Genomic DNA, 55543 nt, shown 5'->3' on the forward strand with positions numbered 1-55543 from the left:
ACCCCACCCGCGACTACCAACCTCAGGCAAACCCCAACACGACGAAACCCCCGAACCCGTAGGTTCGAGGGTTTCCGATGTCGTGCGACATCACATTGGTCGGGGCGACAGGATTTGAACCTGCGACTTCTTGCTCCCAAAGCAAGCGCGCTGCCAAGCTGCGCCACGCCCCGTCTCGTCGAGTGCGCATGCGGTCCGCGACTCCGGTACGCTTTTGCCCTGACGACCGGATGAAGTCTAGACCAGAGTTCGACCGGTTCGCGCGGACGTAGCTCAATGGTAGAGCCCTAGTCTTCCAAACTAGCTACGCGGGTTCGATTCCCGTCGTCCGCTCTCAGGTTGTGCAAGGCCAGGTCAGCCGCATTGCGGGGGCCTGGCCTTCGTCGTCTCCCGGCGCGCGAGGGATCCGTAGGTCTCCAGGGTCGCGCGGGCGATGACGTCGATCCGGTCGCCGTACGCCGCGTGTCCGTCCGTGAGGAAGCTGCCGTCGTGGAAGGGCAGGCCGCTGAACGTGGCGCGGAAGCCGCCGGCGGGCCGGGTCGCGGGAAGCGGGGCGTACGGGGCCAGCGGGCCGGGGTCGTCGGTGGCGCGGGCTCTGTGGTTGTTGCGGGCCACGCGGTGGGCCTGGAGGCGGGTCAGGGCGTCGAGGCCCTTGTCGGCGTAGAACTGCAGCAGGCGGTACTGGCCGTCGAGATACGCGCCGGGGCCGCCGGGCGGATGTTGCAGGAGGTAGGCGCAGACCACGACCGCGTGCCAGCGGTACATCTCCGGGTCGCGCTGCTCCTCGGACAGCACCTCGTGGTAGTAGTCCGCGCAGACGCCGAGCGGGCCGGCGGTCGCGCCGCAGTCGCAATGACTCATGGCGGGCAATCTAGGCGGCGCCCGGCCGCGTTGTCGAAGGCTTTCCGTGCGCTCGTAAGCTGGGGGCGATGCGTGCGCGACCGATCTCCCGTGAGGCCCTCGTCGAGGAACTGGCCGAGCTGATCTCCGCCGGGCCGCCGGGTTCGTGGGTGCGGGTGGCCGTGGACGGCGCTCCCTCCGCGCGGCCCGGGTCGCTCGCCGACGACCTGGTCGCGCCGCTGCGCCTTCGCGGGCGGCCGGTGCTGCGGGTGTCGGCCGGCGACTTCCTGCGGCCCGCCTCGCTCCGGCTGGAGTACGGCAGGACGGATCCCGACGCCTTCTACGACGACTGGCTGGACATAGGGGCGCTGCGCAGGGAGGTGCTGGAGCCGCTGGATCCAGGAGGGTCGGGGCGGGTGCTGCCGGCGTTGTGGGACAGCGCGATCGACCGGGCGTACCGGGTGCCGTACGAGGAGCTGGCTCCCGGCGGGGTGGTCCTGGTCGACGGGACACTGCTGCTGGGGCGGGGGCTGGCGTTCGAGGTGAGCGTGCACCTGTGGCTGTCGCCTGGCGCGCTCGAACGCGGCACGCCCGAGGACGAGAAGTGGCGGCTGCCCGCCTACCGGCGCTACGAGCGGGAGGTGCGCCCGCAGGAGACGGCGGACGTCGTCGTACGGGCCGATCATCCGCGGCGGCCGGCCGTCCTGGTCGGGGACGCGGCCGGAACCTGATCAGCGGCCGGGAAGAGCCGTGGTGGCCGCCTCGGAAGGGGAAGGTCGGCGGCCACCCGGCCGTCATCGCGCGGTAGGGCGCTTGCCGTGGTTCGCCTTCTTCTTCTTGCGTGCCTTGCCCTTGCGTGCGCGCCTGGCCATGAGCTCGCCTCCCGGTGATCGAGAACGGGTGATCCGGTACGGGCATGAGTTCCCAACGTCTCTCCCCGCGCTGACCAGCGCAAGTGGTCCCGGAGAACTAACATTCCCCAACAATTCCGTGTCATAATTTGGTGGAATCTGTTGGAAGGAGCGGGCGTGCTCGCACAGCAGCGTCAGCAGGCGATTCTCGAACGCGTGCGCAGCCACGGCGGCGTCCGGGTGGCCGATCTCGTACGCGAGCTCGGCGTCTCCGACATGACGATCCGCCGGGACCTGGAGGTGCTCGCCGAACGCGGGCTCCTGGAGAAGGTGCACGGCGGCGCGACCGCGCTCGGCCCCGGCTCGACCGAGGAGCCGGGCTTCACCGCCAAGTCCGCCCGCCAGCAGCAGGAGAAGGAGGCCATCGCGCGGCAGGCGGCGGGCCTCGTCCGGCCCGGCACGGCCGTGGCGCTGTCGGCGGGGACGACCACGTGGGCGCTGGCCCACCATCTGATCGGCGTGCCCGACCTGACCGTGATCACCAACTCGATCCCGGTCGCGGAGGTCTTCCACCGCAACCCGCGCGCCGATCGCACCGTGGTGCTGACCGGCGGGGTGCGTACGCCGTCCGACGCGCTGGTGGGACCGGTCGCGGTGGCGGCGATCCGGCGGCTGCACGTGGACACGCTCTTCCTCGGCGTGCACGGGATGAGCGTGCGGGCCGGGTTCACCACGCCCAACCTGCTGGAGTCGGAGACCGACAGGGAGCTGGTGACGGCGGCGACCCGGCTGGTCGTCCCGGCCGACCACACGAAGTGGAACACGGTCGGCATCAGCACCATCGCCGAGCTGAGCGAGGCCCACGTGGTCATCAGCGACGCGGGGCTGCCCGAGGACGCACGCACGGACCTGGCCGAACGGGCTGGGCAATTGATCATCGCGGAGGGCTCGCAGTGAAGCGCACCATCACCCACCTGGCCGACGGCCGAGAGCTGATCTACTTCGACCGGCGCGACGACGCCGACAGGAGCGCGATCGACCGGCGTCCGCTCGGCCCCCGGCCGGTGGCCTCCGAGCTGCGCTACGACCCGCTGACCGAGGAGTGGATCGCGGTCGCCGGGCACCGGCAGACGCGGACGTTCCTGCCGACCGGCGGCGCGTCCGAGTGCCCGCTGTGCCCGTCGACGGACGAGCGGTCGACGGAGATCCCGTCGTACGACTACGACGTGGTGGTGTTCGAGAACCGCTTTCCCTCTTTCTCCACAAATTTCGGGACTTATCAGGAAGTGGGCGGGCTGAGTGAGGTCCGTCCGGGTGTGGGGAGGTGTGAGGTGGTGTGCTTCACCTCCGACCACTCCTCCTCCTTCTCCCGGCTCTCCGACGCCCAGGTGGAGCTGGTCATGGAGGCGTGGGCCGACCGCACGGCCGAGCTGTCCGGGATCGAAGGCGTGGAGCAGGTCTTCTGTTTCGAGAACCGGGGCGAGGAGATCGGCATCACGCTCGCGCATCCGCACGGCCAGATCTACGCCTACCCGTACGTCACGCCCAAGACCAAGCTGCAACTCGGCGCGGCTGCCCGCCATCGGGGGCCGGGCAACCTCTTCGCCGACGTGCTGGCCGCCGAGCGGGAGGCGGGGACGCGGGTGGTGGCCGCCAACGAGCTGTGGACGGCGTTCGTGCCGGCCGCCGCCCGCTGGCCGTTCGAGGTGCACGTGTATCCGCACCGGCAGGTGCCCGATCTGGCGGCGCTCACGGAGGAGGAGCGGGCGGCGTTCGCTCCTCTCTACACCTCGGTGCTGCGGGCCTTCGACGGGCTGTTCGGCGTGGTGATGCCGTACATCTCGGCCTGGCACCAGGCTCCCGTACGCCAGGACAGGGAGCTGGCGTACCTGCACCTGGAGCTGTTCAGCATCCGGCGGGCGCCGAACAAGCTGAAGTTCCTGGCCGGCTCGGAGTCGGCGATGGGCGCCTTCGTCAACGACGTGCTGCCGGAGGAGGCGGCGCGCATGCTTCGGTCACAGGTAGATCACTAATTGATTTCTGCTTAAGGTCGCATGACTCGTGATCTACCACTAATATCCCCATAAGCACCGGCCACAACAGCCGTAGCTTGCCTAATCCCGGGCGCGTGGCCCGGGAGCCGGGGACCCGAAACCGCACCTGGGGTGAATCCGCTTCGGTGGTAGGGCGCACTCCCATGCCCGAACCCGTCAGCTAACCCGGCCGGCAGAGGGAGAGGAACACCTACGTGGCGGCTTCGTCCCCCGCGACTCTTGCCATCGGTCTGATCACCGCCGCCGCCGTCGCCGTCATGCCGGCGATGCCGGCGTCCGCGGCCCCCAAACCCTCGGAGGCGAAGCTCCGGGCGCAGCTCAAACAGCTCAACACCAAGGTCGACAAGCTCATCGAGAAGTACAACCTCAAGCGCGTCGAGCTGGCCAAGGCCCAGCAGGCCGCCGAGGCGGCCAAGGCCAGGGTGGCCGCCGCCGAGCAGACGCTGGTCACGGCCCAGCAGCGGGTCGCCGAGATCGCCCGCCTGCGCTACCAGAACGCCGATCCGTCGCTGCCCGTCTTCCTGACCCCCGAGAACGGCAGCAGCGCCGCCCTGCTCGAACAGCTGACGGCCGAGCAGCAGGCGATCGTGCAGAGCGTGGCCAAGGCCAAGGACGACAAGGTGAAGGCGAGCAAGGAGGCCGCCGCGCTGGCGACCAAGATCAAGACCGACGCGGCCGCGGTGGACGAGCAGCGCGACGACGCCGAGGACCTCATCGACGACATCGAGGACAAGCTCAAGGACCTGGTGCCGTTCGGGTCGGGCCGCAACTCCGACGGCTCGTGGGCGCCCCAGTTGCCGTCCGGCGCCGAGCACATCACCCCGCGTACCCAGCTGATGAAGGAGCAGGTGGCGAAGAACTTCGCGCTGCCGTTCTCCGTCGGCTGCTTCCGCGCGGGCTCCAGCGGCGAGCACCCACTGGGCCGGGCCTGCGACTTCATGATGAGCACGGGCGGCTCGATGCCGTCGGCCGCCAACAACGCCCTCGGCGACCGGCTCGCGGACTGGGCGCTGGCGAACAAGGGCAAGCTGGGCGTCAAGTACGTGATCTGGAAGCAGCGGATCAACCAGGGATCGGGCTGGCGCACGATGTCCGACCGCGGCAGCATCACCGAGAACCACTACGACCACGTGCACATCTCGATGAACTGAAAGTAGGGGATATTGCATCTGATGATGCATATCCACAAGTTGAGACGGCGTTTGTGCTGGCAGACGCTATGCGATTGGGCGTTTGGAGTGCCAGGTCCGCCATATCGCCGGTGACACTCTGAGCTGCATCTTCTCTCGTTCTCCGGACGCCTTCTCGCATCAGATGCGAGTATGTCGCGTCTGATGCGAGGAGGTGTTGGCGGTGAGAAGGGTGGCTGTGGAGGGGGCCGCTCATCTGGTTCTAGCCGATGGTGTAGTGCCTCTGCGCCCGGCTGAGACCCTGTTCGAGGGGATGCTGACCGGATGGGAGCGACAGCAGAGGGCCCGTCTGCTGGCGGCTTCGACGATCCGAACGCGGGTGGACCTGGTCCGCCGCTTCGCGCTGTTCACTGGGACCTCGCCCTGGGAGTGGTTGCCGGGGGATGTGGAGGACTGGGCTACGGAACTGCTGTCGACGCCGAACGGGCTGGCGCGCTCGACGGTCCGGAACTACCTGAATCAGATCGCGATGTTCTGCGACTACATCACCGACGCTCGTTACGGCTGGGCAGAGCAGTGCCTGGAGCACTTCGGTGCGCATCCGGTGCAAATCTGCCACGAAGAGAACATGCCGTCCCATTCCGCGCCCTATGAAGGGCGCCCAGAGGTACGAGCGCTGAGCCGGCGGGAGCTGCAGGACTTCTTCGACTATGCCGATGAGCAGGTGGTACGAATCCGGTCGGCGGGGCGAAAGGGGTGGGCCCCGGCCTTCCGGGACGCAACTGTGTTCAAGGTCATCTACGCCTGGGGGTTGCGGCGCCGAGAGGCTGCGCAGCTGGACCTCGCGGACTTCTCCCGCAATGCGAAAGCTCCGGAGTTCGGGCGTTACGGTGCCTGCTATGTCAGGTTCGGGAAGGCGACGAAGGGGTCGCCACCGCGGCGGCGGACCGTGCTGACTGTGTGGGAGTGGGCAGCCGAGGCGCTGGCTGAGTACGTCGAAGAGGTGCGACCACACTTCGCGGTTGGCAAGCGGCAGTTGCTCTGGCCGACTGACAGCGGCGGGCGCTTGCAGGGGCGGGAGATCACGCGGCGGTTCGCCACCTATCGAGACGCACTCGGACTAGACGAGGAACTGCATCCGCACTGCCTGCGGCACTCCTACGTCACACATCTCATCGAGGACGGCGCCGATCCGTCTTTCGTACAACGACAGGTTGGGCACGCCTGGGGATCGACAACCGCCATCTACGCCCACGTCGGATCCGACTTCATGAACAATGCCCTGCGTGAGGTCCTCAATGCCGGCTTGGGAGAGGTAACCTAATGCGCTCGATCCGCTATCGCTGGCATCTGCGGGAGTTGATGGCCCAGCGCGGCATGTTCAACACCACCGATTTGGCCCCGCATCTGGCCGAACGTGGCATCGAGATGTCGGCTTCCCAGGTCCACAGACTGGTGACCGGCACCCCGGAGCGGCTCAACCTGCAGGTGTTCGCTGCACTCTGCGACATCCTGGATGCCAGTCCCGCCGAGTTGTTCGAGCCGGTTGTGGTGGAGCGGGCTCGCCGCAAGACCGCCGAGGAGTCCGGGCCTGCCTCGGCCGTCTCACCGGGCGAAGTCCGTCGGCCTCGTCGGGCCCAAATACTGCCCGACGAGCCATGAGCCGACGCGTAGGCCGATGCGCCGGCTGCGGTCGTGACGGCCAGATCGGCGGGCGCCGTCCGGACGGTGCTCAGGTCTGTGGCAGCTGCTATCGCGCCTACAAGCCCAAGCACCGCTGCGATGCATGCGGTGAGCTGCGGTTCCCTGCGGTCAAGGCAGGAGGACGCTCTGGGAGTGACAAGACCCTCTGCTCAATCTGCTATCGGACCGCCCGGCCCAAGCGCCTATGTGATGGTTGCGGTCAGCTCCGCATCATCAACTCCGGCAGGGCGGATCACGGTGAGCCCGCGCTCTGCGTCACCTGCTACCCGCGAATCCAGGCCAAGGTAACCTGCTCCGACTGCGGCGAATTGGCGCCACCCGTCGTGGTTCCGGGCGGCCGCACCGACACCACCCGCATCCTCTGCTCCCGCTGCTACGCACGTCCGCATCGCCCCTGTGGGGTCTGCGGACGATCCCGCCGTGTCGCTCTGAAAGCCACTGACATCAACCCTGACATCTGCCCTACGTGCTATCAGGCACCCGAAGTGTCCTGCGCGATCTGTGGTCGGCGCGACCGTGGTCGGCACACCGGCATCGGTGGGGCTCCGGCGTGCTTTAGTTGCATGCTCGCCGATCGCATCGACGCCCTCCTCACGGGGCCTGACGGGGCCATCGCAGGGACGCTGGTGCCGCTGCGCGAGGCCATTCTCGCGACGAACAACGCCCAGGCCGCCCTCTCCAACTTAGGCCGCAGCCGAGCCCACGACGTCCTCGCGGAGATCGCCGCCGGACGCGCTCCGCTCGCCCATGCCACCCTGGACCAGCACGGCTCCAGCCGCTCCATCGATCACCTGCGCGGGCTGCTTGTCGCCGCCCATGCCCTGCCGGCCCGCGACGAGCACCTCGTCCGGCTAGAAGCCTTCGCTCGCACTATTGCGGACTCTGTAGACCCTGACGACAGGACGATCATTGCTCTGTATGCGCGCAGCCATGTGCTGCGCCGCCTCCGCCGACACCTCAACGGCTCCGCACTCCAGCCTGGTGCGGCCTACCGGGCACGTGCAGAACTCGCCTCCAGCATTCGCTTCCTCGCCCACCTGCGCCGCCGAGGCCGCACCCTGGCCACCTGTCGACAGATCGACCTGGACGCCTGGCTTGCCAATCCTCGGCACGCAAACAGCACTCGCAGTTTCTGGTCTTGGGCCATCAAGACCAGAAATCTGCCGCCCTTGGAAATCCCCGTCACGATCAACACCGAGCCGTCCCAGTTCACCCCGGACGACCACCGATGGGCGCAAGCACGACGCCTGCTGACTGAAGACACTCTCCCGACCGCCGACCGGGTTGCTGGCCTCTTGGTCCTGCTGTTCGCACAGCAGGTCAGCAGAATCGCCCGACTCACCCGCAGCCACATCCACCATCGCAGTGACAGAGTCACCGAACTCAGTCTCGGTGCCACGAACGTCGTTCTCCCTGGCCCACTCGCTGACTTGATCAGCCAACTCCCCACCCCGCGTAGCGACGGCACCGCTCGCTATCTCCACGACGGAACCTGGCTATTCCCCGGTCGTCGCCCCGGCCATCCCCTCCATCCCACAAGCTTGTCCCGCCGCCTAACCGAGCTTGGTATCGATCCCCGTCCCGATCGCAACAGCGCCCTACTGGACTACGCTCGCCAACTCCCGCCTCCCGTTATCGGACGACTGCTCGGCCTTGCGCCAGGAACCGTCGACCGGTGGGCGACAATCTCCGGCGGCCGATGGGCCCGTTACAGGCCAACCTGACCTGCACCAATGCCCAGCATGACCGCGACTTTATTGCGCCGAGGACGCCGTGGTGCCGAGCCGCAGATGTTCTCGACTGCGCCTAGGATCCGGGTGGTGATCTGTTGGAAGGCCGGGGCTGGCTCGCGATAGGGCGCCCATCCTGTAGGAGACCGAGCTAGTCGCGTTGCGCCTGCCGCCTGGGGGTCGTCAGCCGCGTGATCGCGACAGCATCGATCCCAGCGACAGTTCCATCAGTCCCGCCTGCCGTGTCATCCTCCACCTCTTTCAGTTGGGGCTGGACCAGCGAACGATCCGACAGTGGATATAAGAGATCGACTACGGGCCTGGATGCCAATGCAGGTGAAGGGCATGAGCTCGGGCGACCATAGGTCAACGACGTTCGCGCTACAAGATCATCAAACTCGGTCGGTCCGGCGGCGATCGCCTTCATCTCAACTCTCACCCCTGGCGCTTAACAGTCACGTCCATAGGCATGGGGGGATGGTCGCCTGCTTCCCTTCTGCAAGGGGCTTTACTGTGAGTAGGTGGAGGGGGTAAGGCGGTTGCCTGTCACGACGCCCACGAGCACGCATCGATCAATCTCGGCATGACGGGGGCGGTGTGACGCGAGCCAGGTAAGCTCATCGATCCTGCGGGTGCCTTTGGTATCGCTTTTTGCCGTGAGATCCAGAACGAGAAGTTGTCCGAAGGGTGCGTTGGTGTTGGTGTACTCGGCTTCTTGGGTGAGGTATTTCTCCTCGATGTGCTCGCGTGTGTTGTCGTCGCTGTCCTGCTTCATCTCCGTGAGGTAACGCAGCGAGCCGAAGTGCACCATGACGTCGGCGCGCCCCATACCGACATCGGTGGATTCGACCTGGACGATGTTGTGCAGTTTCCCCGACAGCAGCCAGCCATGGAAGTCTCGCTGGAGGTCGGCTTCGACGGGCATGCGCTGCCCCTTTTCCGGTTTCCGCCGGTAATCGTAGGGACGATCGCCGCTCTTGCCGGAGCCGAAGAGGCTGGTGCGGGTCAGGTCGGAGCGGCTCTTGAGGAAGAGCAAGGTCTGCTCGACGAGCGCGCTGAACGTGTGCCGGACATCCCCCGCGAAGCGAGGGTGTGCAGACAGTTCCGCAATGAAACGGTCCAGCAACGGCACGATCAAAGGATCCGTAGCTTCAAGCCGGGCGACATCGCTGCTGTAGGCGAGGCCCTCGAGAACGCCGAGCGCGTCGTCGTTGAGTTCTCCGCCGATCCGCAAGGCCTCCTGGAGGCCGAGCGTTCGGACGAGGACGGGAGCGAAGCGGTGGAGGCGATCAGCCACCGCTGTTTGCCCGCCCTCCTCATCATCGTCCTCGGCGGGGTCCTTGACGGGATCGCTGTTGGTCTCCCGCGCGTCGATCCTAGCGATGATCAGCGCTGCTGTCTCCGTGTCGAACACAGGGCCGGGATAGTCCTGCGGCTGTCGGGCGGCATGTCGCAGGGCCGCCAGAAAGGCTGTCTCACGCAGGAAGCCGTCTTCAATCGCGGGCTCGACCAGCGTCGCCAGGCCGCTCGCAGGCTCGCTGACGCCGACGGGCCGGACAGCGCGGGCCGCGCGGTAGGCGTCGAACACAGCGTCCAACGCGCGCCAGCAGTCCATCCACACCGGTGCCTGCAAGGCTTGCGAGGCTGCCCGAAGCTGGAGAAGGAGACGTCCCCAGGCAATCTCCGCAGACCGGCGTGGCTGTAACCACACGGGCTGGTGGGTGCCGTGCAGCCATGCCTCCCGCCGTTCTAACGCCCGCGCCACCTGATCGGTGGCGGCGGCCACCTGTTCAGCGTTGCCTGCAGCGAATCCCAAGACGGCATCGCACACCGCCGCGTACACCTCGGCATCGTCGCGGCCCTCCTCTGCAGCGGCGGCAGTGGCGAAGAATTGGCGAGCCTGTGTCATCTCGCCTGTGACCTTGGACCACTCACGCGACGTCAACGCGGCTCGCAGGCGGTCACAGCCAAGTTCGAACAGCGCGTCGACATCGGCCGCCTCGTCGACGGACAGGTGCTGCAGCATGTCGCGCATGCTCGCCGTGATCGCCGTTTCTCGCTGTGACCAGCAATCCAGCGCAACTCCGAGGATGCGTGGCAGTCGTTCGAGAAAGTCTTCCGGTCCGTCGGCGGGCAGATCTTCCAGCGTTTGCCAGACCTTGTAAGGACTGACAGCCTCCGCCACTGCTAGCCGGACCGCTCCCTCCAACCGCGCTGCGGCCAGCAATGGCATGGCGCCGATGGCCTCAGCCAGGCCGTCCAGCAAGACCTCGTTCAACTGGCGGGCAAGCCCCCGGGCGGTAGCTGAGCTGCCCAGCAGGGTCTCCAGCGCTGAGGAGAACGCCAGAAGACTCCTTTGCCCGGCGAATCCGGCGGGGAAGGGATCAGCTCTCTCGATCCAGATTGCATCGCCTGCGTCAAAGGCGTGCACAATCGCCTCGGCCAGCAAGGGCGCATAGGGGCCGGCTGCGACGTCGCCCACCTCGCCGTGCACCACCTGGGGCGGCAACGAAATGGCCTGAAACGTAATCGTCTGCCCGGAAGCCGCCAGGGCGTTCAGCCTGTCTGCCAACTGCGCCATGCCGTCTCCTTGCTCTGCCCGCGATTGTTCGTCACCACAACGGTCTGCCGTCGGGAGCTTCGATAATGTTCCCCTGCTGCAGCACGTCATGTGCCAGTTCGAAGTCGCTGGTGGTGATCAGCACCTGCAGATGCCTGTCCATGGCGAGCTTGGCCAGTTCTCCCAGCAGCCTGCGAATGTCGAGGTCTTGTACCTCCTCCGCCTTCGGGCTGTCAATGAGTAGCAGCCCTGGGTGTGTGGAGACGTGGTGAGCGGCGCCCACTCGCAACAGGGCGATCACGACTGCGATGCGAAGCCGTAGCCGTTCACCTGGGCTCTGGACGCCGAACGGCTTGGGGCGGTCACCGCCCTTGGTCACCTCCAGGCGCGCGGCGCGGTCGATCCTCACCGCCTCCAGGGAGTCGATACCGAAGCGTCGGCCGAGTTCGACGATCTCGCGGTTGAGGTCGGAGAAGAGCGTTTCCGCAGCGGTTTCGTGATCTTCCTCCAAGGTTTTGACCGCTGTCTTGAGCACCTTCAATGCCTTGGTCTGGCCGGGGTCATCGACCAGAGGCGGCAATTCCGGAAAGACGCTGAGCGCGCCCTCCAACCGCAGCACCTGCTCTCGCGCCGCGACTCGGGCCGGGACCTGGGTCGCGAACTCCGCCCGGCGAAGCCGCTCTTGCACTCGGGCCAGGTCACCTGAGAGGCGTGTCAGTTCTGCTTCGGCGGCTTCCAGCGCTTGCTTGGCGGCCCTTTCCGCAGCGGCACTGGCCTCCAGCCGCTGCTTGGCCTCGGCGATGACGTCGTCGGGGTTGTCGTCGTCACCGGGCACCAGCCGCGAGCACACGGCACATGCGTGGGCTTGGCTCTCCTCGCGGCGGCGCTCGGCGGTGATCTCCTGATCGCAGCGCGGGCACGCCTTGGGGTCAAGCCCGTGAAAGAGCAGGCGCGCGGTGGCACTCTCGCTGACATCGTTGACGAGCTTGGCGTCGTGCTGGCGTTGAGCACGAGCGCGACGATGCGCCTGCATCAGCTCGTCCCACAGGTCCTGCGCGCCAGCCACGGCGCGAGAGAGCCTGACCGCCTCTGCCGCCAGATCCGTCAGCGACTCCTGCTCACCTTCGTCGCCGTCACCGAGCAGGGCGAGCCGCTGTTGTGCCTGCCGCAGATTCTCCTCGATCTGCTGTCGTTCCTGGTTGCGTTGCTCCCTGGCTTCCTTGTCGGCAGCAAGGTGCGTCTTGCGGCGTGCGGCCAGCACATCGGCCGTGGTCTTGACCCGGGTGAGCGCTGCGGCCGACGGTAGGTCCAAGAACACCTGGAGGAGACGCCCGGGCAGGCCGCTCATCAGGACTTCTCCGAGCAGGGCCTTGTCCCGGCCGGCGGGCAGGTAGATCGCTCCGAAGTACACAGGCCAGCCATGGGTCTGGGTGCCCGTCTCCTGAAAGCTGTTGACGAGTGGGTGCAGGTCCAGCCGGTCCATCATCAGGGCTTGGATCTGCTCGGCATAGCTTTCGTCGCTGGATGCCCGCAGAACGGAGACGATCTGCCGGGCGGCGTCGGGTTCACGCGCCGTTTCCAGGGTTTGGATATCGGGACCGGTCAGCACCACCGCTGAGGTGATCTTCTCGTTGGTCAGGTTCAGCCGGAAGCCCATGGGCTGCCCGGCCACTTCGACGTCCAGATCAATCTCGTGCAGCCAGTGCCGTACGCCGATCGACTCCCGCGGCGAGCCGCGCAGGCACCAGGTGATCAGCTCCAGGACACTGGTCTTGCCTCGGAGGTTGGCCGCGACCAGACCCGTCAAGCCTTCGGAGAAGCGCAGCGGGGTATCGAACTTGCCCGGGTAAACCGAGCCCGTACGCACCCCCGACAGTCGCAGCCGGTGCAACCTGAGCGTGCGGGGTCTGGCAGGCGGTGTCGCGAGGGGAACGCCGTAGTCGTCGAACACGCTGCGGACATCCTCCGCTGGCACGCCGATCCGCTCAGAGATCCGGCTCTCCAGAGGCATGCCGTTCTCAGTCATGAGTCACCGCCTGGGCTCGCAGCTTCTCGAGACGTGCGCGGGCCCGGGCAGTAACCGACGCAATCCGCTCTCCCCGGGTCGCCTCGGCGTACTCCCGTTGCAGATACTGCCGCTGCTTGAGCTGGCTGCCCCCCAGCCCGTCGGCCAGAGCGAGGACAAGACGTGTTCGCTCGACGTAGTACTGAAAGACAGGCGCCTCGTAGATCACTTGTCGGGCCACTTCCCTGCCGGCCGCCAGCAGGAAGTAGTCATGCTGGCGGACCCGGTTGACCGTGCCGCGCCTCCGCCTTCCCACCAGTGCCGCGCTGCGCAGCACCGCCAGAGCGTCATCCAGAGGCTCATAGGCACCGAAGTGATGGCGCAGCATCGGATACCGCCGCACTTCCGGCTCTTCAGAGTCCAAGATGCTCCCCGCCAGCTCGAGAAGAGGCTCTTCGCCGCTCTTCTCATACTCCGTCAGAAGCTCGTCCGCGAGATAGTCGGGATTGCGCAGCCAGAAGTCCAGCTTCTGTAGCCGCACCTGCGTTCGAACCACGCCCACAGCCTCGGCAAGCCCAGGCAGGGCCCGGTCGGCATCGCTGACGTCCTCACAAGCACCATCGATGAGCAGCAGGATGCGCACCGCATCCTGCTCCCGGCTGGTCACTGGACTGTCGATGTTCGGATTCGAAAGTGCCTGGTCCACCGGCCAAGAATAATAGCGAATGGCGGCATTTAACACCGCCGAACAAGAACTTATAAGTTTCGAAATTTGAGATCGAAATGTTATTAGGGGTATGACGGATGGTGATCATGAATCACCTCCATACACAAGCCGTGGACTCTCCAGCCGCCCATACAAAAGCTTTGCGGCCGCCAGGCACCATTCCCATCAGTATCACAGCCACGCCCATCGGCTCCTGCAGGCGTCTGTGTCCACGCGATGCTGCCGCGAGACGTGCCGCCACAGGGTGAGGCAGCGGCCACGAGTGCGATCATCACGACCGCAGCGCCGACTGGATCGCACTCCTACTTGGCCATGAGGCAAGCGCCGCGGGCGAGTTCACCGCTCAAGACCAGCCCAAAGCAGACGATGCCGAACGGAGACTTCCACGCCATGGCCCTCTCGCACGAACTCTTATTGAACGTGCGATTCTGTCGGCGCATCCTGGCTGTGAGCCATGACGACGGCCACCAGGAGGCGCACCCCCGGGGAGAAATCGAGGAATTCGTCGCGGCCCTGGTCCTGCTCAGACACCCGCACCACAACCGGCCCGCTCCATCACGCGGCGACCCGGGCGTCACGCACGCGCCTGAAACTATCGCGCCGGTATTTCCGGCCCGTAGAGGGCATGCGCCAAACGCGGCCATAATGCGGCACCCATGGGATGCGAAGCGGCATGTTCAGCGGCGACCTGGCAGGTCGGCCCACTCGAACAGCTCACGAGCAGGAACACGCAATGCATCGGCGATTTGGAACACCTTATCCAGATGTGGGCTGTACATGCCGTTCTCGATCCGGTTGATCGTCTTGCGATCGACGTCGGCCAACTCACCGAGTTGCTCCTGAGTTAGCCCGTGCCCTTCGCGCAGCTCACGCAGCCGCGACCCGAACTGTCTGCGCAGCTCAGCGAGGCGTGGCGTGATCGGATCTGGCACTCACCCACGGTGACGGGCATGATCCTCAAAGGTCTGTACCAACGTTGGTACAAATGATTGCAGCAGTCCCGGCTTAACTGCCGTGACGTGCAAGCATGCAGCCACGCCCAGCGTGCAGCCGTTCCCGCCGCCCCTTCTTGGAGAGAGAGGCATGATCCGCTTCTGCCAGGCCCACCCCCTCCAGGCCCACATCCCCACCCCTCCCCATCGCAACCGCCACGGCGGATTCTCCCCCGCCTGGCGGATCTCCCAGCACGCTGGGCTGTCCCGGGAACTCCATGAACACGGGGCGGGCAACATGCTGCGCAATGCTGCCCACGCCACCTCCCTCGCGAAAATCCGACTCCCGCTGGCCCCATCCGGGAGTAACAGCTTGCTGCGCGTCCGAGCGGTCAGCTCCCCGCCTCCCAGTACCGATGCCGATCCCGCCGAAGTATGCCTGAACAGGGAACTGGCGCGAACGCCCGTCGATCCGAGAACCGGGCAGAACGTGAAGGCCGCCGGCCACGACAATCCCGACCTCGTCGCCCAGGACGCTGGGACTCTCCTGAAGAGAAAGCGCTGCGCCACGGCCATCGCCTATCGCATCGGCACCAAGCCGTGCATCAGGCTCGCTTCGCTAAGGCACTCAGCAGGCTCCGGCCAATCGTCCACTTACGCTGACCGACGTCCGGAAGAGGTAGATACGTGACGAGGCGTCGCAGGCAGTTCTCGCCGGAGTTCAAGGAAGAGGCCATCCGCATGGTCCTGGGGCGCGATCGGACGGTCGCGTCAGTGGCGCGCGAGTTCGAGATTAACGCCAGCACCCTGGGCAGCTGGGTGAGCCGATATCGGATCGCGATCACGCAGAACCAGCAGCAGCCGGTATCGGGGCCGGAGCGGGCCCGGATCCGGGAGCTGGAGCGGGAGAACCTCGAGTTGCGCGAGAAGTTGATGTTCTTGAAGAAGGCAGCCGCCATCTTCGTGGCCGAGATTGGATGACGCAGCTGCAGTCAGTTAGGCAGGTTACGCGCCGTAGAGGGTTGTGATAGACGCGCTAGCGACGTGGCGACCGGCTCGAACTCCTTGCGCAGGATCGAGGTTTGCCTCCCACAGAGGGGACGGCACGGTGTAGGTCCTAACCCAGTCTGTACCGCACGAGCGCCAACCTCGCATCACGGACGCTGGGCCCCATCCGTGCTGCGTCAGGATAGGGGAAACCACCAGACTGTCGTGACCTGTTCCAGTGGGCTTGACCGCCAACTTTCTCGGTGCCACCGGGTGGCGCTAGGAGGCAGCATCAGGCACTGTCTGGAACCCCAGATCCTGCACAGGCTCCGAACTGCTGGCCGCAGGGATAGCGCGTTCGGCATCCGTGGGCGTTGATGGCGCCAAGGTGCGGCGATCTCGGTTCCGTCTATCACGACCTCAGTCAGCATCTTGGCCAACTACGTGCTCAGCCTGGCCAACTACTGCGCCCAGCCTCACGAATACCCACGAGTTGAAAAAGACTCTCCGCCACTACGCGGGAACGCCGACGGGGCCCGGCCGGGTATGGCACGGACCCCGTCGGCGTTGCAGGCGTCAGTTCGTCAGCGTGAGGGGGTTGACCAGGTCGGCGTAGACGAGCAGGCCCGCCATGATCATCATCACGATCGCGAGCGCGTACGTCAGCGGCAGCACCTTGGCGATGTCGACGTAGGCCGGCTCCGGTCGCTTCATCACCCTGGCGTACGCCCGCTTGATGCCCTCCCACAGGCCCCCGGCGACGTGACCGCCGTCCAGCGGCAGCAGCGGGATGAGGTTGAACATGCCGATCGCCAGGTTGAAGCCGGCCAGCAGGTTGACGAAGATGGCGATCTTCTTCTCGGTGGACAGGTCGGAGGCGAGGATCTCGCCGCCCATGCGGCCCGCGCCGACCACGCCGACCGGGCCCTCGGGGTCGCGCTCGTCGCCGGAGAAGGCCGCGTGCCAGACGCCGACCATCTTCTCCGGCAGGTTGAGCAGCGAGCCGGCCACCCGGGCGGTCAGCTCGCCCATGTAGCCGACGACCTGGCCGAGGCTCTGCTTCTCCATGACCTCGGTGGGCAGCACGCCGAGGAAGCCGACGTTCTTGTCGATCTTCTCGGGGTCTTCGAGGTTGGGCCGGTCCTGGGCGATGAGCGTGACGTCGAGCGTCATCGGCTTGCCGTCGCGCTCGATGCCGAGCTTGACCGGGCCGGCGCCGTGGGAGCGGATCAGGCGGGTGGCGTCGTCCCAGGAGCCGATCTTCTGGCCGTCGAAGGAGACCAGGTGGTCACCGGGCTTCATGCCGGCCTGGGCGGCGGGCGTCAGCTGGTCGGTGGGCGCGCACTGGGCGCGCTGCTCGGAGATCGGGATCACGCAGGTGTGGGTCTCGGGCGAGACGATCGGGGCCCAGGCGGGCAGGCCGATGCCGACCAGCAGGATGCTGAAGAAGACGAACGCGAGCACGAAGTTCATCGCCGGGCCGCCGGACATGATGATGACCTTCTGCCACCACTTCTTGCGGTAGAAGACGCGGTCCTCGTCGCCCGGCCGCACCTCTTCCTGGGCGGCGTCGCGGGCCGACTCGATCAGGCCCTGCCACGGGCCCGTGGCGGTGCTCCTGAGCTTGCCCGGCTCGTCGCCGGGGCGCGGCGGCAGCATGCCGATCATGCGGATGTAGCCGCCGAAGGGGATCCACTTGATGCCGTATTCGGTCTCGCCCTTGCGCCGTGACCACGCCGTGGAGCCGAAACCCACCATGTACTGGGTCACCCTGACGCCGAAGATCTTGGCCGGCACCAGGTGGCCGAGCTCGTGCAGCGCAATGGAGACCATCAGCCCGAGGAGGAAGAGGATGATCCCCACGACGTAGAGCCAGTTCATCGAGGTGTGCTCCCGGCAGACGACAGGACAGACGAAGGGTCCGACCACCCCAGAGTAGTCGAACTCGCCACACCGTACGGCTTACCGGTTCCGACGGGCATTGACAGTCCGCGATCAAGCGATCACGCTGAGATAACGACGGAGGGGGACGTCTTGATCCGCATACTGATCGCCGAGCACCTGCCCTTGGTGCGCCGTGGCCTGCTCGTCACCCTGGCGGCCGAACCAGGGCTGCGGGTCGTCGCCGAGGCCGGGCACGCCCGGGAGGTGGTGAGCGCGGCGCGGGACGCCGAGGCCGACGTGGCCGTGGTCGATCTCGACCTGCCCGGGGAGCCCGCGGCGGGGCTGCTGGCCGCGCACGTGCCGAGGTGCCGGGTGCTGCTCCTTTCCGCCGCGCCCAACCCCGCGCAGGTGCGCGAGGCCCTGGCCGGCGCCGCGCTGGGGTTCATGAGCCTGTGCGTGCCGCCCGAGCGGCTGGCCGACGGCATCCGGCAGGTCGCGGCCGGGCAGCGGGCCATCGAGGCCGAGCTCGCCGTGGCCGCGCTGCAGTGCGCGACCAACCCGCTGACCCGGCGGGAGCTCGACGTGCTGCGGGCCGCTGCGGGCGGGGCGCGCTCGACGGAGATCGCCGACGAGCTGTTCCTGTCGGTGGGGACCGTACGCAATCATCTGTCCCGCATCATGTGCAAGACGGGAGCGCGCAACCGGCTGGACGCGGTGCGCATCGCCAGCGACTCCGGCTGGCTGTAGGCGGCGGACGACGGATGGGCTCGGGCCTGTGCGGGACCCGGTGGAGCCGCGCCGCTCCGCCGGGACCCGAACACGTAGAGCCTGTCAGCCGTACGCACCCGCTGCCAGTGCAGGCCGTCACGACCGCACCGTGTAAAAGGTCACGGGTCGGAGCGGCTCAAGGACGCCAGATGAGCACCAGCGCGCAGTCGTCGTTGTGCCCCGAGGCCATGGCGTTGACCAGCGCCCTGGCGCCGTCGCGGAACCCCGAGGGCAGCAGCCGCTCGGCCTCGCCGAGCAGCCGGTCGAGCCCGGCGTCGATGTCGCGCCCCGGCTGCTCGATCAGCCCGTCGGTGTAGAGCAGCAGCGCGTCGCCCCGGCGCAGGGTGCCGCTGTCGGGCTCGCAGTGCAGGTCGGGCACCACGCCGAGCACCACGCCCTTGGCCGTGGCGACCTGCCAGTTGCCCGTGCCCGCGTCGAACTTGACCACCGGCGGATGACCGGCCGAGGTGATCGTGTAGTCGCCGGTGTCGAGGTCGAGGCGTACGTGCACCGCGGTCACGAAACCCTCGTCGCCGCGCTGCCGGTGCAGGTACGCGTTGCACGCGGGCAGGAAGTCCGTCACCGAGCCGAGCAGCCCGCCGAACGTGCCGGACAGCAGCAGCGCCCTGGTGCCCGCGTCGACACCCTTGCCGGAGACGTCGACCAGGGCGATCTCGACCGAGTCGCCGTCGCGCATGGAGACCAGGAAGTCGCCGCCGAACGACGAGCCGCCCGCCTGCTTGAGCACGACCTTGCCGCCCCAGTCCTTCGGCAGCGGGGGCAGCTCGCCCTGGCTCCTGAGCCGGTCGCGCAGCTCCAGCAGCATCGCGTCGCCGCGCAACCCCTGCACGCCCAGCTTGCCCCTGGTGCGGGCCATCAGCACGGCGAGCACGGTGGTGAACACGATCGTCACGGTGAGCCCCAGCCCGACCCGGCCCGCGCCCAGGTTGACCGCGATGTAGCCGAGCGCCACCCCTACTCCGACGAGCAGCTTGACCAGGCTGCCCAGCCGGAGCTGGAGCCCGCCGATCAGCGTGACCAGGATGAGCAGGGCGGGCGAGAACCACTCGGTCGACACCTCGGCCGCGAGGAACCCGATGACGAGCGCGAGCACGATCAGGGTGATGAGCAGGTTGCGGTCGCGGGCCAGCAGCACCCTCCGGACGAACCGGACGACAGGCACCAGGAAGGGCACCCGTATCAGGGCCGCACGGACCCGTGGCGGGATCAGCGGCGCTGGTCGGGAACTCATGATGCGCCTGACTGTATCGGTCTGACCCCTGTTTGGGCAGCCCACTTGACCAACGCCTTGATCATTAAGCACGGATATTGGGTGGCCGTCCCCCTTTGCCCGCTCCTACCTTGGACGGATGACGTATCCGATCCGTCCGATTGATGAATCAGAGTGGCCGGCCTACACGCGGGTGCTCGAGGAGGGGTTCGGCTGGACGCCACACCCCACGCAGGCTGAGCGGTGGAAGACCGAGACCGAGTTCGACCGTACGCTGGCCGTCTTCGACGGCGATCAGATCGTCGGTGTCACCGGCATCTACAGCCTCCCGATGACCGTTCCCGGCGGGCAGCTCCCCGTGGCGGGGGTGACCGCGGTCAGCGTGCTTCCCTCGCATCGCCGCCGCGGCGTCCTGTCCGCGATGATGCGCAGGCAGCTCGACGACATCCGTGAGCGCGGCGAGTCCGTGGCCGCCCTCTACGCCTCCGAGGCCCTCATCTACGGCAGGTACGGCTACGGCCGGGCCTCCAGCGAGCTGTCCTTCCAGATCGACACGCGGCGCTCGGCGTTCGTCCCCGGCGCTCCTTCCGACCCGTCGCTCCGGCTCAGGGTGGTCAAGCCCGCCGACGAACGGGCCGAGCTGGAGAAGCTGTTCGCCTCCGTCGTCCCCCGCCGCCCCGGCCGTTACGAGCGCAACGCCCACTTCTGGAACGGCCTCCTGGCCGACGAGGAGGCCGACCAGCACGGCGCGGGGCCGTGGCGCTCGATCCTGGCCGAGGACGACCGGGGCGTGCGCGGCTACGCGCTGTTCCGGATCAAGTCCTCCTGGGACGACAACGGCATCCCGAACGGGACCGTGAAGCTGCAGGAGCTGGAGGCGACCGACCCGGCCGCCTACGCCCTGCTGTGGCGCAGCGTGCTGGACCGCGACCTGGTCTCCAAGGTGCAGTCCGGTGGCAGGCCGGTGGACGACCCGCTCATCGCGCTGCTGGCCGACTCCCGGCAGCTGCGCGCGAGCTGGGCGGACGAGCTCTACGTCCGCCTGGTCGAGGTCGGCAGGGCGCTGTCCGCGCGGTCGTACAGCGCGCCCGTCGACCTGGTGATCGAGGTCGAGGACGAGACGTGCCCGTGGAACGCCCGGCGCTGGCGCCTCACCGCCGGCTCTTCCGGCGCGGAGTGCGTGCCGGTCGAGGACCAGCCGGACGTGACGCTGCCGGTGGTCGCGCTGGGGTCGGCCTACCTCGGCGACGGCCTGCTCGGCCAGCAGCTCGACGCGGGGCTGCTGCGCGAGCACACCGTCGGCGCCGTCCGCGGGCTCGCCACCGCCATGGCGTGGAGCCCGAAACCCTGGGCGGGCATGACCTTCTGACGTCGCGGTCCGTGACGTAGGCTCGACGGCATGGCGTTGCAAAGCCTGCAGATCACGGCCGTCGTGGCCATGCGTGCCCGCGATGTCTCCAAGCCGTCGAAGGAGCAGCAGGAGGCCGCCGACCGGCGGCCCCTGCGCGACGAGATGCCCAGGCGCGACCCCAAGCGCAAGGGCTAGGGAAGCGAGGGCAGCTGGCCGATCGTCTCGTAGGCGGCCAGCTGCGCGATGCGCCTGCTGTGCCGCTCGCTGCCGGAGAACGACGTGGCCAGGAAGACCTCCACGAACCGGGTGGCGTCCTCGGTGGAGTGCATGCGCGCGCCGACGCTGACGACGTTGGCGTTGTTGTGCTCACGCGCCAGCTGGGCCGTCTCCTCGCTCCAGGCCAGGGCCGCGCGGATGCCGCGCACCTTGTTGGCGCCGATCTGCTCGCCGTTGCCCGACCCGCCGATGACCACCCCCAGGCTGCCGGGGTCGCCGGCGACGCCCTCGGCCGCGCGCAGGATGAACGCCGGATAGTCGTCCTCGGCGTCGTAGACGAAGGGACCGCAGTCGGTCACCTCGTGCCCGTGATCCTTCAGCCAGGACACGAGGTGGTTCTTGAGCTCATAGCCGGCATGGTCGGCACCGATGTAGACACGCACCCGTCCAGTCTTCCACAGCGCCGCGGATCGGGCTCGCCGACAGGAGTAAGGACCGCTAACCTTGTCGAGTCCTTACGCAAGCGAAAGCAGAGATTCATGCGAGAGATCCGTGTCGTCGGCGACCCGGTCCTGCGCACGCCCGCCGAGCCGGTGACGGACTTCGACCGCGAGCTGCGCCGGCTGATCGACGAGATGTTCCAGGTCATGTACGCGGCCGACGGCGTCGGCCTGGCCGGCCCGCAGATCGGCGTCTCCCGGCGGCTGTTCGTCTACGACATCACGGGACGCAAGGGGCACCTGGTCAACCCGGTGCTGACCGTCGACGACCCCGAGGAGGTGCCCGACCAGGAGGGCTGCCTGTCGGTGCCCGACCGCGGGACGGGCCGGCCGATCTACGCGCCCGTGGCGCGGCCGGCGGGCGTGACGGTCGAGGGGCTGGACCGGTTGCAGCGTCCCGTGCGCGTCAAGGCCCGCGGCTCGCTCGCGCGCTGCTTCCAGCACGAGACCGACCACCTCGACGGCAGGCTGTTCGTCGATCGCCTGCCGCGAAACGAGGCCCGTACCATCCTGCTGCGGGCATAACGTGGCCGGGTGAGCGTACTCTCCGGCAAGGGCGCGTTGGTCACCGGCGGTTCCAGGGGTATCGGCAAGGCCGTCGTGGAGCGGCTGACCGGCGACGGCGCGGACGTGGTCTTCTGTTACCAGCACGCGGCGCAGGCGGCCGAGCGGGTCGCCGCGGCGACGGGCGCGCACGCCGTGCGGGCCGACCTCGGCAGCAGGCAGGACCTCGATCGGCTGTTCGCCGAGGCGCAGGCGCGGCTGCCCGGGATCGACATCGTGGTCAACAACGCCGCCACCGTCGAAGGGCAGAAGACCTTCGACGCGATCACGGACGACGACTACGAGCGGGTCTTCGCGGTCAACGCCCGTTCCGTCTTCCTGGCCATCCAGTGGGCGGCGCGGGTGATGCGCGACGGCGGGCGCATCATCAACATCTCCTCGCTCAACACGCGGATCCCCGCGCCGGCCCTGGCGCTCTACTGCGGCAGCAAGGGGGCGGTGGAGCAGTTCAGCAAGGTCGCGTCGCGGGAGCTGGGCGGGCGGGGCATCACGGTCAACGTGGTCTCCTCCGGCGCCACCGACACCGACATGCTGAGGGCCGCCAACCCGCCCGAGGCGCTGGAGACGACGCCGGCCTACACGGCGCTGGGGCGGCTCGGCCGGCCCGACGACATCGCCGCGGTGGTCGCGTTCCTCGCCGGTCCCGACGGGCGGTGGGTGACCGGGCAGAACGTGCTGGCCACCGGCGGGCTGTACATCTGACCAGGGCCGCGGCACCGACCGGGGGCGCGGCGCGTGGCCGCGCCCTCCGGTGGTAGCCGCCCAGCGGCCGTTCAGGGGCCGCTCGGTGCCATCAGAGCTGGAGAGACTTGACTTCGAGGTACTCTTCGAGGCCCTGCTCGCCGAGCTCGCGGCCCACGCCCGACTGCTTGTAGCCGCCGAACGGCGCCAGCGGGTTGAACCGGCCGCCGTTGACCGCCACCTGGCCGGTACGCAGCCGCCTGGCCACGTCGAGCGCGCGTTCCTCGGTGCCCGCCCAGACGGCGCCGGCCAGGCCGTACCTGGTGCCGTTGGCGATCTCGACCGCCTTGTCCTCGCTCGTGTACGGGATCAGCGACAGCACCGGCCCGAAGATCTCCTCCTGCTCGATCGTCATGCCCGGCTCCACCGCGGCGAACACCGTGGGCTCGACGTAGTAGCCGCGCTCGTGCGGCCGCTCGGTGCCGCCGGCCACCAGCCGGGCCCCTTCCTCCTGACCCCGGTTGATGTAGTGGACCACCCGGTCGCGCTGGGCCGCCGACACCAGCGGCCCGATCTTGGTGGAGTCGTCGAAGGGGTCGCCGACCCGGTAACCGCGGGCGGCCTGGACGGCCAGGTGGACGGCCTCGTCGTACTGGTCGCGCTGGACGAGCATGCGGGTCTGCGCCGAGCAGGTCTGGCCGGCGTTGACGAAGCAGTTGGCCACGCCGACCTTGACCGCCAGCGCGAGGTCGGCGTCGGGCAGGATGACGTTGGCCGACTTGCCGCCCAGTTCGAGCGCGACCCGCTTGACCGACTCCGCGGCCAGCGCGGCCACCCGGCGGCCGGCGGCGGTGGAGCCGGTGAAGGAGACCATGTCCACCGCGGGATGGGCCGCCATCGCCTCGCCGACGACCGGCCCCCGGCCGCTGACCAGGTTGAACACGCCCGGCGGCAGGCCCACCTCGTGGAAGATCTCGGCCAGCGCGTACGCGGCCAGCGGCGCCACCTCGCTCGGCTTGAGCACGACCGTGCACCCGGCGGCCAGGGCGGGCGCGACCTTGCACACGATCTGGTGCAGCGGGTAGTTCCACGGGGTGATCGCGGCCACCACCCCGATCGGCTCCTTGACCACCAGCGAGTTGCCGACGCGGGCCTCGCGCGGGTATTCGGCGGCGAGCGCGGCGTAGGAGGTCAGGACGCTCACCGGCATGAGCGTCTGCACCCTGAGCGCGAAGGCCAGGGGCGCGCCCATGTCGGTGGCGATGATCCCGGCCACCTCTTCTGATCGCTGTTTCAGCAGTTCGGCGGCGTCGGCGAGAAGTTTCGCCCGTTCGGTGGAGGCCGTCGCGGACCATTCGGGGAAGGCTCGCGCGGCGGCGCCGGCCGCCGCTTCGACATCGTCGGGGACACCCGCGGGCACCCGATCGATGATCTCTTCGGTGGCCGGGTTGACGACCTCGATGGAGTCGTCCGATGCCGAAGCGGTCCAGGAGCCGTCGATATACAGCTGACGCATGGCCCCATCTTGACAGCGCGTCATGCCTGAGGGCGAGGGCTCATCCTGAGTGAGGGATAAGCCCTTTCCACCGCGGTCTGGTTTTCTTCCCCCTCGGGGATCAGTCGAACTGCGGGCGCCTGGTGCGAGTGCGCTTCAGTTCGAAGAAGTCGTCGAACTGCGTGACGGCCAGGACGCCGTCCCACAGCTTGCCCGCGTCGTCGCCGCGCAGGATCCTGGTGATGACCGGCCCGAAGAAGGCGTTGTCGCCGACGCGGATGACCGGAGTGCCGACCTCCTGGCCGACCAGGCCGATGCCCTCGTCGTGGGAGGCGCGGATGGTGGCGTCGTACTCCTCGGAGTGCATGGCCTCGGCCAGGCTCCGCTCGAGGCCGGCGTCGTCGAGCGCGCCCTCGATGACCTCGCGCAGGCGCTCGGGCTCCTTGCTCAGGCCCTGGTTGTGCAGGCGGGTGCCGAGCCCGGTGTAGAGCTGGCCGATGACGTGCTCGCCGTGCTTGGCCGCGGCCGCGGCGATGACCCTGACCGAGCCCATGGCCTTGGCGGCGCGCTCGAGGTAGTCGGCGGGTACGTCTTTCTCCTCGTTGAGGAAGTAGAGCGACATCTGCCGCCAGCGCGGCTGGATCGGCCGGACCTTCTCCACCTCCAGCAACCAGCGCGAGGTCACCCACGCGAACGGACAGGAGGGGTCGAACCACAGGTCCACGGGAATCTTCTCTGTCATGTCTGCCCGTAACCTGAGGTGGTTCGGGTCCTATTCCCGGCATGGCAGGATACGGACAACCCCGACGAAGTGGTGAAAAGGAGCGCAACTTGGCAGGCAACCTGACCCGGGACGAGGCTCGTGAGCGCGCCCGGCTGTTGAAGGTCGAGTCGTACGAGGTCGCACTCGACCTGACCGAGGGAGAGGAGCGCTTCGAGAGCGTCACGACGGTCCGGTTCACCAGCACCCGGCCGGGCGAGTCCACTTTCATCGATCTGCACGGGGCCACCGTCCGCAAGGTCACCCTCAACGGCGACGACCTCGACGTGTCGGCCTACGACGCCGAGCGGGGCCGCTTCCCCCTCTCCTCGCTCGCCGAGTCCAACGTGCTGGTCGTCGACGCCGACTGCTCCTACATGCGCACGGGCGAGGGCCTGCACCGCTTCGTCGACCCGGTCGACCAGCAGGTCTACCTGCACAGCCAGTTCGAGACGGCCGACGCCCACCGCATGTACGCCTGCTTCGACCAGCCCGACCTCAAGGCCACGTTCCAGCTCACGGTGCTGGCCCCGGCCGGCTGGGAGGTCGTCTCCAACGCCGCCGCCTCGCAGGTGACCGAGCTGCCCGAGCAGGCCGGCCGGCACGGCACGGTCCAGGCGGCCAGGCGCTGGGAGTTCCCGGCCACGCCTGTGCTGTCCACGTACATCACCGCGCTGGTCGCCGGGCCGTTCCACAAGGTGACCTCCGAGCACGACGGCATCCCCCTCGGCGTCTACTGCCGCGCGTCGCTGGCCGAGCACCTCGACGCCGACAACATCCTGGAGGTCACCCGCCAGGGGTTCGACTTCTTCCACCGCGTCTTCGGCGTGCGCTACCCGTTCGGCAAGTACGACCAGCTCTTCGTGCCCGAGTTCAACGCGGGCGCGATGGAGAACGCGGGCTGCGTGACGTTCCTGGAGGACTACGTCTTCCGCTCCAGGGTCACCGACGCGGTCGTCGAGCGGCGCGCGGAGACGATCCTGCACGAGATGGCCCACATGTGGTTCGGCGACCTCGTCACCATGCGTTGGTGGGACGACCTGTGGCTGAACGAGTCGTTCGCCACCTACATGTCCGTGCTGGCGCAGGCCGAGGCGACGCGGTGGGGCAAGGGCGCGTGGACCACGTTCGCGAACGTGGAGAAGTCCTGGGCCTACCGCCAGGACCAGCTCCCCTCCACCCACCCCATCGCCGCCGACATCCCGGACATGCAGGCGGTCGAGGTCAACTTCGACGGCATCACGTACGCCAAGGGCGCCTCGGTGCTCAAGCAGCTCGTCGCCTACGTCGGCCTGGACAACTTCCTGGCCGGGGTACGCGACTACTTCGCCGAGCACGCCTGGGGCAACACCGAGCTGAAGGACCTGCTCACCGCCCTTGAGCGGACCTCGGGCCGCGACCTGTCGTCCTGGTCGAAGGAGTGGCTGGAGACCTCCTGGGTCAACACGCTGCGGCCGGCGTTCGAGGTGTCCGGCGGGCGCTTCACCAAGTTCGAGGTGCTCCAGGAGGCGCCCGCGGACTATCCGACGCTGCGTTCGCACCGCGTCGCGATCGGCCTCTACACGCTGGCGGACGGCAAGCTGACCCGGACCAAGCGGGTCGAGCTGGACGTGGTCGGCGCCCGTACGGACGTGGCTCAGCTCGTCGGCGAGGAGCAGCCCGACCTGGTGCTGCTCAACGACGACGACCTCACCTACGCCAAGATCCGGCTCGACGAGACCTCGATGCGGACGCTGGTCGAGGGCGGCATCGCCGCGTTCACCGAGTCGCTGCCGCGCGCGCTGTGCTGGTCGGCGGCCTGGGACATGACCCGCGACGGCGAGATGCCCACCCGCGACTACGTCAAGCTGGTGGTCTCGGGGGCGGGCACGGTCAGCGACATCACCGTGCTGCAGGCGGTGCTGCGTCAGGCGCGCATGGCGGTGCAGCAGTACGCCGACCCGGCCTGGCGGCCCGAGGGGCTGGCGCTGCTGTCCGCCGAGCTGCGCTCGCTGCTCGGCTCGGCGCAGCCGGGCTCCGACCAGCAGCTCGCCTACCTCCAGGCGTTCGCGCAGGTGGCGAGCGCCGACGAGGACCTGACCCTGCTGGAGCGGATCCTCGACGGCAGCTCGGTGCCCGAGGGGCTGAGCGTCGACACCGACCTGCGCTGGAGCCTCGTGCACGCGCTGGTCTCCGGCGGCCGGCTGGCCGAGGCCGGCATCGACGCCGAGCTCGAACGGGACCCTACGGCGACGGGTGAGCGCCAGGCCGCGCTCTGCCGGGCCGCGCTCCCGTCCGCCGAGGCCAAGGCGGCGGCGTGGGAGCGGATCGTGGGCGGCAAGCTGGCCAACCACATCGCCCGTACGACGATCGGCGGCTTCCAGGACCCGCACCACGCCGAGCTGCTGGCGCCGTACCGCGAGAAGTACTTCGCGGAGGTGGGCCGGATCTACCGCGAGTGGACGTTCGACCAGGCCTCGACGTTCGCCGTCGGGTGTTTCCCCTCGTTGCTGATCGAGCCGGAGACGGTGCAGGCGGCGCAGGACTTCCTGGCCGGGGAGCAGCCGCCGCAGGCGCTGCGCCGGCTCATCCTGGAGGGCGCCGACGGCGTCAGCCGCGCTCTGCGCAACAGGGAGAAGGACGCCGCTTCCGGCTGATCTCATCCCTGATCACGCATCCGATCGGCCCTCGCGGGAACGCGGGGGCCGATCGGCTGCGCGGACTTGACGTGGGCATCCTGGGCGCGGTGTTAGCCTCGAAACCGTGCTAGGCCAGGGGACCACCCTCAACGACCGCTACGTGCTCGGCGACCGCCTCGGCGGCGGGGGCATGGGCGAGGTCTGGCGTGCCGACGACACGGTTCTCGGGCGTACGGTCGCGGTCAAGGTGCTCATGCCCGCGCTCTCCGAGGACCCGAGGTTCACCCAGCGCTTCCACAACGAGGCCAGGGCCATGGCCACGCTCAGGCATCCGGGCGTGGTCGACGTCTACGACTACGGCACCTGTGACGTCGCCGGCCGCCAGGTGAGCTTCCTCGTCATGGAATACGTGCAGGGCGAGTCGCTCGACCGCGTCCTGCGGCGCGGCCCGCTGCCGGTGGAGACGACCATGCGCCTGGTGGCGGAGGTCGGCGACGCGCTGGCCGCCGCGCACGCGCAGGGCATCGTGCACCGCGACGTCAAGCCGGCCAACCTCATGGTCAGGCCCGACGGCGGGGTGGTGCTCACCGACTTCGGCATCGCCCACTCGGCCTCGGCCGGGCAGCTCACGGCCACGGGGACGATGTTGTGCTCGGCCGGCTACTGCGCTCCGGAGATGGCCACGGCCAGCGACGTGACGCCGGCGGTCGACGTCTACGCGCTGGGCGTGGTGGCGTACGAGTGCCTGAGCGGGCATCTGCCGTTCCAGGGCGACACTCCCGTGCAGATCATCTTCAAGCACCTCAACTCCCCCATCCCGCGGCTGCCCGGCGACGTGCCGCCGGGGCCGCGGCAGGTGGTGGAACGGGCGCTGGAGAAGGCGCCAGACGCGCGCTGGCAGACGGCGCCGGAGATGGCCCAGGCCGCGCGCCAGGCGCTGAGCGCCCCCGACACGCTGCCCATGCCGCGCAGGCGGCCCGTGACGCGGGCGGCGCTGACCATCACGGCCGCCGTGGTGGTGTCGCTGGCCGTGGCGGGCTTCGTCTGGCTGCGGCCCTCGGGGCCGGCCGCCAGCGAGGAGGTGCCGCCGCCGGTGATCGGCAGCACCACGATCGAGTTCACCCCCGCCTCGCCGCCGGTCACCGGCCGCGACCTGACCTCGCCGCCCCCGGTCAAGCGCACGGCGGTGCCCAGGCCCACCCGCTCCGCGCCCGTGGCGACGACGTCGGCGCCCACCACGTCGGCCGTGCCCACCACCACCACGCGGCCGGGCACGACGCCGCCCACCACGCCGGCCACGACGGAGCCCGAGGAGCCGACGCCCGAGCCGACCACGCCGGGGCCCGAGGAGCCGACCGCCGAGCCCACGGTCACCCGGCCGCCCGGCGAGATCCAGTGCATCCGCGCTCCCTGCCCGGGTTGATCGGCTCAGGACGGCCAATGTGTCCGGGCTGGTGGCAGGGACGTCGCCGGCCTTGGCGGCGGTTCTGGAGGGCCGTGCCCGACACCGACATCCCTGGGCCACATGTCCTTGTCCGGTCGCCGATCGTGAGAAAGTCGTCGCGTGGACTCGACTCGTGACCTGTTCATCGCCCTCGCCCGCCGTTACGCCTTCGCCGATCTGGGCGCGCTCGCGCCGGACGCCGAGATCGCGGAAGTGTGCGAGTTCGGGCAGCGGTTGCTCTCGCTCGACGCCGAGGACTTCGCGGCCGAGGCCCGCGTGGTCCCCGCCGACCTGCGGCGGCGCGCGCGGGCCTGCCACATGCCGCAGACGCCGCGCGAGCAGCCGCGCGGGGCGCTGGAGTCGCTGCGTCCCGCGTACGGGCTGCTGCTTGAGGTCATCGCCGTACGGTGGCACCGGCGCGAGCTGAGCCCGATGATCGCGGCGGTGCACATCGCCAGCGAATACCTGCCGCTGCTGGCCTTCGAGCCGCAGCTCGGTCACGCCGGCGACCCCGCCAGGTGGCCCGCGGGGCTGAGCGCGTCGGGGAGCAGGTTCGGCGTGATCGGCGACCGGGAGTGCGACCACACCAAGTCCGAGCAGTCGGCCACGAACCGGACCCTGCGCGTGTCCGGGGAGCCGGCGGAGGGCTGGCGGGCCTACTTCGACCGGCAGCACAGCCAGGTCGCCGGGGCCGTGGCGGTGTGCGTTGCGGCCTGCCGCAACCCCTGCACGGCCATGGACTGGATCGATCCCGAGCCGCGCGCCGACCTGCAGTCGCGGGCGCGCACGGCGCTGGCCTTCGCCGAGACCCCGCTCGTCCGGCTGCGCCACGCCGCCCCCGTGGGCCACGGGTTCGGGGTGCCCTCGCCCGAGGAGGTGCTCGACGCCTGGGAGCGCAGCCGGGCGACGCTGGACAAGAACGCCGTCGGCACGGCGGCGCTGAAGGACGACGGGTTCCCGCTGCCCGGCCTGCCGTCGCTGTTCTCGGCCGTGGCCGACGCCCCGATCGAGCCGGCGTCGCTGCTGGCCGGGGTGAGCGAACACATCGTACGCCTGCTCGAACGGCACTGACGGGCTAGCGGCGGGCGGTCGCCTGTCGCGCAGGGCACAGAGCTAGCGGCGGGCGGTCGCCTGTTCGCCCAGGGCGGCGATGCCGTACAGCAGGCCGCCGATCAGGTCGCCCACGCTGAACGCGGTGGCCATCGACATCGCGGTCAGCCGGCACGCGCTGTCGCTCAGCCGCCGCCGCGCGTCCTCGCCCGTGACGATCTCCAGCCCCCGGCCGGCCAGGTCGATGAAGATCACCACGGCGCGGTCCGCCTCCTCGCCGAGGGCGGCGTGCAGGCGTTCGGCGAAGTGACGGCGCCCGCCCACCGGCTCGCCGATGAAGACGCCGAACCGCAGCCCGCTGCGGCGCTCGGCGGTGTGCAGCGCCTTCCTGACGTCGTCCGCCTGAGCGGCGGTCAGTCCCTTCATGCTCACCTCACCATCCCGCGGAGGCGCCGCCGACGCGCCTGCCCGGCTCGGCGGTCTCGGCCGCGGCCACCCAGTCGTGCTCGGGCACGTCCGCCCACGAGGGCACGCGGTCGGCCAGCACCAGCCCTGAGGTGCTCACCCCGCGCTCGCTCCTGGAGGGGCCGCCCAGCCACACAGGGCCCGCCTCGATCCGGCGGCGCGATCCGCGCCCCGGCACCATGACGAGCAGGCTGATCAGCACGAACAGCCCCATGGACACTCCGATGAGAAAGAGCAGGATCTCTGCCGCGCTGTTCACACCAAGACCGTAATCCTCGTGGGCGGGTCCGGCCAGACCCGATGCCGGCCGCGGCCCCGCGTCTTTTCCCGGTAAGATCGTTTAACGGGGCTTCTCTAGAGAAGAACAGTAGACATACCCCGATATCAGGCGTGGAACACGATGAGCTGGGCCATAAAACTATGGACGCGGCAACACTAGGAATCGATCGAAATCCCGGGCTACGGTGAGTGACGTGGACTCCGACAACCAGCGAGAAGACGGTCTCAACACGTCTCCCATCTGGCTGAGCGACCGACCAGAAAGCGAGCAGACCGCCGCCGCCAAGCCTTCGGCGCCCACCTCCACGTACGCGCCGCTCCAGCGCGCGTCCGTGCGCAACCTGCTGCAAGAACCCCGTTTCCGCCGCCTGCGCAACCGGCTGCTCGTGGCGGTCGCCGCGGGTCTGGTGGTGGGGTTCCTCGTGCGCGACTGGCGGGTGGGCGTGACCGCGGGCGTGATCGCGGCCGTGCTCGAGGCGGTCTACCGGGCACGCTCCAACTCCTCCGTACCGGCGTGGCGGCGGTCGTCCGTGGCGGAGCGGCGCACCGAGGCACAGCTGCGCAAGCTCGAACGCAGCGGCTATCGCACGCTGCACGCGAGGGCGATCCCGGGCAGCGAGGCCCAGATCGACCATCTTGTGGTGGGCCCGACGGGCGTCTACGCGGTCGACTCGGAGAAGTGGGACCGCCGGCTGCCCGTACGCGTGCAGATGGGCAAGAAGCTCTTCCACGGCCCGTTCGACATGAAACCCCGCCTCACCGAGGCCAAGTGGGAGGCGTCGCAGGCCAGCGAGCTGATCAGCGAGTCGTTCGGCCGCGAGATCGCCGTGGTGCCGTCGCTGGCCATCTACGGCCCGCCCGTGCCCTGGAAGATCATGACCATTCGCGGCGTGGACGTCTACCAGGGCGACCGCGCGCGCAAGTGGATCACCAAGCGGGAGCGGGCGCTGACGAGCACGGAGATCGACCGCATCTACGACATCGCCGCCCAGGCTCTGCCCGCCCGCTACGGCGAAGACTGACCCAGGCTGCCCGCCCGCTACGGCGGAGCTCGACCTCGGGCTGCCCGCCCGCTACGGCGAAGACTGACGCCGGGAGGGTTCGTCCGGCACGGCCGCCAGTCTCGCGCCGAACTCGTCGAGGCGGGCGGCCAGCTCCTTGCTCGGCGGCAGCGTGCCGGGCAGCCGCGAGTACACCGCCGCGCCGAAGCCGGCCTGGCGCACGATGTGGTCGATCAGCGCCTCCCGGTCGCGCGGCCACGGGAACGCCGGCTGCGCGATCAGCAGGGAGACGCAGCCGTGCACGGCCGACCAGAGGCCGAGCGCGAGTTCCTCCGGGTCGCCTTCGAACACCCGTGTCTCCACGCAGGCGGCGACGGCGGCCACCATGTGGCGGAAGGCCGTCTCGGCGGCCGGCGGCACGCCCGGCGCCGCTGAGGGGCGCAGCATCAGCACCCGGTACTGCACGGGGTGGTCGAGGGCGAAGCGGGCGTAGGCGCGGGCGCACCTGCCGAGGGCGAGGAACGGGTCGCCGCCGAGGTTGCCGGTGAACAGGCGGCCCAGCTCGTCCCACACCCGCATGCACACGGCTTCCACGAGCGCGTCCTTGTCGGCGAAGTGCAGGTAGACCGAGGGCGTGGACACGCCGGCGCGCCTGGCCACGGCGCGCAGGGTGAGCGCGTCCTCGGTGCCCGCCTCGGTCAGCAGGTCCTCGGCCGCGCGCAGGATCTCCTCGCGGAGCAGGGCTCCCTCTCCGCGCCTGGCGCGTACGCGTCTGGTGCTCATGGATCTCACATTGACGCCGTCAAGTTGACGATGTCAATCTGAGGTTCTGCGGAAGGGGCGTACCTAATATGGGGACTTTTCAGGAAGCGACCGCTGTGACGGCGTACGGGGAGGGCGAGTTCGCCGCCACCCTGGACGCGCAGTGGAGCGTGGGCAGCCGGCTGCACGGGGGTTACCTCCTGGCCGTGCTGGGCCGGGCCGCCGGCGAGAGCGTGGCCGGCGGCGGGCATCCGCACGTCACGGCCGTCAGCGGCACGTTCGTCGAGCCGCCGGAGCCGGGCCCGGCCGCCGCGCGGGTCGAGACGCTGCGCGTCGGCAGGACCGTGGCCCAGGTCAGGGCCGCTCTCGTACAGGAAGGACGGCTCCGGGTCGAGGCGCACATCACGCTGGGCCTGCTGGACGAGGCGGACCCCTGGTGGTCGGCGCACGAGCCGGTACGCCTCCCGCCCGAGCAGGACTGCTTCCTCATGCCCGTCGATCCCCCCGGCGCGACCCTCAGCGTGCCGTTGATGGGCGTGATCGAGGAGCGACTGGACCCCGAGCACCTGGCCTTCGCCGCCGGCGCCCCCTCCGGGCGCGGGGTGATGGCGAGCTGGCAGCGGCTGGCCGACGGCTCCGACTGGGACCCGCTCAGCCTGCTGGTGGCGCTGGACCCGGTGCCGCCGGTCTCGTTCGACCTGGGGCTGTCGGGATGGGTGCCGACGATCCAGCTGTCGGCCTATCTGCGCAGGCTGCCCGCCCCGGGGCCGGTCAGGGTGCGGCTGGCGGCCACGGACATCGCGGGTGAGAGGATGGACGAGGTGGCGCACGTCTGGGACGACAAGGGCCGCCTCGTGGCCCAGGCCACCCAGCTCGCCGCCGTCCGGCTGCCGGACCGGAGGTAGCCGGGGACTCACGCGTACGCGGTCCTGCCGGCGGGCGGGAGCGGGGCACGATCCGGTAACGGCCGTCCGACACATGGACAGTTGTCTCAGTTGCCGGGCGGCGGCCGTAACATGTGAGGACTCGCTAGCGATGGGAGAAGCCCAATGCCCGCCCTCAGGTCACGTACAGTCACCCACGGCAGGAATATGGCCGGTGCCCGGGCCCTGCTCCGGGCGACCGGCGTAGCCGGGAGCGATTTCGGCAAGCCCATCATCGCGGTGGCCAACAGCTTCACCCAGTTCGTGCCGGGCCATGTGCATCTGCGCGAGGTCGGCGACGTGGTGTCCGCGGCGATCAGGGAGGCCGGGGCGATCCCGCGCGAGTTCAACACGATCGCGGTCGACGACGGCATCGCGATGGGCCACGGCGGCATGCTCTACTCGCTGCCGTCGCGCGAGCTCATCGCCGACGCCGTCGAATACATGGTCGAGGCCCACTGCGCGGACGCGCTGATCTGCGTCTCCAACTGCGACAAGATCACGCCCGGCATGCTGCTCGCCGCGTTCCGGCTGAACATCCCGACGATCTTCGTCTCCGGCGGGCCCATGGAGGCCGGCAAGACGCCCGGCAAGAAGCTCGACCTGATCGACCCCATGATCGCCTCGGCCGACGACTCCGTCTCCGACGCCGACCTGCTGGCGATGGAGGAGAACGCCTGCCCGACCTGCGGCTCCTGCTCCGGCATGTTCACCGCCAACTCGATGAACTGCCTGGTCGAGGCCATCGGCCTGGGGCTGCCCGGCAACGGCACGATCCTGGCCACGCACAAGGCGCGCAAGCAGCTGTTCGAGGACGCCGGGCGTCAGCTCGTCGAGATCACCCGCCGCTACTACGAGGACGGCGACGAGTCGGTGCTGCCGCGCTCGATCGCCACCCGTGAGGCGTTCGAGAACGCGATGACGCTCGACGTGGCCATGGGCGGCTCGACCAACACGATCCTGCACATCCTGGCCGCCGCCCGCGAGGCCCAGGTCGACTTCGGGCTCAAGGAGATCAACGAGATCTCGCTGCGGGTGCCGTGCCTGTGCAAGGTCGCCCCGGCCACGGACAAATACCACGTCGAGGACGTCCACCGCGCCGGTGGCATCCCCGCCATCCTGGGCGAGCTCGACCGGGCCGGGCTGCTGCACCGCGACGTGACCACGGTCAACGGCGGCACGCTCGCCGACCTGCTGACCACCTGGGACGTGCGTTCCCCGTCGGTCAAGCCCGAGGCCGTCGAGCTGTGGCACGCCGCCCCCGGCAACGTGCGCACGGTCAAAGCGTACTCCCAGGACAACCGCTGGGACGACCTCGACCTCGACCGCGAAGCCGGCTGCATCCGCGACCGCGAGCACGCCTACACCGCCGACGGCGGCCTGGCCGTGCTCTACGGCAACATCTCGCGCGACGGTTCCGTGGTGAAGACGGCCGGGGTGGACGAGTCGATCTGGACGTTCAGCGGGCCCGCGGTGGTGTTCGAGTCGCAGGAGCAGGCGGTCGACGGCATCCTCGGCGGCCGGGTCAAGGCCGGCGACGTGGTCGTCATCCGCTACGAAGGCCCCAAGGGCGGGCCCGGCATGCAGGAGATGCTCTACCCGACGTCCTTCCTCAAGGGCAAGGGCCTGGGCAAGGTGTGCGCGCTGGTCACCGACGGGCGCTTCTCCGGCGGCACCTCCGGGCTGTCGATCGGGCACACCTCTCCCGAGGCGGCCGAGGGCGGCGCGATCGCGCTGGTCGAGGACGGCGACATCATCGACATCGACATCCCCAACCGGCTGCTGGAGCTGCGCGTGCCCGAGGCCGAGCTGGCCGCCCGGCGCGAGAAGCTGCTGGCCGAACTGGGCGGATACCGGCCGCGCGACCGTGACAGGAAGGTCAGCGTGGCGCTGCAGGCGTACGCGGCGATGACCACGTCCGCCTCGACGGGCGCCTCCCGCGACCTGACCCAGCTCTCACAGTGACGCGCGCCTGATCAGGGTGATGCGTGACCCTGTTCAGAGTGACGCGGTGATTCGTTGACCTGTGCGGCAGGTGACAGGAATGTCGCCGTCTGCCGCACAGGTTTTCGAAAATTGTCGGTGGTCGTCCGTATTCTTTGGGTATGACGACAGTCGTGAAGCACGATACTCGCCCGCTGACGACCGCCGAGATCGCCGCACTCGCACTCTCCCTCGCCCACCTCGGCGCGGGGCCGCAGGCCGTCACCGCCCGGCGTGGCCTGCAACACGCGTTCGAGCACCTGGAGCTCGACGACGACGTCATCGCCACCACGCTCGAGACCCTCACCGAGCCGCTGCCCACCGACGTGGCCTCCCGGGCCAGGCTCATGGCCGACGCCATCACCAGCCGGCTCAACATCCGCCTGCACTACCGCGACGCGTCGGGCAGCATCACCGCCCGCGACGTCGAGCCGGTGACGTGCCTGGTCCACCGCGAATACTGGTATCTGGTCGGGGTGTGCAGGATGCGCCGGGCGATCAGGGCGTTCCGGTTCGACCGGATCATCGCGGTCGAGCCGACGCTCACCCCGTCCCGCCCGCACCTGGCCGACCGCTTCCTGCCCTTCCAGCGCCGCAAGCGGCGCGCGATCACGGCCGCATAACCGATCCGGCCTCCGCCCGGACACTCCCGGCCGCACTCGCCGGCCGGGGGTCGGCCGACCCATGGCCGCATCCGCCGGTCGACGGGCCGGACGGTGGATCCGGGGTCGGACCTCCCCTTTTCGCGCCCGGTGGGCGGGAGACGTGGGTGAAGTTTGACCGGGTGGTCCCCGGGCGTTGGGGTGGCGGGTGGCAGGCTCCCGGGCATGCGCGTTCGGCAGCTCTCGCTCTTCGCCGCCCTGCTGATCACCTACGTCGGCGGCCCCGTTCCGCCGCACGGGCCACCGGACACGGCGTCGGCCCCAGCACCGGACAGGGCGACAGGCAGAGCGTCGGGCAGCGCGTCGGGCACGGCGTCGGACGTGGCGCCGCGTCCGGCGGCCCTGGCGCGGCTGCTGCCGGGCCAGGACGACGGGAGCGCGCTGCCGCCGGTCGAGCGGCGGGCTCTGGACCGGGCTCTGGGGCGCTACCTGCGTGAGCGCCCCGGCCGCGCGGCCCTGGCCGTCTACGACCGCACGACCGGCATCCGGTACGCCTTCCGCGAGCGGGTCCCGTTCCTGCTGGCCAGCGTGGCCAAGGTGGACATCCTGCTGGCGCTCCTGCTGGGCAAGGACGGCGAGCGGCTGAGCGGTCACGAGCGGGAGCTGGCCTCGCGGATGATCCGGCACAGTGACAACGACTGCGCGCACGACCTCTACCTGACCATCGGCGGCCGGGAAGGGCTGAACCGGATGCTGCGTCAGGTCGGCGCCCTGCACACCCGGCCCGGCGCCGGCACCTCCTGGGGGATCACCCACAGCCGGCCGTCGGACCAGGTCAGGGTGCTGGAGCAGCTCACCGACCCCGAGGGGCCGCTGACCGCCCGCAGCCGGCACTACGTCATGGAGCTCATGTCGTCGGTGGAGCCGGCGCAGGCGTGGGGGGTCAGCGCCGCCGCCCCCGAGGGTGAGGCGGCGCTCAAGAACGGCTGGCTGCCCGCCGACGCCCACGACGGGCTGTGGACGGTCAACAGCGTGGGGCGGCTCCAGGTACGCGGGCACGAGCTGCTGCTCGCCGTACTGTCAGAGCGCAGCCCCGACCTGGAGACGGGCGTCACCACCGTCGAGCGGCTGGCCCAGCTGACGGTGGACGCACTGACCCGGCCGGGCGACACGACCGTCCTCGACCGGTGGCCGGCGCCTGACCGCGCACGCGGGAGGCTTCCTCGGCCTGCCGGATCGGCCGGCCTGGACGGCCGGCGCCTGACCGCCGGCGCCGTCAGCCCGTCGTCACGGCCGGTGCGACGGGAGGCCGCCCACGGGTCAGGAGGCGCAGCAGCCGCCGCCGCAACAACCGCCGCCGCCACCGCCCTTCGGGGCCGCGGCGCCGCCGGTCATGGCGACCGTGGACAGGAGTTTGACGGTGTCGCCGTGCCCTTCGGGGCAGGTCGCGGGGTCGTCGGAGGCGGACATGGGGCGGGACACCTCGAACGTGGAGCCGCAGGCGCGGCAGCGGAAGTCGTAACGCGGCATGGCACAAGCCTAGCCCGATCAGCCCGGCCGGTCAGTGGTAGGTGAGGTGGGCGTAGTCGGCCACGGGTTCGTAGCCGATCGCCTGGTAGACGGCGTTGCTGGTGGGGTTGTCCAGGTCGGTGAAGAGCACCACCTGCTCGCAGCGCTCCGCCAGGCCGGTCTGGCTGGCGAAGGCGGTGACGGCGCCGCCGTAGCCGCGCCGGCGGCGGGACGGCGGCGTGTAGACCGGGCCGATGCGGCAGACGCCCCCCGCCGCCGGGGAGAGCGCGGCGAGCGAGACGGGCGCCTCGCCGGACTCCCAGACGAACAGCTCGCGCCCGGCCAGCCGCCGCGCGACCCGTTCGACGACGTCGCCCTCGCCCATGGCGACCTCCTCGCCGAACGCCTGGTACCAGCTCACCAGCAGCGGGAAGTCGGCCGGCACGGCGAGCCTGCCCCGGCCGGGCACGTCGGGGACGGTGAGCGTGCCGAGCCGGTAGAGGCGTTCGGAGACCGTCCTCGCGGGCGGCCCGAGCAGCCGGGTGACCTCGGCGGTCACGTCGAGCGGGCCCACCAGCGCGGGCAGGCCGCCGGGACGCGCCCGTACGAACGCCTCGACCGCTTCTACGGGCACCCCGAAGAGCCCGACGGGATGCGGCGGCGTGTGGAAGACCGCCCCGCGAACCTCACCGTCCACCGTCCACCAGCCGAACAGCAGGTCCTTCGCCGGCATGCCGGCCCGCAGGTTGGCCAGGATGGTCAGCGGCACGGTGTTGCGCACCGGGTCGCCGAGCAGGAACGGCTCGGCGACCGCGGCGTACTCCTCGACGTCTGAGGTGAAGGTCCACATGCCTGGCATGGTGTCAGGCGGTGGCACTCCGGCTCAATGCGGTCGGCTCAGGCGGCGGCCTCAAGGTAGGGCGCCCATTGCGGGTCGCCGATGAGCGAGGCGCCGATGAGCCGCCAGTGGGCGCCTCTGGGCACCGCGGGGCTGACGCGCAGCGTCCACCCCAGCTCCTCAAGGTATTTGTCAGCCTTACGGTGGTTGCAGGTGGTGCAGGAGGCGACGCAGTTTTCCCAGGTGTGGGTGCCGCCCCTGGACCGGGGGATCACATGGTCGATGGTCTCGGCCCGCTGCCCGCAGTAGGCGCAGCGGTAGTCGTCGCGCCGCATGAGGGCGGCCCTGGTCAGCGGGATGCGGGACCGGTAGGGAATGCGGACATATCTGCGAAGTCTGATCACCGACGGCACGTCGAGCGTGCGGCTCGCGGAGCGCAGCACCGCGCCCCTGCCGTCACGGTGGACGACGTCGGCCTTCTCCCGCAGCACGAGCACGACGGCGCGGTGCAGCGAGAGGGTGGTCAGTGGCTCGTAGGTGGCATTGAGCAGCAGGACTTGGCGCGTCATCGGGCCTCTCCCTGCTGCGCGCGTATCAAAGGGGACATGCCGCGGCATGTCCCGACTGTCGGCCCCTCCTGGGGCACTAGTGCTTCCGTCACGTGGACCTCCGCCGGACGGTCCAGCGGATGGTCACCACGGCACCGTCCTGTCACCAAGTCTGGCGTTTGCACCGTGGTCCCCGCCACCCCAAAAAATCCTCCTGCAGGAATGACCAGAGGGACTCACGATACGTTTTATGCCCGCTCTACCAGCGCTTTACGCATGCCCGTTGGCAGTAGGGTTCGAGACATGACCCGAGAGCCGTACCCGACCGCGCGCCGCGACGACGTCGTCGACATCCTGCACGAAACGCCTGTTCCCGACCCTTATCGGTGGTTGGAGGATCCGGACAGCCCGGAGACGAAGGGCTGGCTGCTCGGGCAGGCGGACCTGTTCGCGAAGGAGCGCGGGCCGCAGCGGTTCAAGAGCCGCATCGCCGAGCTGCTCAGGTCCGGCTCGGTCGGCGTTCCGGCCTGGCGTGGCGGGCGTCACTTCTTCTCGCGCCGCACCCCCGACCAGGAGCACGCCGTCTACTACGTGGCCGAGCCCGACGGGACCGAGCGGGCGCTCGTCGACCCGATGGCGATCGACGCCTCCGGGCTCACCACGCTCGACGCGGTGCAGCCCGACAAGGAGGGCAGGCTGCTGGCGTACCAGATCTCGGTGGGCGGCGACGAGGAGTCGGTGCTCTACGTGATCGACGTGGCCACCGGCGCGCGCGTCGAGGGCCCGATCGACCGGTGCCGCTACTCCCCCATCGCCTGGCTGCCGGGCGGTGAGGCGTTCTACTACGTGCGCCGGCTGCCGAGCACCGAGGTGCCGGAGAACGAGTCGCAGTTCCACCGCCGGGTCTACCTGCACCGCGTCGGCACCTCCACCGAGGACGACGTGATGATCTTCGGCCAGGGCCTGAAGATGACCAACTACTACGGCGTCTCGGTCTCGCGCGACGGCCGCTGGCTGCAGGTTTCCGCCCACGAGGGCACCGCGCCGCGCAACGACCTGTGGGTGGCCGACCTGACCGAGTCGCCGATCGACCGGCCCGCGCTGCGGGTCGTGCAGGAGGGCGTGGACGCGCAGACGGGGCTGGTCTTCGGCCGCGACGGCAGGCTCTACGTCCACACCGACCGCGAGGCGAGCAGGGGCCGGGTGTGCGTCAGCGACCCGGCGGCGCCCGGCTTCGACCACTGGCGCGACCTGATCCCCGAGGACCCCGAGGCGGTGCTGTCCGACTTCGCGATCCTCGACGACCTGGAGCGCCCGGTGATGCTGGTGGGCTGGACCCGCCACGCCATCAGCGAGATCAGCGTGCACGACCTGGCGACCGGCGAGCGCCTCGGCGAGGTGCCCACGCCGGGGCTCGGCACGATCGGCGGCATCTCCGAGCGTCCCGAGGGCGGTCACGAGGCGTGGTTCGGCTACACCGACAACACCACGCCGCCGACCATCCAGCGTTACGACGCCAGGACGGGCGAGACCACGCTCTGGGCGGCCTCCCCCGGCGCGGTCGAGGTGCCCGACGTCCGCACCGAGCAGGTGGTCTACCGCTCGAAGGACGGCACCGAGGTCCGCATGCTGGTCATCTCCCCGGCCGATGCGGCCGAGGGCCCGCGGCCGACCATTCTGTACGGCTACGGCGGCTTCGGCCTGTCCATGTCCCCCGGCTACTCGGCCTCGATCCTGACCTGGGTGGAGGCCGGCGGCGTCTACGCCATCGCCAACCTGCGCGGCGGCGGCGAGGAGGGCGAGGAGTGGCACCGCGCCGGCATGCTGGCCAACAAGCAGAACGTGTTCGACGACTTCCACGCGGCGGCCGAGCACCTCATCGCCACGGGCGTCACCACGCCCGAGCAGCTCGGCATCTCCGGTGGCTCCAACGGCGGCCTGCTGGTGGGCGCCGCGCTGACGCAGCGGCCCGAGCTGTACGCGGCCGTGGTCTGCTCCGCGCCGCTGCTCGACATGATCCGCTACGAGAAGTTCGGGCTCGGCGCCACCTGGAACGTCGAGTACGGCTCGGCCGATGATCCCGAGCAGTTCGGCTGGCTCCTGGGCTACTCGCCGTACCACCACGTACGCGAGTCGGTGGCCTATCCGGCGACGCTGTTCACCGTCTTCCAGTCCGACACGCGGGTGCATCCGCTGCACGCGTGGAAGACGTGCGCGGCGCTGCAGCACGCCTCGACGTCCGACCGGCCCGTGCTGCTGCGCAACGAGGCCGAGGTCGGGCACGGGGCGCGCTCGGTGAGCAGGAGCGTCGACCTGTCCGCCGACACGCTGACCTTCCTCGCCCGGCACACCGGCCTGTGACACCGGCCCGCTGACGTGCGCGCCCGCCGTGCTGTGACGGCGGGCGTGCTGGTCGGTAGCCTGGAGGGCATGGAGTCGCCGGGGCTCGCCATGGTCGAGGCCGTGCCCAGTGCCGCGTTGCGGCCGTACGTGACCAGGCTGTGCGCCTATCGCGAACACTACGCCGCACCGGTGACCCGGTCGGAGATGGCGATGCCCGGAGCCGTGCTGATCCTCGCCTTCGGCAATGCGATGGAGGCCGGCGGGCGGCGGGTGACGGCGTTCGGCGGCGGGCTGGGCGACCGTTTCACGGTCACGCGCACGGCGGGCCCGACGGAGGGCGTGGAGGTCTTCCTGACGCCGTTCGGGGCCCGCCGGCTGTACGGGCTGCCGATGCGGCAGCTGCGTAACCAGGTGGTCCCCGTCGGCGACCTGCTCGGGCCGTGGGCGGAGCTGCTGGTGGAGCGGCTGGCCGGGACGCCGTCGTGGCACGCGCGGCTGGCGCTGGCCGACCGGCTGCTGTGCGAGCGGATCGCGGCGGGCCCGGCCCTGGGGCCCGAGCTGCCGTGGGCGTGGGCGCGGCTGCTGGAGTCGGGCGGGCGGCTCGGGGTGTCGTCCTTGGCCGAGTCGCTGGGCTGGAGCCATCGTCATCTCGTGGCCCGCTTCCAGGACCAGGTCGGGCTGCCGCCGAAGACGGCGGCCCGGGTGATCAGGTTCGGCCGGGCGGTACGGCGGCTGCGCTCGGGAACGGCTCCGGCCGAGGTGGCGGCCGACTGCGGCTTCTACGACCAGGCGCACATGAACCGCGAGTTCAGGACGCTGGGCGACACGACGCCCGGTCAGATTCGTCCAAGACCCGGAGCCGGGATCCGGGCATCGTGAGCCTCATGACACGAACCGTTTACGCACTCGCCCGCTACCAGGACTGCCAGGCCGCGATCGACTTCCTGACCGGCGCGTTCGGCTTCGGCGTACGCGAGACCTCGAAGGACGACGCGGGCGTCGTCAACCACGCCGAGCTGCTCGTGGGCGACGACATCATCATGATCGGGCAGGGCCGGCCGGGCGGCCCCGGGATCTACGTGGCCGTGGACGACGTGGACGCCCACCACGACCGGGCGAAGGCGGCGGGGGCCTCGATCACCATGGCGCTGGTCGATCAGCCGTACGGGTCGCGCGAGTACGGCTGCGCCGACGCCGAGGGCAACCCCTGGTTCTTCGGCACCTACCGCCCCTGACCCGTCTACCTGCAGCAGGCTCCTAGCGCGGGAAGATGATGGTCTTGTGCCCGTCGAGCAGCACTCGCTGCTCGGCGTGCCACCTGACCGCCCTGGCCAGCGCCACGCACTCCACATCGCGCCCCATCGCCACCAGGTCCTGCGGGGAGTGGCTGTGGTTGACCCTGGCCACCTCCTGCTCGATGATCGGCCCCTCGTCCAGGTCGGCGGTCACGTAGTGGGCCGTCGCGCCGATCAGCTTGACGCCGCGGCTGTGCGCCTGGTGGTAGGGCTTGGCGCCCTTGAACGACGGCAGGAACGAGTGGTGGATGTTGATCGCCCGGCCGGCCAGCTTCGCGCAGAGGTCCTCCGAGAGCACCTGCATGTAGCGGGCCAGCACCACGAGGTCGACCTGATAGTGCTCCACCAGCGCGAGGACCTCGGCCTCCTGCTTCGGCTTGGTCTCGGGGGTGACCGGCAGGTGGTGGTAGTCGATCCCGTTGGACTGGGTGAGCGGGCGCAGGTCGGGATGGTTGGAGACGACGGCGACGATCTCGATGTCGAGCGCCTTCGACCGGACGCGGTAGAGCAGGTCGTTCAGGCAGTGGTCGAACCTGCTCACCATGATCAGCACGCGCGGCTTCCTGGCCACGTCGCGCAGCTTGAACTCCATGGCGAAGTCGGGCGCGAGGGCGGCGAAGGCGGCGTTGAGGTCGTCCTCGCCCAGCGGCGCCGCGAACTGCACCCGCATGAAGAAGCGCTGCGCGACCCGGTCGCCGAACTGCTGGCTCTCGATGATGTTGCAGCCGTGCCCGGCGAGCAGGCCGGAGACGGCGGCGACCACACCGGGCCGGTCGGGGCAGGACAGCGTGAGGATGTATTCGGCGGGGCTGATCATGTCTTCACTCTCGCGGGCTCGGACGTGGCGGCGCCATGCGGCTGCTGGGCAGAGTACGGGTCTGCGGGCACGGTCGAGCGTACCGGGAGCAGGGGGTAAGCGAGTCCTCCTCCTTCTGTTGTCCATCATTGAGCAGGTCTAGGGTACTTATTAGCTATAACGCGGTGTCGGAACGTATTCGGGGGGCCTTTGGACGCGGTCATACTTGTGGTGGTCGCCGGTCTGTTCGCCGTCGTCTCCGGGGTCAACGACGGTGGTGCGCTCCTCGTGACGGGGCTCAAGCTGCCCACCGTGCGCCCGGCCACCGGCATTCTCACTCTGGTCACGCTGGTGGCCGTCGTCCCGCTCTTCACGCACCAGGTGGCGCTGACGTTCGTGACGCGGCTGGCCTCGTTCGACGCGCCGGGCGGGCGGATCGCGATGACGATCGCGGTGGTCTCGTCGCTCGGCGTGGTGACGGTGCTCAGCGCGAAGGGCCGCCCGACCAGTCTCACCCTGGCCGTCGTGGGCGGTCTCACCGGCGCCGGGCTGGGGTGGGGGCTGCCGGTCTCGCCCGGTTCGGTGTCGCTGGTGCTCGCGTTCGGCGTGGCGGCGCCGTTCGTGGGCGGGCTGCTGGCCTGGATGATCATCCGGCTGCTGGTCAAGACGACGACGGCGCGCCGGCTGTGGCGCTGGCACTGGGTCGGGTTCCTCCTGCAGACCGTCGCGTACGCCGCCAACGACGGGCAGAAGATGCTGGCCGTGTTCATGATCGCGGTCGGGTTCACCGGCGCGCCGGCCGCGTACACGGTTCTGGTGGCCGTGCTGTTCGGGCTCGGCACCCTCTACGGCCTGCCCAGGGCGGGCCGCACGCTGGGCCGCGAGATCATCGTCTCCCGTCCGCCGCACGGGGTCGCGGCCGAGCTGGCCGCGGGCGCGGCGGTGATCGGCTGCGCCGCCGCGAGCATGCCGGTGAGCATGACCCAGGCCATCGCCGGCGCCCTCATCGGCGCGGGCGTCTCCCAGGGCGGCGGCCGGGTCCGCTGGTACGCCACCGTCAAGATCGTCATGGCCTGGCTGCTGACGCTCCCGGCCAGCGGGCTGCTGGGCTGGGGCCTGGCCCTGCTGGTCAAGGGATTCGCTAGCGTGAGACTCTCGTGAAAGGGGCCCCGGTGGTGAAGCGGCTGCGGCGGATCAAGGACCTGATGACCGGTCGCATGGACAGTGCGCTCACGGAGGCGCTGCTCGGCCAGCTCGAAGCGACCAAGGAAGGCGCCTGGCTGGCCATGGCCATGATCGGTGGCGAGGTGGGCAGGACGGGCGCGCACGAGCAGATGCGCACGATCGAGCATCTCGGCGACGAGGAGCGGGGCCGCCTGATCGACGAGCTCAAGACCGCCCTCGTCACGCCCATCGACCGGGAGGACCTGTTCCGGCTCTCCCGCTCGATCGACGACGTGCTCGACTCGCTGCGCGACTTCGTCCGCGAGTCGCACCTCTACCGGGTGCCCGACCAGATGCGCTTCACCCCGCTGCTCGACCAGGTCATCGTGGGCATCGACGCGCTGGAGAACGCCGTGCGCGACCTCGCCTCCCGCCCGTCCGTGGTGGCCCAGGACGCGCTGGAGGCGAAGAAGGCGGGCGGCGCGATCCGGCGGATGTACCAGTACGAGATCTCGCGGATCTTCTCCGGGGAGATCACGCCCGAGGCGATGAAGGAGCGGGAGCTCGTCCGCCGCCTGGAGATCGTCGGCGTGGCCATCGGCGACGCGGCGGACGCCATCGCCGACGGCGCGATGAAGCGCTGACGCCCCCGAGCACTGACGGACGGGAAGGTTCAGCGGGACGCGAACGCGTCGACGCCCGTGAGGTCCGCCGACAGCGCCCACAGGCGGGCGGCCTCCGCAGGGTCGGTCGCGTAGGGGCGCACGCCTGACGGGGCGTCCGGCTCGGTGGTCGGCTCGGCGATGTCGCAGTCCTCGCAGTAGACGCCGCCCATGCCGTCCAGCTGCGGTGACGTCGCCGCCCAGACCTGGGTGGCCGCGCCCTGCCCGGGAGTCTTGAGACTGGCCAGCAGCGCGTTGCCCTCCTCGTCGATCCAGCCCAGCGCCATCATCTCCTCCTTGGGCAGGTGCCGCTGGAGCGGGGTGAGGATGCCACCCGGGTGCACGGCGAACGCGCGGACGCCGGCGGCCTGGGCGAGCCCGTCGAGGTGCACGGCGAACAGCACGTTCGCGGTCTTGGCCTGCCCGTACGCCTGCCACTTGTCGTAGCTCCGCTCGGACATCACGTCGTCCCAGCGGATGCCGGAGCGGCGGTGGCCGCCGGACGAGACGGCCACCACCCGGCCCCGGCCCCGGGCGATGGCCGGCCAGAGGAGGTTGACCAGCGTGTAGTGGCCGAGGTGGTTGGTGGCGAACTGCGCCTCCCAGCCGGGGCCGACGCGCGTCTCGGGGCAGGCCATGACGGCCGCGTTGCAGATGACGACGTCGGCGTCGCGGCCGGTGGCGAGGAAGCGTTCGGCGAAGCCGCGTACGCTCGCGAGGTCACCGAGGTCCAGCTCGTCCACCTCGACCCCGTCGAGGTCGCCGATCGCCTCCCTGGCGGCCTCGGGGCGGCGGGCGGGCACGACGACACGGGCGCCGGCGCCGGCCAGCGCGCGCGTGGTCTCCAGGCCGATGCCGGAGTAGCCGCCGGTGACGATCGCCAGCTTCCCGGACAGGTCGATCCCGCGCAGGACCTCCTCAGCGGTGCTCCTGGCGCCGAACCCGGACCCGATCTTGTGCTGTGGTGTGGTCATGCCTGCACGGTACGAATTGGAGCGCACTCCAGGTCAAATGCCGGCTCCGGGCGATCACAGGCCGAGTTCGGGGGCCAGGCGGGTGAGCTGGGCGACGGCGTCGGCGAGGTCGGGGCCCTCCGGCGAGAGCGGCTGGAGCAGGACGTGGTCGGCGCCCGCGTCGAGGTGGGCACGTACGCGTTCGACGACGGCCTCCGTCCCGCCCCAGGCCACGATGGCGTCCACCACGCGGTCGTCGCCCCCGTCAGCGAGGTCGTCGTCGGTGAAGCCGAGCGTGCGCAGGTTGTTGACGTAGTTCGGCAGCTGCAGGTAGGTGGCCATGTGGGCGCGGGCGGTGGCGCGGGCGCGGGCCGGATCGCTCTCCAGGACGATCGCCTGCTCCGGGATGAGCAGCCGGTCGGTGCCGAGGATCCCGCGAGCCTGCGCGGTGTGCTCGGGCGGCACGAAGTAGGTGTGGGCGCCGTCCGCCCGCTCTCTCGACAGCTCCAGCATCCGCGGCCGCAGCGCGGCCAGGAGCCGGGGGCAGTCGCTCTTGGGCAGCATGCGCTCGGCCTCGTCCATGGCGTCCAGGTAGTCGCGCATCGCGGTCAGCGGCTTGCCGTAGTCGTGGCCGCGGCGGGCGACCAGGGGGCCGTGGCTGACGCCGACGCCCAGCAGGAAACGGCCGGGGAAGGCGTCGGCCAGCGTCACCGCGCCGCCCGCCATGGCCATGGCGTCCCTGGCCCACAGGTTGGCGATGCCGGTGCCGACGGTGACGCGCTCGGTGGCCGCCAGCAGCACGGCGGCGCTCGCGAACGGCTCCTTGCCGGCGTAGCCCTCGTTGACCCAGATCGAGCCGTAGCCCAGCCGCTCGATCTCGGCCGCCGCCCGCCGCCCCTCCGCCGCGGGCGCCTGCCCGACCATGGGATGCCACACTCCGACGCGCCCGATCTCCACGGCCGCCCCCTTCGCCTGTGCTGTCCGCGTACGTGATCGCTAAGGGACCGTACCCAGGAGCCCCGGCCGCGTCCCCGGCGGGGGCAAGAATTGGAGTGATCTTCCCGAACTTGGTCGCCCGCTGCCCCGCTTCGGGGCAGTAAGGAGAGGTGAGCAGCACGTCAGGAGCGAGCGAGCGTCCCCGGGTGGGCGTGTCGTCCTGCCTGGTGGGTGAGCTGGTCAGGTACAACGGCGGGCACAGCCGCGACCGCTTCCTGACCGACGTCCTGGCCCCCTACGTCGACTGGGTCCCCGTCTGCCCCGAGATGGAGGCCGGTCTCGGCACGCCGCGCGAGACCCTGCGCCAGGAGCAGTCGGGCGAAGGCCCGAGGCTGGTGACGCGGGGGACGCACGAGGACCTGACCGACCGCATGACGGCGCTGGCCGAGCGGTGGGCGGCCGAGCTGGACGTCGACGGATACGTGTTCAAGTCCAAGAGCCCCACCTGCGGCATCCACGGCGTGCCCCTCTACCCCGAGGAAGGGCCGCCGCTCGGCCGGCGCAACCGGGGGCTGTTCGCGGGGATCGTCATGGAACGTCACCCGCTGCTCCCGGTCGAGGACGAGGGCCGCCTGCACGACGCGCTGCTGCGGGAGAGCTTCGTCGAGCGCGTCTTCGCGCATGCCCGGCTGCGTACGCTGCTCGACGGCGACTGGCGGCCGCGCGACCTGGTCGCCTTCCACGCCCGGCACAAGATGCAGGTGCTCGCGCACGATCCCCAGCTCTACCGGGAGGCGGGCCGCGTGGTCGCGCGGGCGGGGTCGATGGAGCGCGAGGAGGTGGCCGCCCGTTACGCCGAGGTGTTCCAGCGCGCGCTCGCCACCAAGGCCACGCCGGGCAGGAACGTCAACGTGCTGCAGCACTGTCTCGGCATGCTCGCGCTCGACCCGGTCCGGCGGGCCGATCTGGTCGAGGTGATCGACTCCTACCAGGCGGGTCTGGTGCCGCTGAGCGTGCCCACGACGCTGCTGCGGCATCACGCGCGGGGGGAGGCGGCGGCGTACGTACGCGACCAGACGTACTTCTCCCCCTACCCCGATGACCTGCGCCTGCGTAACCACGTCCCCGCCCGCGGATAACGTTCACCCCGTGGATTCCCTGAACGACCCGAATGCCCTGAACGACCGGCTCGCCGCCCGCGTCGTGTGCCTGGACCGCGACGGCAGGGTGCTGCTGATGCACTGGTACGACCCCGTGGACCGGGTGGACGTCTGGGAGCCGCCGGGCGGCGGGGTCGAGGCGGGAGAGACCCCGCTGGAGGCCGCCAGGCGGGAGCTGGAGGAGGAGACCGGGCTGCCGGGCGCGGCCGTGGTGGCCGATCGGTGCGTCGAGGTCGGGCGGGACTTCCGCTGGCTGGGCGTGCGTTACGTCAAGCGCGAGCCGTTCTACCTGGCCAGGTTCGCCGAGGCCCGGCCCGAGGTGCGGCCGGGGCGGCTGACCGAGGAGGAGCGGGGCGCCTTCCGCGGCCATGTCTGGGCCGAGGAACTGCCCGGGGACGTGCAGCCGCCGGAGCTGGCGGCGGTCGTGGCGGAGCTCGTGGGAGAGCCTTCCTGACCGCTCGACCCCGGCCGCGCGCCGGCCCCTGGACACGCGTCGGCCGTTGGACGCCCGGTTCCGTCAGCTCTTGTGGCCCAGCTCTTCCAGCGTCGTGGCCATCAGGTCGCGCAGCAGCGCCCCCGACACCTTCTCGTGCTCCTCCTCCACCGGCAGCCCCTGGCCGATCCGGTCGCGGTAGACCTCGCGCGCGTGCGCGTCCACGTACGGCAGCGCGGTCATCGCGACGACCACGGTGACCCTGGTCCCGCCGCACGGCAGGACGGCCACGGCGTGGGTGCGCAGGCAGGTCTCCTCGGGGGAGCCGTACCAGCCGCATTTCACCGCGGCCTTGGGCGAGCGCAGCGCGTCGCGGGCGCCGAACGTCTGCGCGTCGACCACGTCGCCCATCCAGCCGAGCACGGTCCCGGCCACCGGATCACCCGCCGCGGCGGCCTGGGCGAGCACCGCGTAGGCGGTGGCCACCTCCTCGGCCGCGACCTCGACGGAGCCGAACCTGGACGGGTCGCCGTTCGGCGGCGTCCAGGCCACGCCGGTGCGTTCGCGCAGGTCGTCGAGGATGACGCGGGGGCCGACGGAGAGCCACAGGTTGAGCGTGTCGGCGTTGGAGGAGTAGACGACGGCGGGCTCGGCGTGCCGGCGCCACTGTTCGGCGTCGGGCATGTGGGCGGCGCTCATCCAGGCGTAGAGCGGTTTGAGCAGCGAGGCGCAGCGCAGCCGGGTCAGGCCCGACCTGGCGTTGACGGTGCGGGCGGGCGGCCCGCCGTAGCCGCGTCTGATGCCCGCGGCCTGAACGCTGGCGCTGTGGTCGAGGTCCCGGAACAGATCGTTGTAGCCCACGCACCCACCGTAGCCCTACGGGGCCTGCCCCCAGCGCCGTTCGTACCACTCGGGGCTCGGCGGTTCGCCCGGCAGGCCGGTCGCGCCCGGCGCGCGCAGGCCATCGAGTGCGACGGCGAGCAGGCGTTGTTTGACCTGGTCGTGCTCGGGAGCGGGCGGCCCGGGGGCCGGACGGCTGAACTGCTCGATCAGCAGCGCGATGTCGAGCCGGGTCACGTCGTTCCTGAGCACGCCCGCCTCGTGCGCCCTGGCCACGAGCCGGGCGGCGACCTCGCCGGCCCTGCGGGCGACGCGCCACATCTCGTCGGTGACCTCGATGGTGCCGGCGACCGGCGCCAGCGCGCCCGACCGGTCGGCCACACCGGCGCGGACGAAGAGCGCCAGCCCCTCCCACGGGTCGGCGTGGGCCAGCCCCGCCTCGGCGCTCTCCAGGCTGCGTTCCATGGCGATCAGGCACAGGCGCTGGAGCAGCTCCTCCTTGGTGCGGTAGCGGCGGTAGAGGCTGCCCATGCCGACGCCCGCCTCCTTGGCGATGGCCGACACGGGGGCGTCGAAGCCCTGCGTGGTGAACACCTCGTGGGCCGCTCGCAGCAGGGCCAGGTCGTTGCGTGCGGCCTCGGCCTGCCTGCCGCGTGTGCTCATGACGTACAGGATATTGCGGAGCGCAGCGCTCCGTTAAGCTTATCGGAGTGATTCGCTCCGATAAGAGATGAGGTACGGCATGCGCGCGGTGGTCCTGAGGCGGTACGGCGGGCCGGAGACGCTGGTGGTGGAGGAGGTGCCGGATCCCGTGCCCGGCTCCGGGCAGGTGCTGGTGGAGGTGGAGGTGGCGGGCATCACGTTCGTCGAGACCCAGCTGCGCGCCGACCGGGGGCCGCGCCGCGTCGAACTGCCCGCCGTGCTCGGCAACGGCGTCGCCGGTACGGTACGCGCGACGGGTGACGGCGTGGACCCCTCGATCGTGGGCACGCGCGTGGTCAGCACGCTGGGCGGCCTCGGCGGCTACGCGGAGCTGGCCGTGGCCGACGCCGGCGACCTCATCCCCATCCCCGGGGACCTGTCGCCCGAGGTCGCGGTGGCTCTGCTCGCGGACGGGCGTACCGCGCTGGGGCTGGCGAGCGCCGCCGCGCCGGCACCGGGCGAGTGGGTGCTGGTCGAGGCGGCCGGCGGTGGCGTCGGCAGCCTGCTCGTGCAACTCGCCCGCCGGGCGGGGGCACGGGTGGCCGGAGCGGCGGGCAGCGCTGCCAAGCGCGAACTGGCCGCGTCCCTCGGCGCAGAACTGACCGTGGACTACACCGGCCCGGGCTGGACCCGGATCGTCCGCGAGGCCACGGGCGGCCTGGACGTGGTCTTCGACGGGGTCGGCGGCGAGATCGGCGCCGCGGCCCAGGGGCTGCTCAAGGACGGGGGCAGGCTGAGCGTGTACGGGATGGCGGGCGGCCCCATGACCACCCCCGACCCCCGGGTGACCGCTGTGCCCTGGCCCGCCACGGACCTGCGCGAGCTGGCCAGGCAGGCGCTGGAGCTGGCCTCCGCCGGGCAACTGCGCCCGGCCATCGGGGCCACGTACCCGCTGGAGTCGGCCGCACAGGCACACGCCGCCATCGAGGCCCGCACGGTCACCGGCAAAAGCCTGCTCAGACCGTCACGGCCGTGAACCGGGCGCACAAACCCGCCAGACACTTGACCGACTCACGCCCGGACCGGCACGGACCCCGAACCGGCCGCACAAACCCGCCAGACACTCAATCGACCCACACTCAGGCCAGCGCGGCCGCGAACCGGGCGCGGAGCTCCGACAGGCGTTCGACGGGCTCGGCGCTGAAGACCAGGCGCACGTAGCGGCGTGCGACCTGCTCACCCCACGCCGTCATGGGCGTGGCGGCCACCCGTCCGCGTTCGAGCAGGCGGGCCGAGAGGTCGTCCGCCGTCAGCCCCATGGCCTCGGCGTCCACCAGGCACGACCAGCCGCCGCCCGCCCGGACCAGCGGCAGGTCGGCGAGCTGCGCCACCACGGTCTCGTGCCGGGCCTGGTATTCGGCCACCGCCTCCGCCACCCCCGACGGCTCCCTGAGCGCGGCGGCGGCGCCGATCTGGTGGAAGCCGCTGGCCACGGTCGTGTTGTAGATGGTCGCCACCATGATCCGGGACATGATGTCGGCGGGGCCCGCCACCCAGCCGATCCGCCAGCCGATCATGCGATATTCCTTCGACATCGACCCGATGACGATCGTGCGTTCACCCAGACCCTCCACCCGGCACGGGTTGATCCGCGGGTGGCCGTCGAACACGATGCGCTCCATGGCCGCGTCGTAGATCAGGTAGGCGCCGGTGCGCTCGCAGGCCCGCGCCACCGCCGTCCAGTCCTCCTCGTCGAGGACCACGCCGGACGGCATCGACGGGCTCATCAGCAGCAGCGCCGCGGCCGAGCGCACCTCACCGAGCGCGTCACGGTCCAGCCGCCAGTGACCGCCCTCCACGCGCAGCGGCACCAGGTGGGGGCGGGCGCCGGCCAGGCGTACGCGCTGGAGCAGGCCCGCGTAGATGGGGTCGGTGAGAACGACCGGGTCGCCGGGCTCGGTGGTGGCCAGCAGCACGGGCATGACCGCCGAGGTGCCGCCCGAGGTGACGGCGATCTGGCGTACGGGGTCGTAGTCGAGCCCGGTACGCAGCCGCAGGTCCGCCGCCACCGCCTCACACAGCTCCGGCAGCCCGGTGAACGGCAGCCAGCTGTTGCCCGTCCCCTCCGCGAGAGACCTGGTCGTCGCGGCCACGGCCGCCGGCGGGGGCGGGACATCGGTGTCGAGGTTCTCCATGCGCAACACATCAGGATCGGCCCCGGCCGCGGCGGCGACCTTGTCGATGTCGAACGGCTGAACCTGCGCGAATCGGGAGTTGGACCGCATGACAGCACCTCCGTGAAGACTGTTCCGTATACGGAACGCTCCCCCACCCCTGAACACCTGTCAAGCACCCCAAACCAAAGCACCGCGTCGAAACGACGAGCGTCCCAGGTGAACCGGAGGCAGACAGACGAGACAACGCGGCCGACCGGGCAGGCGGACAGGCAGGCAGTCGGTCGGACAGGCGGCGGGCGGACGCGGGTGGGCGGGCGGTCGGGTAGGCGGGCAAGCGGACGTCTGCGGGCAAGTTGACGACGGGGAGCGGGCGGGCGTCCCCTTGACATCCAGCGGATGATCGGCCGGGCAAGCGGACGCACGCGGACGGTCGGTAGGGCGGTCGGACAGGCGGACGGACCCGGGGGCGGGCAAGGCGGAGGGATGGGGTCGGGTGGGCGTCCGGTGGGGCTGGCGGGTGGCAGCATGGGCGACATGAGGGGGCGAATGGGGCGGGCGGCAGCGGTGTGTGCCGCGCTCGGCGTGCTGTGGTGGGCCTCCGTGCGGCTGGCTTGGGCCGGGGTCGGTTGCGAGGAGTGGGGCTGCTTGCCGCCGGCCCTGGGCGTCGTCGTGGTGATCAGCCTGGCTCTGCTCGCCGGGTTCGCCCTGGCGCTGGAGCGGGTGGGCGTGCGGCCGGGGCGGCGGGTGGCGCTGGTGGCCGCGGGCGTGCTGGTGGTGCTGCGACTGGCCGGCGAGTCGTTGCCCTCCTGGACGTCGCCGCTCGTGGACGCGGTCGCGGCAGGGACGGCGTTCGCGGGCGCGGGGGCGCTGGCGGCGTTCGTAACGGAGGCGCAGGTGGCGCGGCGGTGGAAGGTGGTCGCCGCGCTGGGGTTGGCGGCCCTGGTGCCGCTCGCGCTGATCGCCTCCCTGGCCCGCTACGGCCTGTGAGATCGCGCGGATCGCCTTCCCCGGCTAGAGGCTGTGAGGTCGCGCGAATCGCCTTCCCCAGCCACAGCCCGTGGGTGCGCAGATCGCCTCCCAGCCACCACCCCTGGGTCCGCGCAGATCGCCTCCCCTGGCACGCAGCCGCCTGCGAGGCAGCGAGCATCGCCTCCCCCAACTCCAGCCAGTGACCACGGGTACCGCCTCCCCCGGTACACGACAACCTGCGAGAACGCCGTCGCCGGCTCGCTTCGACAGCGAAGGGTTGTTCCCGCACGCGCCCCAGAAACGACCCCGCGCGACGGGCAGGGCCCGGTCGTGCTTCGCTCAAGCCAGGCGGGTTGCGTGGCGGTCGTCGGCGATGGCTTCGGCCGTGCGGCCCAGGGCGCGGAGGGCGACTGCGCGGTTGGCGTACAGGTCGGCCTGGGGTTGTAGTTCGATGGCTCGGGTGAGGTCGGCAACCGAGCCCTCCAGGTCGCCCATCGCGTACCGCAGCACCCCCCGGTTCCCCCAGGCCGCCGGCAGGTCGGGGGCCGTGTCCACGGCGAGGTCGAGGGCCGTCTGTGCCTCCGTGTGGCGGCCCGCCGTCGTCTCCAGCTGGCCCAGCACCGTGAGCAGGTGAGGGCTGTCGGGGGCCAGTGCCAGCCCGGCCTCGACGTCGCGGGCGGCCTCCTCGTCCAGCCCGGCCCCGGCCAGCAGCCCGGCGCGGTTGATGTAGGCGTCCACGCTGCCGGGGTCGAGTTCGATCACCCGGCCGAGGTCGGCCAGCGCTCCTTCGACGTCGCCCCGTACGGTACGCAGCTCCGCCCGGTTGTAGTACGCCTCGGGCAGCGGCGGCCCGGCCGCGATGGCCCGCTCGAAGTCCGCCAGCGCGTCGTCGTGGCGTCCGAGCTTGAACAGCAGGTTGCCGCGTTCCAGATAGTGATCGGGAAACCCGGGATCGATCGCGATCGCCGCCCCGTAGTCCTCCAGCGCCTCCTTGGTGTGCCCGAGCCCGGCCAGCAGTTGCGCCCGGTTGGCCAGCAGCACCATCCGGTGCAGCGGATGCCGCTCCCCCAGCTCGCCCGCCAGCTCGATGGCCGACTCCACCAGCTCCAGCGCGGCGTCCAGCCGGCCGTGCCGCAGCTCGATCAGGGCCAGGCCGTTGCGGTCGAAGCCGAGCTTGAAGGCCCGCTCGGCCGGGTCGGGCAGCAGGGTCGAGATGGCGACGGCCAGGTTGACCCAGGCCCTGGCCCGGACCAGGTCGCGGCGGGCGGGGTCGGGGTGGCGGGCGTCGAGCATGCCGGTCCCGTACGCCGCCGCCGCGTGCATGGCCGGATCCTGGCTGTTCAGGCGCACCCGGTCCCAGACCGCCCGCGCCTCGGAGGTACGGCCGAGCCCGCCGAGCGCGGTCGCCGTGCGCTGGGCGAAGCGCCACCAGCGGGCGCCGCCCGGCTCGGTCCGCGCCATGCCCCGCTCCCCCAGCTCGGCGGCGGCGTGCAGGAAGCCCTCCCGCATGCAGCGGTCGACGAGCGTCCACAGCTCGGCGGCGTCCCGGGTGTCGGACGGGGGGTCGGGGCCGCCGGAGTACACCGTGATCGACAGCGTTACGGGCGGGATGCGCCGCATCATGACCTCGACCAGTTCGGTGTCGGTCGGGTCGGCCGCCTCGCCGTTGCACACGGCCAGCGCCGACCCGGGGGGCACGGCGTCGCGTACGTACTCGGCCAGGCCGTTGGCCAGCCGCAGCGTCCGGCGCGGGGCGGGCACGAGGATGCGTTCGTCCTCGGTGAGCCCGGCCTCGATCGTGCCGCGCTCCGCCCGTACGAGTCCGGCCAGTTCGGGCGCGGCGGCGAGGATCTCGATGTCGTGGGCCGCCACCAGAGCGGGCGAGCGACGCAAGGTGCCGGGTACCAGGGCCCGCAGCAGCGCCGCGGCCACGGTGTAGGGGCCGCGCGGCCGCCGGTGTGCGTCGATCATCGGCGTGATCAGCCGCGCGGCCCCCGGTCGGGCGGGCGGTGAGCCCTGAACCCTGAGGTGGGACCTCTCCTCGATCACCCCTTGTGAATGACGCTGGAGGTCCCTGCCAGCCTCGCGGTTCCAGGCTTGCGGACGACGATGCGCTTCATGACGTGCCTCTCCACTTGGGGTTAATTACCCATTATTGGGTCACCCCACCGAATATCAAGG

The 55543-nt window shown here is 70.3% G+C and carries 54 protein-coding genes, 2 tRNA genes and 1 riboswitch; of the genes, 30 read left to right on the top strand and 26 right to left on the bottom strand.

Translation table 11 applies throughout. The features are described from left to right. Nucleotides 1-96 precede the first annotated feature (96 nt). Nucleotides 97-173, bottom strand: a tRNA-Pro gene (locus tag B0I32_RS12880). 89 nt (nt 174-262) lie between these two features. Here B0I32_RS12880 and B0I32_RS12885 point away from each other — a divergent pair. Further along, a tRNA-Gly gene (locus B0I32_RS12885) sits at nt 263-333 on the top strand. A 21-nt stretch (nt 334-354) separates the two neighbouring features. On the opposite strand, the gene B0I32_RS12890 is transcribed toward B0I32_RS12885, so the two are convergent. Beyond that, complete coding sequence (locus tag B0I32_RS12890) at nt 355-861, bottom strand: DUF5946 family protein (RefSeq protein ID WP_106238336.1); 507 nt, start codon at nt 859-861, stop codon at nt 355-357. 68 nt (nt 862-929) lie between these two features. Between B0I32_RS12890 and B0I32_RS12895 the strand changes: the two genes are divergently transcribed. After that, nucleotides 930-1571: a nucleoside/nucleotide kinase family protein gene (locus B0I32_RS12895; RefSeq protein WP_106238338.1), complete on the top strand. Its 642-nt coding sequence runs from the start codon at nt 930-932 to the stop codon at nt 1569-1571. Between the two features lie 63 nt (nt 1572-1634). Here B0I32_RS12895 and B0I32_RS61645 read toward each other — a convergent pair whose 3' ends face one another. After that, nucleotides 1635-1712, bottom strand: coding sequence for a 50S ribosomal protein bL37 (locus B0I32_RS61645; protein WP_371252575.1), 78 nt, complete (start codon nt 1710-1712; stop codon nt 1635-1637). Nucleotides 1713-1868: 156 nt separating this feature from the next. Between B0I32_RS61645 and B0I32_RS12905 the strand changes: the two genes are divergently transcribed. From B0I32_RS12905 to B0I32_RS56420, 6 genes are all read left to right on the top strand, one after another. Then, entirely contained in the window at nt 1869-2648 is a 780-nt protein-coding gene (locus tag B0I32_RS12905) for a DeoR/GlpR family DNA-binding transcription regulator (RefSeq protein ID WP_106238343.1), read from the top strand. Next, nucleotides 2645-3724 carry a galactose-1-phosphate uridylyltransferase gene (gene galT / locus B0I32_RS12910; RefSeq protein ID WP_106238345.1) on the top strand — a complete coding sequence of 360 codons (1080 nt, stop codon included), beginning with the start codon at nt 2645-2647 and terminating at the stop codon, nt 3722-3724. Before B0I32_RS12905 ends, galT begins: the two co-directional genes overlap by 4 nt. Before the next feature lie 68 nt (nt 3725-3792). Beyond that, nucleotides 3793-3934: riboswitch (cyclic di-AMP (ydaO/yuaA leader) on the top strand. Nucleotides 3935-3939: 5 nt separating this feature from the next. Beyond that, a complete protein-coding gene (locus tag B0I32_RS12915; RefSeq protein ID WP_106238348.1) occupies nt 3940-4896 on the top strand; it encodes a coiled-coil domain-containing protein in 957 nt (318 codons plus the stop codon). A gap of 358 nt (nt 4897-5254) precedes the next feature. Beyond that, nucleotides 5255-6199: a tyrosine-type recombinase/integrase gene (locus B0I32_RS12920; RefSeq protein WP_245955793.1), complete on the top strand. Its 945-nt coding sequence runs from the start codon at nt 5255-5257 to the stop codon at nt 6197-6199. Further along, the gene (locus B0I32_RS12925) at nt 6199-6537 is read left to right on the top strand and encodes a helix-turn-helix domain-containing protein (RefSeq protein ID WP_106238350.1); all 339 of its coding nucleotides are present in this window, start codon (nt 6199-6201) and stop codon (nt 6535-6537) included. The genes B0I32_RS12920 and B0I32_RS12925 overlap by 1 nt, the downstream gene beginning before the upstream one ends. Before the next feature lie 605 nt (nt 6538-7142). Next, complete coding sequence (locus tag B0I32_RS56420; RefSeq protein WP_146178139.1) at nt 7143-8303, top strand: hypothetical protein; 1161 nt, start codon at nt 7143-7145, stop codon at nt 8301-8303. A gap of 514 nt (nt 8304-8817) precedes the next feature. On the opposite strand, the gene B0I32_RS12930 is transcribed toward B0I32_RS56420, so the two are convergent. The 4 genes from B0I32_RS12930 to B0I32_RS12945 form a co-directional block, all read right to left on the bottom strand. Continuing rightward, on the bottom strand, nt 8818-10890 hold the full coding sequence (locus B0I32_RS12930; protein ID WP_106238353.1) for a hypothetical protein: 2073 nt from the start codon (nt 10888-10890) through the stop codon (nt 8818-8820). A gap of 31 nt (nt 10891-10921) precedes the next feature. Continuing rightward, the gene (locus B0I32_RS12935; protein ID WP_146178140.1) at nt 10922-12895 is read right to left on the bottom strand and encodes a coiled-coil domain-containing protein; all 1974 of its coding nucleotides are present in this window, start codon (nt 12893-12895) and stop codon (nt 10922-10924) included. Beyond that, entirely contained in the window at nt 12888-13580 is a 693-nt protein-coding gene (locus B0I32_RS12940; RefSeq protein WP_219911772.1) for a hypothetical protein, read from the bottom strand. The genes B0I32_RS12935 and B0I32_RS12940 overlap by 8 nt, the downstream gene beginning before the upstream one ends. A 698-nt stretch (nt 13581-14278) precedes the next feature. Beyond that, entirely contained in the window at nt 14279-14533 is a 255-nt protein-coding gene (locus B0I32_RS12945; RefSeq protein ID WP_219911773.1) for a helix-turn-helix transcriptional regulator, read from the bottom strand. 687 nt (nt 14534-15220) lie between these two features. Between B0I32_RS12945 and B0I32_RS12950 the strand changes: the two genes are divergently transcribed. Further along, nucleotides 15221-15514, top strand: a complete 294-nt coding sequence (locus tag B0I32_RS12950) for a transposase (protein WP_106238357.1) — start codon at nt 15221-15223, stop codon at nt 15512-15514. A gap of 582 nt (nt 15515-16096) precedes the next feature. Here the strand turns inward: B0I32_RS12950 and B0I32_RS12955 are convergent. Next, entirely contained in the window at nt 16097-17401 is a 1305-nt protein-coding gene (locus B0I32_RS12955; protein WP_106238359.1) for a M50 family metallopeptidase, read from the bottom strand. A gap of 153 nt (nt 17402-17554) precedes the next feature. Here B0I32_RS12955 and B0I32_RS12960 point away from each other — a divergent pair, with 153 nt between their 5' ends. Then, nucleotides 17555-18151, top strand: a complete 597-nt coding sequence (locus B0I32_RS12960; RefSeq protein WP_106238362.1) for a response regulator transcription factor — start codon at nt 17555-17557, stop codon at nt 18149-18151. A gap of 157 nt (nt 18152-18308) precedes the next feature. Here the strand turns inward: B0I32_RS12960 and B0I32_RS12965 are convergent, their stop codons facing one another. Continuing rightward, nucleotides 18309-19424 carry a PP2C family protein-serine/threonine phosphatase gene (locus B0I32_RS12965; protein WP_181307330.1) on the bottom strand — a complete coding sequence of 372 codons (1116 nt, stop codon included), beginning with the start codon at nt 19422-19424 and terminating at the stop codon, nt 18309-18311. A gap of 118 nt (nt 19425-19542) precedes the next feature. Here B0I32_RS12965 and B0I32_RS12970 point away from each other — a divergent pair, with 118 nt between their 5' ends. After that, entirely contained in the window at nt 19543-20772 is a 1230-nt protein-coding gene (locus B0I32_RS12970; protein ID WP_106238364.1) for a GNAT family N-acetyltransferase, read from the top strand. A 30-nt stretch (nt 20773-20802) separates the two neighbouring features. After that, a complete protein-coding gene (locus B0I32_RS57605) occupies nt 20803-20949 on the top strand; it encodes a hypothetical protein (protein ID WP_181307332.1) in 147 nt (48 codons plus the stop codon). On the opposite strand, the gene B0I32_RS12975 is transcribed toward B0I32_RS57605, so the two are convergent. Next, nucleotides 20946-21413, bottom strand: a complete 468-nt coding sequence (locus tag B0I32_RS12975; RefSeq protein ID WP_106238366.1) for a ribose-5-phosphate isomerase — start codon at nt 21411-21413, stop codon at nt 20946-20948. The genes B0I32_RS57605 and B0I32_RS12975 overlap by 4 nt on opposite strands. A gap of 96 nt (nt 21414-21509) precedes the next feature. Here B0I32_RS12975 and def point away from each other — a divergent pair, with 96 nt between their 5' ends. Together def and B0I32_RS12985 are read left to right on the top strand one after the other, a co-directional pair. After that, nucleotides 21510-21995: a peptide deformylase gene (gene def, locus B0I32_RS12980; protein WP_219911774.1), complete on the top strand. Its 486-nt coding sequence runs from the start codon at nt 21510-21512 to the stop codon at nt 21993-21995. Nucleotides 21996-22004: 9 nt separating this feature from the next. Next, on the top strand, nt 22005-22736 hold the full coding sequence (locus tag B0I32_RS12985; RefSeq protein WP_106238371.1) for an SDR family NAD(P)-dependent oxidoreductase: 732 nt from the start codon (nt 22005-22007) through the stop codon (nt 22734-22736). 91 nt (nt 22737-22827) lie between these two features. Here the strand turns inward: B0I32_RS12985 and B0I32_RS12990 are convergent, their stop codons facing one another. Then, nucleotides 22828-24231 (bottom strand): aldehyde dehydrogenase family protein, encoded by a 1404-nt coding sequence (locus B0I32_RS12990; protein WP_106238373.1) that lies wholly within the window; start codon nt 24229-24231, stop codon nt 22828-22830. 100 nt (nt 24232-24331) lie between these two features. Then, nucleotides 24332-24952: a mycothiol-dependent nitroreductase Rv2466c family protein gene (locus B0I32_RS12995; RefSeq protein ID WP_106238375.1), complete on the bottom strand. Its 621-nt coding sequence runs from the start codon at nt 24950-24952 to the stop codon at nt 24332-24334. 89 nt (nt 24953-25041) lie between these two features. Between B0I32_RS12995 and pepN the strand changes: the two genes are divergently transcribed. From pepN to B0I32_RS13010, 3 genes are all read left to right on the top strand, one after another. Then, entirely contained in the window at nt 25042-27606 is a 2565-nt protein-coding gene (pepN, locus tag B0I32_RS13000; RefSeq protein WP_106238377.1) for an aminopeptidase N, read from the top strand. Between the two features lie 106 nt (nt 27607-27712). Further along, complete coding sequence (locus B0I32_RS57610) at nt 27713-29011, top strand: serine/threonine-protein kinase (RefSeq protein WP_181307334.1); 1299 nt, start codon at nt 27713-27715, stop codon at nt 29009-29011. Between the two features lie 141 nt (nt 29012-29152). After that, complete coding sequence (locus B0I32_RS13010) at nt 29153-30103, top strand: hypothetical protein (RefSeq protein ID WP_106238379.1); 951 nt, start codon at nt 29153-29155, stop codon at nt 30101-30103. A 42-nt stretch (nt 30104-30145) separates the two neighbouring features. Here the strand turns inward: B0I32_RS13010 and B0I32_RS13015 are convergent, their stop codons facing one another. After that, nucleotides 30146-30508 (bottom strand): DUF5130 family protein, encoded by a 363-nt coding sequence (locus tag B0I32_RS13015; protein ID WP_146178141.1) that lies wholly within the window; start codon nt 30506-30508, stop codon nt 30146-30148. A 7-nt stretch (nt 30509-30515) separates the two neighbouring features. Then, complete coding sequence (locus B0I32_RS13020) at nt 30516-30806, bottom strand: hypothetical protein (protein WP_106238383.1); 291 nt, start codon at nt 30804-30806, stop codon at nt 30516-30518. A gap of 214 nt (nt 30807-31020) precedes the next feature. Between B0I32_RS13020 and B0I32_RS13025 the strand changes: the two genes are divergently transcribed. Beyond that, nucleotides 31021-31848, top strand: coding sequence for a nuclease-related domain-containing protein (locus B0I32_RS13025; protein ID WP_106238385.1), 828 nt, complete (start codon nt 31021-31023; stop codon nt 31846-31848). Nucleotides 31849-31899: 51 nt separating this feature from the next. Here B0I32_RS13025 and B0I32_RS13030 read toward each other — a convergent pair whose 3' ends face one another. Next, nucleotides 31900-32610: a TetR/AcrR family transcriptional regulator gene (locus tag B0I32_RS13030; RefSeq protein WP_106238387.1), complete on the bottom strand. Its 711-nt coding sequence runs from the start codon at nt 32608-32610 to the stop codon at nt 31900-31902. A gap of 95 nt (nt 32611-32705) precedes the next feature. Here B0I32_RS13030 and B0I32_RS13035 point away from each other — a divergent pair, with 95 nt between their 5' ends. The 3 genes from B0I32_RS13035 (at nt 32706) to B0I32_RS13045 (ending at nt 36118) form a co-directional block, all read left to right on the top strand. After that, entirely contained in the window at nt 32706-33494 is a 789-nt protein-coding gene (locus B0I32_RS13035; protein ID WP_245955794.1) for a thioesterase family protein, read from the top strand. Between the two features lie 144 nt (nt 33495-33638). Beyond that, nucleotides 33639-35477: a dihydroxy-acid dehydratase gene (gene ilvD / locus B0I32_RS13040; RefSeq protein WP_106238392.1), complete on the top strand. Its 1839-nt coding sequence runs from the start codon at nt 33639-33641 to the stop codon at nt 35475-35477. A gap of 140 nt (nt 35478-35617) precedes the next feature. Next, entirely contained in the window at nt 35618-36118 is a 501-nt protein-coding gene (locus B0I32_RS13045; protein WP_181307336.1) for a WYL domain-containing protein, read from the top strand. An 872-nt stretch (nt 36119-36990) separates the two neighbouring features. Here B0I32_RS13045 and B0I32_RS13050 read toward each other — a convergent pair. The 4 genes from B0I32_RS13050 to B0I32_RS13065 all read right to left on the bottom strand — a co-directional run bounded on the left by B0I32_RS13050 (nt 36991) and on the right by B0I32_RS13065 (nt 39013). Beyond that, on the bottom strand, nt 36991-37269 hold the full coding sequence (locus B0I32_RS13050; protein ID WP_106238398.1) for a hypothetical protein: 279 nt from the start codon (nt 37267-37269) through the stop codon (nt 36991-36993). Between the two features lie 148 nt (nt 37270-37417). Continuing rightward, nucleotides 37418-37627 carry an FmdB family zinc ribbon protein gene (locus B0I32_RS13055; protein ID WP_106238401.1) on the bottom strand — a complete coding sequence of 70 codons (210 nt, stop codon included), beginning with the start codon at nt 37625-37627 and terminating at the stop codon, nt 37418-37420. Between the two features lie 31 nt (nt 37628-37658). Further along, a complete protein-coding gene (locus tag B0I32_RS13060) occupies nt 37659-38456 on the bottom strand; it encodes a GNAT family N-acetyltransferase (RefSeq protein ID WP_181307338.1) in 798 nt (265 codons plus the stop codon). A gap of 47 nt (nt 38457-38503) precedes the next feature. Continuing rightward, nucleotides 38504-39013, bottom strand: coding sequence for an HNH endonuclease (locus B0I32_RS13065; RefSeq protein WP_106238406.1), 510 nt, complete (start codon nt 39011-39013; stop codon nt 38504-38506). Nucleotides 39014-39295: 282 nt separating this feature from the next. On the opposite strand from B0I32_RS13065, the gene B0I32_RS13070 reads away from it, so the two are divergent. Genes B0I32_RS13070 through B0I32_RS13080 form a run of 3 tightly spaced genes read left to right on the top strand, consistent with a single transcriptional unit; the run spans nt 39296 to nt 42570 of the window. Beyond that, entirely contained in the window at nt 39296-41353 is a 2058-nt protein-coding gene (locus B0I32_RS13070; protein ID WP_106238409.1) for a prolyl oligopeptidase family serine peptidase, read from the top strand. Between the two features lie 45 nt (nt 41354-41398). Continuing rightward, on the top strand, nt 41399-42214 hold the full coding sequence (locus B0I32_RS13075) for a helix-turn-helix domain-containing protein (protein WP_146178142.1): 816 nt from the start codon (nt 41399-41401) through the stop codon (nt 42212-42214). A gap of 5 nt (nt 42215-42219) precedes the next feature. Then, the gene (locus B0I32_RS13080; protein WP_106238411.1) at nt 42220-42570 is read left to right on the top strand and encodes a VOC family protein; all 351 of its coding nucleotides are present in this window, start codon (nt 42220-42222) and stop codon (nt 42568-42570) included. A 22-nt stretch (nt 42571-42592) separates the two neighbouring features. Here B0I32_RS13080 and purU read toward each other — a convergent pair whose 3' ends face one another. Next, complete coding sequence (gene purU / locus B0I32_RS13085) at nt 42593-43447, bottom strand: formyltetrahydrofolate deformylase (protein ID WP_181307339.1); 855 nt, start codon at nt 43445-43447, stop codon at nt 42593-42595. Nucleotides 43448-43657: 210 nt separating this feature from the next. On the opposite strand from purU, the gene B0I32_RS13090 reads away from it, so the two are divergent. Then, entirely contained in the window at nt 43658-44587 is a 930-nt protein-coding gene (locus tag B0I32_RS13090; protein ID WP_245955795.1) for an inorganic phosphate transporter, read from the top strand. Nucleotides 44588-44598: 11 nt separating this feature from the next. Further along, a complete protein-coding gene (locus B0I32_RS13095; RefSeq protein WP_245955796.1) occupies nt 44599-45234 on the top strand; it encodes a DUF47 domain-containing protein in 636 nt (211 codons plus the stop codon). Nucleotides 45235-45263: 29 nt separating this feature from the next. Here the strand turns inward: B0I32_RS13095 and B0I32_RS13100 are convergent, their stop codons facing one another. Next, entirely contained in the window at nt 45264-46226 is a 963-nt protein-coding gene (locus B0I32_RS13100) for an SDR family NAD(P)-dependent oxidoreductase (RefSeq protein ID WP_106238417.1), read from the bottom strand. 54 nt (nt 46227-46280) lie between these two features. Then, entirely contained in the window at nt 46281-47162 is an 882-nt protein-coding gene (locus tag B0I32_RS13105; protein ID WP_106238418.1) for a TIGR03620 family F420-dependent LLM class oxidoreductase, read from the bottom strand. 149 nt (nt 47163-47311) lie between these two features. On the opposite strand from B0I32_RS13105, the gene B0I32_RS13110 reads away from it, so the two are divergent. After that, nucleotides 47312-48280, top strand: a complete 969-nt coding sequence (locus B0I32_RS13110) for a YbgA family protein (RefSeq protein WP_106238421.1) — start codon at nt 47312-47314, stop codon at nt 48278-48280. Between the two features lie 10 nt (nt 48281-48290). Further along, nucleotides 48291-48755, top strand: coding sequence for an NUDIX domain-containing protein (locus B0I32_RS13115; protein WP_281262592.1), 465 nt, complete (start codon nt 48291-48293; stop codon nt 48753-48755). Between the two features lie 63 nt (nt 48756-48818). Here the strand turns inward: B0I32_RS13115 and B0I32_RS13120 are convergent, their stop codons facing one another. Together B0I32_RS13120 and B0I32_RS13125 are read right to left on the bottom strand one after the other, a co-directional pair. Then, entirely contained in the window at nt 48819-49595 is a 777-nt protein-coding gene (locus tag B0I32_RS13120) for a hypothetical protein (RefSeq protein WP_106238427.1), read from the bottom strand. A 15-nt stretch (nt 49596-49610) separates the two neighbouring features. Beyond that, complete coding sequence (locus B0I32_RS13125; RefSeq protein ID WP_181307340.1) at nt 49611-50237, bottom strand: TetR/AcrR family transcriptional regulator; 627 nt, start codon at nt 50235-50237, stop codon at nt 49611-49613. A gap of 79 nt (nt 50238-50316) precedes the next feature. On the opposite strand from B0I32_RS13125, the gene B0I32_RS13130 reads away from it, so the two are divergent. Beyond that, a complete protein-coding gene (locus tag B0I32_RS13130; RefSeq protein ID WP_106238430.1) occupies nt 50317-51252 on the top strand; it encodes a zinc-binding dehydrogenase in 936 nt (311 codons plus the stop codon). Between the two features lie 103 nt (nt 51253-51355). Here the strand turns inward: B0I32_RS13130 and B0I32_RS13135 are convergent, their stop codons facing one another. Beyond that, entirely contained in the window at nt 51356-52501 is a 1146-nt protein-coding gene (locus B0I32_RS13135) for a pyridoxal phosphate-dependent aminotransferase (RefSeq protein ID WP_106238433.1), read from the bottom strand. A 426-nt stretch (nt 52502-52927) separates the two neighbouring features. On the opposite strand from B0I32_RS13135, the gene B0I32_RS13140 reads away from it, so the two are divergent. After that, nucleotides 52928-53380, top strand: coding sequence for a hypothetical protein (locus B0I32_RS13140; protein WP_146178143.1), 453 nt, complete (start codon nt 52928-52930; stop codon nt 53378-53380). Nucleotides 53381-53701: 321 nt separating this feature from the next. Here B0I32_RS13140 and B0I32_RS13145 read toward each other — a convergent pair whose 3' ends face one another. Continuing rightward, on the bottom strand, nt 53702-55333 hold the full coding sequence (locus tag B0I32_RS13145; protein WP_106238437.1) for a tetratricopeptide repeat protein: 1632 nt from the start codon (nt 55331-55333) through the stop codon (nt 53702-53704). Nucleotides 55334-55543: the final 210 nt, after the last annotated feature.

The sequence above is a fragment of the Nonomuraea fuscirosea genome (assembly GCF_003001935.1).
GTDB lineage: Bacteria > Actinomycetota > Actinomycetes > Streptosporangiales > Streptosporangiaceae > Nonomuraea > Nonomuraea fuscirosea.

Excerpts from the sequence above, each read along its gene's own strand:
- B0I32_RS12990 (WP_106238373.1), bottom strand. The coding sequence starts at position 24,231 with ATGCGTCAGCTGTATATCGACGGCTCCTGGACCGCTTCGGCATCGGAC.
- B0I32_RS13140 (WP_146178143.1), top strand. The coding sequence starts at position 52,928 with ATGAGGGGGCGAATGGGGCGGGCGGCAGCGGTGTGTGCCGCGCTCGGC.
- B0I32_RS13130 (WP_106238430.1), top strand. The coding sequence starts at position 50,317 with ATGCGCGCGGTGGTCCTGAGGCGGTACGGCGGGCCGGAGACGCTGGTG.
- B0I32_RS13060 (WP_181307338.1), bottom strand. The coding sequence starts at position 38,456 with ATGTGGACCTTCACCTCAGACGTCGAGGAGTACGCCGCGGTCGCCGAG.
- B0I32_RS12890 (WP_106238336.1), bottom strand. The coding sequence starts at position 861 with ATGAGTCATTGCGACTGCGGCGCGACCGCCGGCCCGCTCGGCGTCTGC.
- def (WP_219911774.1), top strand. The coding sequence starts at position 21,510 with ATGCGAGAGATCCGTGTCGTCGGCGACCCGGTCCTGCGCACGCCCGCC.
- B0I32_RS13030 (WP_106238387.1), bottom strand. The coding sequence starts at position 32,610 with ATGAGCACCAGACGCGTACGCGCCAGGCGCGGAGAGGGAGCCCTGCTC.
- B0I32_RS13135 (WP_106238433.1), bottom strand. The coding sequence starts at position 52,501 with ATGCGGTCCAACTCCCGATTCGCGCAGGTTCAGCCGTTCGACATCGAC.
- B0I32_RS12930 (WP_106238353.1), bottom strand. The coding sequence starts at position 10,890 with ATGGCGCAGTTGGCAGACAGGCTGAACGCCCTGGCGGCTTCCGGGCAG.
- B0I32_RS12970 (WP_106238364.1), top strand. The coding sequence starts at position 19,543 with ATGACGTATCCGATCCGTCCGATTGATGAATCAGAGTGGCCGGCCTAC.
- B0I32_RS12955 (WP_106238359.1), bottom strand. The coding sequence starts at position 17,401 with ATGAACTGGCTCTACGTCGTGGGGATCATCCTCTTCCTCCTCGGGCTG.
- B0I32_RS12935 (WP_146178140.1), bottom strand. The coding sequence starts at position 12,895 with ATGACTGAGAACGGCATGCCTCTGGAGAGCCGGATCTCTGAGCGGATC.
- B0I32_RS12925 (WP_106238350.1), top strand. The coding sequence starts at position 6,199 with ATGCGCTCGATCCGCTATCGCTGGCATCTGCGGGAGTTGATGGCCCAG.
- B0I32_RS13045 (WP_181307336.1), top strand. The coding sequence starts at position 35,618 with ATGACGACAGTCGTGAAGCACGATACTCGCCCGCTGACGACCGCCGAG.
- B0I32_RS57605 (WP_181307332.1), top strand. The coding sequence starts at position 20,803 with ATGGCGTTGCAAAGCCTGCAGATCACGGCCGTCGTGGCCATGCGTGCC.
- B0I32_RS56420 (WP_146178139.1), top strand. The coding sequence starts at position 7,143 with ATGCTCGCCGATCGCATCGACGCCCTCCTCACGGGGCCTGACGGGGCC.
- B0I32_RS13070 (WP_106238409.1), top strand. The coding sequence starts at position 39,296 with ATGACCCGAGAGCCGTACCCGACCGCGCGCCGCGACGACGTCGTCGAC.
- B0I32_RS12895 (WP_106238338.1), top strand. The coding sequence starts at position 930 with ATGCGTGCGCGACCGATCTCCCGTGAGGCCCTCGTCGAGGAACTGGCC.
- B0I32_RS13015 (WP_146178141.1), bottom strand. The coding sequence starts at position 30,508 with ATGAAGGGACTGACCGCCGCTCAGGCGGACGACGTCAGGAAGGCGCTG.
- B0I32_RS12965 (WP_181307330.1), bottom strand. The coding sequence starts at position 19,424 with ATGAGTTCCCGACCAGCGCCGCTGATCCCGCCACGGGTCCGTGCGGCC.
- ilvD (WP_106238392.1), top strand. The coding sequence starts at position 33,639 with ATGCCCGCCCTCAGGTCACGTACAGTCACCCACGGCAGGAATATGGCC.
- B0I32_RS13065 (WP_106238406.1), bottom strand. The coding sequence starts at position 39,013 with ATGACGCGCCAAGTCCTGCTGCTCAATGCCACCTACGAGCCACTGACC.
- B0I32_RS13080 (WP_106238411.1), top strand. The coding sequence starts at position 42,220 with ATGACACGAACCGTTTACGCACTCGCCCGCTACCAGGACTGCCAGGCC.
- B0I32_RS12995 (WP_106238375.1), bottom strand. The coding sequence starts at position 24,952 with ATGACAGAGAAGATTCCCGTGGACCTGTGGTTCGACCCCTCCTGTCCG.
- B0I32_RS13145 (WP_106238437.1), bottom strand. The coding sequence starts at position 55,333 with ATGATCGACGCACACCGGCGGCCGCGCGGCCCCTACACCGTGGCCGCG.
- B0I32_RS13125 (WP_181307340.1), bottom strand. The coding sequence starts at position 50,237 with ATGAGCACACGCGGCAGGCAGGCCGAGGCCGCACGCAACGACCTGGCC.
- B0I32_RS61645 (WP_371252575.1), bottom strand. The coding sequence starts at position 1,712 with ATGGCCAGGCGCGCACGCAAGGGCAAGGCACGCAAGAAGAAGAAGGCG.
- purU (WP_181307339.1), bottom strand. The coding sequence starts at position 43,447 with ATGATCAGCCCCGCCGAATACATCCTCACGCTGTCCTGCCCCGACCGG.
- B0I32_RS13055 (WP_106238401.1), bottom strand. The coding sequence starts at position 37,627 with ATGCCGCGTTACGACTTCCGCTGCCGCGCCTGCGGCTCCACGTTCGAG.
- B0I32_RS13100 (WP_106238417.1), bottom strand. The coding sequence starts at position 46,226 with ATGACCACACCACAGCACAAGATCGGGTCCGGGTTCGGCGCCAGGAGC.